The following is a 51,463-nucleotide window of genomic DNA, read 5'->3' as shown; positions in this document are numbered from 1 at the left end:
TGCATGGTCGCGTGCTGTACGCCGAGGAAGCCCGCCTTGCCCGACGGGGAATACGTAACGAAGCCAACGTCGAGGCACGCCCCGCTTCCCGGAATTTCAGCGAGACACGATGCGATCTGCCCCGCCGTGCACGATTCGGCTGTCGCGAGCTTGAGGCCGCGCGAGCTGAGAAAAGACACCACCTGCCGTGCGACGTTCATGACTCCCCCTCTCTCTCATTTGTGCAGTTCGCTGCGCAGCGTGCTTACATCGTTGGCGGTGACGGGTTGCGCGTTGTTGCCCCACGCACCGCGGATATATGTCAGCACCTGAGCAATCTGCACATCGGCCAGCGTCCCGACGAAGCCGGGCATCGATTGGCGCGGCGGTCCCGTGAGCGTCGCCGGGCTATTGCCGCCTTCGACAAGCAGCCTGATCAGCGACGTCGTATCTTCCGTCAGCACAGACGGGTTGCCAGCCAGCGAAGGAAAGGCGTTGGGTACGCCCATACCGTCATCGCGATGACAGCGCGCGCAAAAACTGCGATACACATTGAAGCCGAGCGACAGTTCATCGGCCACGCGGTTGCCGTTGACGGGTGCGCGCGCCGGATCGGCGTTCGGCGTGTAAGTGCCGGACGGCTTTTGCGCGGGCAGAGACTTCAGATAGCGCGCGATTGCCTGCGCATCCTCGTCGGTGAGGTATTGAGAGCTGTCTTCGATCTGCTCGACCATACTGCCGTAGGCGATCACGCCGCCAGCGTGTCCCGTCTTCAGGAACGACGCGATGCCGGCGGCGCTCATCCGGCCGAGGCCCGATCCGTTATCGCCGGTGAGGTTCGGCGCGAACCAGTGATCGTTGACGCCGCCCGTGAGATAACGCTTCGAGGATTCGTCGTAGCCGCGCTCCTGGAACGCTGCGCCGCGCGGCGTGTGGCAGGCGCCGCAATGGCCGAGCGACTGCACCAGATACGCACCGCGATTCCATTGCGCGTCATGGTCAGCACGCGGCCGGTACACACCGCGCGGCACGAATGCAAGCTGCCAGAAGCGCAACGCCCAGCGCTGATCGAACGGAAACGCCACATCCGAAGGAGGCGTCGGCTTCGCAACGGGCGCGACGCGATGCATGATGTATTCGTAGAGCGCCCGCATATCGTCGTCCGATACTTTGGCAAACGAAGCATACGGCATCGCCGGATACAAGCGCTTGCCGCCCCGCGCGACGCCCTCGCGCATCGCGCGCGCGAAATCCTCATAGCTGTACTGGCCAATGCCGAATTGTTTGTCGGGTGTGATGTTGCTCGACATGATCGTGCCGAACGGCGAAGCGAGCCCCAGCCCGCCAGCGAACGGTGCGCCACCTTGTGCCGCCGTGTGGCAGGCTGCGCAATCGCCTGCCTTCGCGACGTATTCGCCACGCGCGAGCGTTGCGTTATCGGCCAGCGGCGCCTGCGCTGCAGCGGCGGCTTCGTGGGGTGCCGGCGGAATGAGCAGCAGCGCGAGCACGCAGCCGCCCCACACGGCGCAGGCGATGAGCCAACGGATGGGCGGCGTGCGGCGTCGCTTCATCGCGTTCCATCCCGCGGCAAAATCACCGCATGCCGCGTTGCGAGCACGGGCGCATTGGGGCGCGTCAGCCAGCGCGCGGCGATTGCAAGCCCGCCCACCAAATATGCCGTCGCCGCGGGCACCCACATGATCAGCCCGCCCAACTGCTGATCGTGCAGCGGATCGACCCCTAACGCGCTGCATGGTTCGACGTACAGCGGATACCAGAGGCCTGGCGCGAGCGTGATCAGCGCGCCGAGCGCGCCCGTGTGGACCATCGTCGTGAACAGCGACAGCATGGCGTGGCCGTCCGTCTGCCGCCGCGCGCCGTCGCCGGCGACCGTCCACCAGAAGAGCAAGGCGGTCAGCAGAAAACTCGCGTGCTGCAGCGAATGCGCCCATTGGTGCAGCAGCGCCGCCTGGAACAGCGCGGGTGCATGCCATGCCCACAACGCCACCGCGTGCAGCAGCCAGGCAATGAGCGGTAAGGTCAGCGCGTGCCAGCACCGGGAAAACGCGCGTGTCCTGACCAGCCGTCCAAGCCGCAACCGCGCACGCTTCGGCAGCGCCCATATCCATACCCCGAGCGGTCGGCCCATTACGAGCAACGGTGCGGCAATCAGCATCATCGATTCGTGCTGCACCATGTGCGCGGAGAAAAGCGCTGCGCCGAGGGGATCGAGCGGCGAAAACAGGGCTAGCGCGAGCCCTAGCCAGCCACCGGCGAACGCGGCGAGATGGATTGCGCGTACGCGGGCGCTGCGCGCGCGCACAGAGCCGCGTCTGCGCAGACGCCAATAGCCGGTGCCGTATGCAGCCAGGCTCGTAATCATCAGCGCAAGCACCCACGGCTCGCCCGTCCATCCGAACGAAGGCACCGCAGCGCCCGACGCGGACAGCACATGTGCCGCCGTGATTCCGGGCGTGAGCAACGCGACGCACGCCGGCGCGACAACGCGTCCGGTTCGCAAGCGCGCCGGGTTCAGCGACAGGGCGAGATCAACCATTGCGGGAACCACATCATCAGCTGGATCAACGCCGACAGCGCAGCGACCAGCATCGCCATCAGCGCGAAGAAAGCGGCGTGCGCGGTATCCGGCGCAGCGTCGGCATCGCGCACGCGCGATACGAGACGCCATCGTGTGTAAGCAAGCACCGTCGCCGCCACCGAAAACAGAAATGCGACCGCACTCACGACGTCGAGCGCCACCGTGCTTCGCTGTGCGCACGCCACCTGTACCAGCGCATAGTTGAGGCTCTGCGCACCGAGCACGACAAACGGCGCGACGACCAGACCGAGCCACGAGGCAAAGGAAGTCCGGATCATGGCGACATCCGCGGCACGAAATAGATCACCAGATAGATCGGCAGCCAGCTCAACACGACGAAATACCAGTAGACCGCGTTCTCGCTCGTGTCGACCAGCCGCTTGCCCTCGTATGGACCGATGTACAGCAGCGCGGCAAGGACGGCTGTATCGACGGTGTCGGTGATCAGGTGGGTCGTATGAAGACCAAGCAGCAGCCACACAATCGATCCATACGCGTTCGCGTACCACATCACGTTGAGCGCGGCGAACTCGAAGCCGCGCAACACCAGAAAGATCAGCGCGAACGCCAGGCAAATCACAAGCCACAAGCGCGCGCCTTCGCGATTGCCCTTGTTCGCCGCTCGCCGCGCGAGTTCGTTGGGCACCATGCTCGCGATCAGCACCGCCGTATTCAGCGAGCCCCACAGCACCGCTGGCGGCGGCGCATGCATCGGCCACGCGGCGTTGACGGCTCGCAGATAGAAGTACATCGTGATGGCGAGCGCGAACGCCGTGCCCTCGATCAGCATCAGTCCCGCAGTCGCCCACCACATCAGGCTGCGTGAACCAAAGCCGAAGCTCGGCAGGCCGCGCACGTCGAGCGTCGATGCCTGTGCGGGCGGCATGGCTATTTTCTTTGCCTCGTTGTCCGGTGCATCGTCAGGCCAGCGTTCCAGCGCGCGCGCAATTGCGTTGCTGCGCCGCTTCGGCCAGAACCAGACGATCATCGCGATCGCGACGGGTACCGTGCCCCACCAGACGGCCGACGGCGTATAGATCGAGCCGATGAAGAAAACCGTAGTCGCGACCGCGCTGAGGAACGGCCAGATGGACGGCGTCGGAAACAGCGGGCGCGTGTCGGGCTGCGCGTCGAGCGCGGTCGTCGTCAGCACTTCGCGCGCGGTCGCCGTCAGTCCCGACACCCAGCGCGGCTCACGAGCGGGCGCCCAAAGCGGCTCCTGCGCATGGACGACGGGCAGCGCGTCGAAGTTGTGGGGCGGCGGAGGGCTCGGCACGCTCCATTCGAGCGAGCCGCCGCCCCACGGATCGGCGCCCGCGCGCGATCCGCGTCTGCTGCTGTGCACGACGTTGTAGATGAAGACCAGCATGCCCGCGGCCATCATGTACGCGCCAACGGTCGCGCCGAGGTTCATCGCGTCCCAGTCCATGCCGTGCGGATACGTCCACACGCGGCGCGGCATCCCATGTAGACCGAGCAGATGCATCGGGAAGAATGTCACGTTAAAGCCGATGAAGAGCAGCCAGAAGTGCCATCGGCCGAGCCGCTCGTCCAGCATCCGGCCCATCACTTTCGGGAACCAGTAATAGATCGCGCCGAACAGCGGAAACACCGCGCCGCCGATCAGCACGTAATGCAGATGCGCGACGACGAAGTATGTGTCATGCACCTGCAGATCGAGCGATACCGATCCAAGCATCACGCCCGTCAATCCGCCCAGCACGAGATTGAAGAAAAACGCCAGCACGAAATAAAGCGGCGCTTTCATATTGAGCCGGCCCGTCAGCAGCGTCGCGAGCCAGCAGTAGATCTGCACGCCGGACGGGATCGCGATCATCACGCTCGCCGCCGTAAAAAAGCTCTTGCCGAGCGCAGGCACCGCCGTCGCGAACATATGGTGAACCCAGAGTCCGAACGCGAGGAAGGCGGTGGCGATCAGCGACAGCACCATCGCCGGATAGCCAAACACCGGACGGCGCGAGAACGTCGCAACGATCGACGACATGAAGCCGAGCGCCGGAATGAAGATCAGGTATACCTCCGGGTGGCCGAAGAACCAGAACAGGTGCTGCCACAGCAACACGTCGCCGCCGAGCGCCGGGTTGTAGAACTGTGTGCCCACCAGGCGATCGAGGATCAGCGCTGTGCTCGCCAGCATGATGGCGGGCATCGCGAACAGCACCATGAACTGCGTCACCAGCGTCGCCCAGACGAACAGCGGCATGCGATTGAGCGACATGCCGGGCGCGCGCATCTTGAGGATCGTCGCAATCAGCACCACAGCTTCGAGCAGCCCGGAGAGTTCCGTGAACGTGATCATCTGTGCCCAGATGTCCGTGCCTTTGCCCGTCGAATAGTCGGGGCCAGCGAGCGGGACGTAGCTGAACCAGCCCGCGCGCGGCCCGGCACCCAGTGCGAAGGCGACGTACAACGTCAGGCCGCCGAACAGAAACACCCAATAGGCGTAGGCGTTGACGCGCGGAAACGCGATGCTGCGCGCGCCGATCATCAGGGGCACGAGCCACGCGGCAACCGCCTGCATGACGGGCACGGCGAACAGGAACATCATTGTCGAGCCGTGCACCGTGAAGAGCTGGTCGTAGAAGTCCGGTCCCATTAGCCGGTTGTCCGGCCGGGCGAGCTGGGTGCGCATGGCGAGCGCGAGCAGGCCTGCCAGCAGGAAGAAAACGAATGTCGTGACGATGAAGCGGCGTGCGATGGTCTTGTGATTGACGGCGCACAGCATGCCGATCAAACCGCCCGGGTCACGCCAGGTCTGCTCGAGCGCATCCCTGACATGCTGCGGCGCGTCCGGTCCGTCCTTCAGGTCGAGGTTCACATCCATCCCGACTCGCGGTTCCGCGGTACTCATTGCAATGTCCCCAGCCATGCGATAACGGCACGCAGATCGTCAGCGGCCAGTGGCACTGCTGGCATCGTCGTGCCTGGTTTGACCGCTTGCGGATCGCGAATCCATTGGTGCAGACCGGCGGGCGTGTTGGCGAGCGCGCCTGCGGCGATCGTCTGACGGCCCATCAGATGCGTGAGGTCCGGGCCGAGCGTGCCTTGTGCGGAGGAGCCACGCACCGTATGGCAACCGGCGCAACTCGACTGTTCGAAGATCTGCCGTCCGCGTTGCGCGAGCGCGTCGGAGGGACGGGAAGCGGATGTCGCCTGCTGGCCGCGCCACGCCGAATATTGCTCGGGCGATTGCGCAACCACGAGCATCGCCATGAGCGCATGTTCGGCGCCGCAAAACTCGGCGCACTGGCCGCGATATATGCCGGGTTTGTCGGCGCGAAATTCGATGGTCGTCTGGATGCCCGGCAGCATGTCCTTCTTGCCGTGCAGATTCGGCACCCAGAACGTATGGATCACATCGCCCGCCTTGAGATCGACGATGACAGGCCGGCCGACGGGCACGTGTAACTCGTTTGCCGTCGCAAAGCCGGGTTGCCCGGCTTCCGGCGAATAGACTGCTTGCCACCACCATTGCTGCCCTGTCACTTCGATATGCACCGCGTTCTCGACGGGCAGCTTCGAGAGTGCGCGATCCGTCATCACGTCGGCGATCACCAGGCCGACGAGCAACACGACCGATGCAGCCGTTGCCGCGATGACGGCGTTGCGCGTGCGCGCCGCAGTTCGCTCGCCGGGTCGCGGCGCAAGTGGCGGCGAGTCGCCGTTGCGCCGGTTACGCAGTAACGCAACGAGCGTCGCAAGAAGCACGGCTGCGAACACGGCTGCGCAGATAACCAGCGTGAGGTTCCACAGGCTCAGAATGTGCGCGGCCTGCACGCCCGCCGGATGGAGCGCGCTCTGTTCGGGCCGGGCTGCAACGTCTAGCGCCATAAGCTGCGCAACCGCGACGACGCCTGCGCGCTGCGCCGTGCCCGCGCGCCAGCTAGCTGGGCGAACACCGAGGTCGTCGGTCATCTGCTCTGATTCAACGCGATGGGAATATCGAACGCCAGCATTCGGCGTGCCAAGCGTTTTTGTCAGCCCTTCAGTCAGCGCAGCCTGCCAATGGAAACAAGCTGTTCAAGTCCCCGCTTTCGTCACTCGCCAGACGCATTCGTCCCATCAGGCGGTCGATTGCCCCGCCTGGCGCCTGGCATTCGCCGCCTCGGTACGACAAGGCTTCACCCGACGAATTGTTGTCGCAGATAAGGCCTTCCGGCTCTTCTCCTCGCGCGCGACTTAGGTATGAAAAGGAACCCAGAACATCTTGACTTCTACGATCGGCGGCCTTGAAAATTGTCATCCCTCCATTGCCCGCGCACCATCCGCCTCCTCCTTCGAATTGAACAGGCCGTCCACGATCGGTGTTTCGATCATGCCCGGACTCAGCGTGTTGACGCGAATGCCACGACCTTTGAATTCCGACGCCCACGTCCGGGTGAACGAACGGATTGCCGCCTTCGTCGCCGCATAGACGCCAAAGTCCGCAAAACCCTTGATGTGCATCCCGGAAGCAACGACGACGATAGAGCCGCCGTCGCGCAGCAGCGGCAGCGCCTTTTGCACCGTGAAGAACGTACCGCGTGCGTTGATGTCGAAAGTCTTGTCGAAGTGTTCAGGCGTTACGGACTCCGTTGGCAACGAAGCGACGTATCCTGCACTTGCCACAATGATGTCCAAACCGCCCTTCTCGCGTTGCACCGTTTCGTAGAGGCGATTCAGATAATCAAGGCTGGCGATGTCGCCCTGAACCGCTGTTACGTTCGAGCCGATGATCTCCTTCGCCTTTTCCAGTTCTGTTTGACGACGCCCCGTGATGAAGACATACGCGCCCTCCGCGACGAATCGCGTCGCGGTTGCGAGCCCGATTCCGCTACTTCCGCCCGTAATGACCGCAACTTTGCCCTGAAGCTTACCCATGGTGATTCTCCTGATCTGTGGATGGTGCTCGACACGATGCAGCTTGTGATCGCCAGCGTCGCGGCAAGCCGTGGCAAGAGAATGGGGTTGGCAAGAATGGCTGAACAGAGTGCGCAGCGGCATAGCAGGTATGCCAGGGAGGCATGACCGGCGGGGGAATGACCGCTCGGCGGCTTGCCACTGACCCTCGTATGGCGCCACGAACGCGCCCGCACACCTCAAGCGGTGCGCAACACCTACACTAGACAAGGCGAGTGCCGTTCTATCTTTTAAGCGCGCAACGGGAAACAGATTCCGGCGATGACGATGGATATCGAACTGTGGCTGGCCGGACTTGGGCTCGATCAATACTCACAGGCCTTTGCCGACAACGACATCGACGCGGCGACGCTGTCCGCGCTCACTGACGCGGATCTGAAGGAACTCGGCGTTCGCTCGCTCGGGCATCGCAAGCGGCTGCTGGCGGCGATTGCGCAGATGCCGCCTTCGGGCGCCGATGCGCCGCCCGCGGCCCAGCCCGCCCTCGATCGACCTGCCACGCCCGCTGTCAGCGCGCCAATGGAAGAGCGCCGGCAGGTCACCGTGCTCTTCGCCGACCTGTGCGGCTTCACCGCGCTCTCGCAAACGCTCGATCCCGAAGAACTGCGCGAACTGATCGGCCGCTTCACCGGGCTGGTCGACGGCATCGTGCTCGCGTACGGCGGCACCATCGACAAGCACATAGGCGATGCCGTGATGGCGCTGTTCGGCGCGCCGCGGGCGCACGAAACGGATCCGCTGCGCGCGGCCCGCGCCGCGCTCGATATTCACGACGCGCTCGACCAACTGAGTGCGAAAGGCGCGCGGAGCTTGCAGGCGCATATCGGTATCGCCAGCGGCGAGGTGGTGGCGGGTGCCGTCAGCCGGGCCGATGCGCAGGACTACACGGTGCATGGCGACGCGGTGAATCTCGCCGCGCGGCTGGTCTCGGCGGCGGGCGCACGGCAGACGCTGTTGTCCGACGGCGTGCGGCGCGCGCTCGGCGACAGCGCGGTTTGCGAGCAGATGGGCGAGATGCACTTCAAGGGCATCGACGTGCCGGCGCGCGCGTGGCGCCTCTCCTGCGTGGTGCGCGAGCCCGCGCGGGCGAGCCGCAGCCGCTTCGTCGGGCGCAAGGCGGAACTGGAACAGTTTCGTGGCATCGTGCGCGCCTGCGTCGACCAGCGCGCCGGACACGCCGTCTATGTGCGCGGCGATGCGGGCATCGGCAAGACGCGGCTGGTCGACGAAATGCGCGTGTTTGCTCACGCGCATGGCTTCGCGGTGCACCGGGGGCTCGTGCTCGACTTCGGCGTCGGCAAGGGGCAGGACCCGGTGCGCGCGATCATCGACAGCCTGCTGGGCCTGTCGCCCGCGGCGGATATCGAAGAGCGCAAGGCCGTGGCCGCGCGCCTTGGCCGCAATGGCGTGATCCAGCCCGAACAGCGTGTCTTTCTCGACGATCTGCTCGATCTGCCGCAATCGGGCGAATGGCGCACGCTCTACGACGCGATGGATCACGCCGCCCGCAAGCGCGGCAAGCAGGCGGTCGTCGCGGCGCTGACGGCTGACGCATGCCGGCGCGGCGCGAGCATGATTGTCGTCGAAGACCTGCATTGGGCCGATGCCGAAGTGCTGGGCTATCTGTCCGCGTTCGCGTCCGGCATTGGAGGCGGCACGGGACTGCTGGTGATGACCTCGCGCATCGAAGGCGACCCGCTCGATGCGGCATGGCGCGCCCGCATGCGCGACACGCCGCTTGCGACGATCGATCTCGGCCCGCTGCGCCGCGACGAAGCGCTGACGCTGGCGGGCAATTTCATCGATGCGACGCAGCGCGTGGCGCTTGCCTGCATCGAACGCGCGGACGGCAATCCGCTATTTCTCGAACAGCTTCTGCATAACGCCGAAGAAGGCAGCGGCGATGCGGTGCCGGCGTCGATCCAGAGTCTCGTGCTCGCGCGCATGGACCGGCTGGAAGCGCGCGACCGCGCGGCCTTCCAGGCGGCATCGGTGATCGGCCAGCGCTTCGGGCTGGCGCTGCTCAGACGGCTGATCGACGAGCCGGGCTACGACTGCGGCACGCTCGTCGCCAACGCACTCGTGCTGCCCGAAGGCGACGACTTTCTGTTCGCGCACGCGCTGATTCAGGAAAGCGCGTACTCGACGCTGCTGCGGGCGCGGCGGCGCGAGCTGCATCGCCGCGCCGCCGACTGGTTTGAAGATAGCGACGCCGTGCTGCGCGCCCAGCACCTGGATCGGGCCGAAGACGAGCGCGCGCCGCAGGCTTGCCTCGATGCGGCGCGCGCCCAGCGGGCCGCGCATTTCACGGAATCCGCGTTGCATCTGATCGAGCGGGGGCTTCGGATCGCGCAGTTGCCGCACGACACGCACGCGCTGACGTGTCTCAAGGGCGAGTTGCAGCGCGATCTGGGCGATATTGCCGCGTCGATTGCCACCTATCGCCCGGCTGTCGATGCGGCGCCCGATGACGCCAGCCGTTGCGCCGCGCAGCTCGGACTCGCGGAAGGCTTGCGGGTCAGCGAGGGCTTGAGCGAAGCGCTGGCGTTGCTCGACGCCGCGCAGCAGATAGCGGAACGCGCAGAGAGCGCGAGCGAACTTGCTCGCCTGCATCATCTGCGCGGCAATATCCTGTTCCCGCTCGGACGGATCGACGACTGCCGGATCGAACACGAACGCGGGCTCGCGTACGCGCAGCGGCTCGGCTCGCCCGAAGCGGAGGCGCGCGCGCTGGGCGGTCTCGCCGACGCCGCCTATGCGCAAGGCCGGATGCGCACGGCATTCGAGCACTTCAGCCGTTGCGTCGCGCTGAGCCGCGAACACGGTTTCGGTCGCATCGAAGTAGCCAACCGGTCGATGCAAGGCTTTAGCCGCATCTATCTGAACGAGGCGCGCGAGGCCTGTGTCGATGCCGTCGCGGCGTCGCGCGAGGCGGCGCTCGTTGGGCAGCCGCGCGCGCAGTTGCTATGCGAAACGCTGGGCGCGTTCGCGTGCTACGAAACGGGCGACGTGCGCGCGGCACAGGTTCATCTCGATCAGGAGATGCGGTTGATCCGGCAACTCGGCGCGCGCCGCTTCGAGGCGCAGAACCTCGAGATGCAAGCGCGTCTGTTGCTCGAAAGCGGTCAGCGCGACGAGGCGGCGCGCGTCCTGAGAGCGTCGTTGGCGTTGTGCCGCGAGGTCGGCATGCAGTTCAGCGCGCCGAAGGCATTGAGTGCGCTGAGCCGCGCTGTCGACGACGCCGAGCAGGCGCGCCTGCTTGCCGAGGGCGCCGATCTGCTGCGGCGCGGTGCGGTTGGTCACAATCATCTGTGGTTCTACCGCGATGCGATCGAGGCGATGTTGTCGGCGCGGAACCCGGCAGGCGCGCGACGCTATATCGAGGCGCTGGAGCAGTACACACGCGCGGAGCCTTTGCCGTGGGCGCGACTGTTCGCGGCACGCGGGCGGGTGCTTGCTGCTGCGCTCGAGGATTCGGCAGGTGATGCCTTGCTGGCGGAACTTCAGGGTGTGCGCGCGGCGCTAGCGGAGGCGGGGTTCGACGGAGCGCGGCGTGCGGTGGATGCGGCGCTGGCGGCGTTCCGGACTTCGCGAAAAGTTGATGAGTGACGAGCGCCTGCGCACGAATTGTGATGGACCCAGGATTCAGTGCGCCGTTACCCGCTCTGGCCTGATGCACGCCGAAGCGGCGCCGCTATCGGCTAGCGGGCCGCGAACCGCCGGCTTCAGCCAGTGCTGGCGTTACGCCTGCCCAGATCAGGGTTGACGCTTGCCGCGACTACCGGCGGGTTTGCCAGCCGGCTTACGTGAACCCGCAGCTGGCTTGCCGGCGGGTTTGCTGCGCGGCTTTTGCGCGCTGAACGGGCTGCCGCTGGACAAGCTTGTGCCCTTGCCCGCGGCCACGGCGCGCGGCGCCGCGGGCTTGCGTTTGTCTGCGCCACTCTGCGGGCGCGCTTTTTTGCCGGGCACCTGCATGGCGCCCGGCGCAGCTTGCGGCACCTTGGGTTTCTTGGGCTTTTTCGGTTTCTTGATGATCTCGCCCGTCGCACTGGTTTGCGGCACGCGATGCTCGGCTTCGAAACCCGGCTCTTCTTCACGCCGCAGCGTTTGCCGGATCAGCGCTTCAATCGCGGCCAGTTGCGGCGCTTCGTCGGCGCACACGAGGGACACCGCCACGCCGCTGGCGCCCGCGCGGCCCGTCCGGCCGATACGGTGCACATAGTCTTGCGCCACGATCGGCAGATCGACGTTGATCACCAGCGGAAGATCGTCGATATCCAGCCCGCGCGCAGCCACATCGGTGGCGACCAGCATCTGGACTTCGCCCGTCTTGAAGCGCTCCAGCGCACGCAGGCGCGCGGGTTGCGGTTTGTCGCCGTGGATCGTGTCGACCGCATAGCCCGCTTCATCCAGCATGGCCGCCAGGTAATCCACGCCATTGCGGGTCTTGACGAAGACCAGTGCGTGCTTCCAGTTGTTCTCAGCCACAAGGTGCATGAAGAGATCGGGCTTGTTCTTTTTATCCACCGTCACCACCCACTGCCTGATCTTGCTGGCCGTGGCGTTGGGCGGGCTGACGCTGATATGCACCGGGCTGTGCAGAATGTTCGCCGCCATGGCGCGGATATCGTCGGTAAAGGTCGCGGAGAACAGCAGGGTCTGGCGTTGAACGGGCAATGCAGCAAAGACGGCGTTGAGCTCACGCGCAAAGCCCAGATCCAGCATGCGGTCGGCTTCATCCAGCACCAGCGTTTGCACCTGATCGAACTGCACTGCATTCTGCCGATTCAGATCGAGCAAGCGGCCCGGCGTGGCAACGAGCACATCCACGCCTTTGCGCAACTTCATCATCTGCGGATTGATACTCACACCGCCGTAGGCGGCCAGGCATCGCAAGTCGAGCCCTTTGCCGTATTCGATAAAGCTTTGCAGCACCTGTTCAGCCAGTTCACGCGTGGGCACCAGCACGAGAACGCGCGCGCGGTTGCTGGACACGGCTGGGCCATGTTGCACCAGCCGTTGCAGGAGCGGCAGCGCAAAGCCCGCCGTCTTGCCAGTGCCCGTCTGCGCCGCTGCCATCACGTCCTTGCCACTGAGCACGGCAGGAATCGCCTTGACCTGCACCGGCGTAGGTGTCCGGTAATTGAGGTCCTGCAGATTACGCAGCAAGGGATCGATCAGGCCAAGCGAGGCAAAAGACATGGGTGTATTCCGGCTAAAACCGCAATTCTAGCGGTTACCGCGCTGATCGCATCGTGCAGATCGATGGTTAAAAGATCGGCGTTGATCGCCACTGAAAAAGCGCCGCGCCGGCAAGCCGTACGACGAAGCACCGGACACGGCTCGAACCCGATGAACATCGCGCACTTCTTCATTCGAGCGGCAAATAATTCGATACACTTGTCGCCAACGGTCCTGTTGCACGAATCTCGTGGCGGTAGCGGGAGGTCACCATGCGACATCTTCTGGTTGGCGTGCTATTGGTCCTTTCAAGCGCATGCTTTGCTGCGTCGGATTGCGATCAGGTCAAAAACAATTGCGCCGAATCCTATAAAGGCAATGTTCAGGCATGCGGCGACTCCCCGGATCGACGAGCGGGTATTTGTAGGGCTGAAGCCTATAACCGATACGTCGAATGCCTCAGGTCTGGCGGTTGCAGCGGCTAGGGGCCGTTTTTGAGCATTCAGGAATAGCATCATGCGCGACCAGGCGTGCTGGCCCTGTCGCCGACGTTGCGCCGGTCTGCCATGCAGGGAGTCGATCAATGGAAAAGACGTACTCGTACAAAGGCTTTGAGGTCTCCGTGAAGCTTGAGTCCGTGCGGGCTGTATCAAGCGAATTCACATATGGGCCCCCGGTGGGGTACGTTGCCGTGGTGAGTATCTGCACGGAGGACCCGAGAAGACCCGTAGGCGCACCGATCGCACTCGTCTCAGAAGGAAATCGGGTCTTCGACACGGTGGACGACGCCTTGGCAACAGGACTTAACGCAGCAAAACGTGTGATAGACGAGAAAGGCGCCCCTTGACGGGCGTTCTCGTCTGCGGCGGATCGTACAGCTGAGCGAATCATCTGTTGCCCGCACAACTCGCGGTTCGACGACACGTTGCAACTGTCGCACTGCCCCTGCCGCTCAACATCGGAAACGGCCGGATCGTGCGCATGGAACGAGTCATGCGCACCGGCTCCGGAAAAGCGCTCTAACGAATTTTGTCCAGCGCCTTGGCGAGCCTGGCGACCGCACCTTCGATGTCATGCAGTTTGTCCAGGCCAAACAACCCAATGCGGAAGGTCTTGAAATCTTCACCCTCGTCGCATTGAAGCGGGACACCAGGCGCGATCTGCAAGCCCGCATCGGCGAATTTCTTGCCTGATCGTATGCCGTCGTCGTCCGTGTAGCTGACCACGACACCCGGCGCCTGAAAACCTTCGGCCGCGACGCTTTTGAAACCTGCGGCAGTCAGCAGTGAGCGAACGCGCTTGCCGAGTTCAAGCTGCTCCGCTCTCACCTTGTCGAAGCCGTATGCCTCGGTCTCCTTCATGACGTCACGCAGCACCGCGAGACTGTCCGTGGGCATCGTGGCGTGGTACGCGAAGCCGCCGTTTTCGTAGGCCTCCATGATCTGCAGCCATTTGCGAAGATCGCAAGCGAAACTGGTACTGGTCGTCGCGTCGATTCTTTCGCGAGCAAGCGGGCTGAGCATGACCAATGCACAGCATGGCGATGCGCTCCATCCCTTTTGCGGCGCGCTGATCAGGACATCGACGCCACTCGCCTGCATGTCCACCCAGACCGTGCCCGAGGCGATGCAATCCAGCACGAACATGCCGCCGACGGCATGCACGGCGTCAGCCACCGCGCGCAACCAGGCATCGGGCAGCATCATCCCGGATGCGGTTTCGACATGCGGCGCAAAGACCAGATCCGGCTTGTGTTCCTTGATCGCAGCGACCACTTCCTCGATGGGAGGCGGTGCATAGGCGGCCTGCCGTCCTGGGTCGACGGGACGCGCCTTCAACACCACCGATTCAGACGGAATGCCGCCCATGTCGAAAATCTGCGACCAGCGGAAACTGAACCAGCCATTGCGGATGACCAGACACTTCCGGTTCGTCGCGAACTGCCGGGCCACGGCTTCCATGCCGAAAGTCCCGCTGCCCGGGACGACAATAGCCGCCTTCGCGTTGTAGACTTTTTTCAGGGCGTCGGAAATATCGCGCATGACGCCCTGAAAGAGCTGCGACATGTGATTGATTGATCGGTCGGTGTACACGACTGAGTACTCGAGGAGACCCTCGCGGTCGACATCGGGAAGTAGACCTGGCACATTCGCCTCCGGTAATGGACGAACAAAAGAATCGAACACAGATTCTAACGAAAGCCACCTTCAACGGCATCGCCAGCCGTCGCGTCACACCGGTCGGGCATGCTGCGCGGCAACAATCGGCAAGTTTGCTGACCTTCGCTGGAGCGTGGCTTCACACTCTCCTCTTGCTTGTGGCAGTGTGCCATGAAGAACGAACAATACAGTGAGGCATCGCAGACACTCTAGCCGGCCGGCAGTGGCGCGATGAAGTCGATAGTCCTGCGCAGAGTCGATCCTCGACGGAAGCGAACAGGTAACGCGGCTGTGCCGTCCACAATTTTTCGATGCAACCTGTCCATCAGCATGCGGCCCGTGCGTCATTGTGATGGCGGGCTAACGAACTCACCCGCCTCAACCTCATGACGGAGACTCACATGCAATACCTGTTGATGATCTACTCAGAAGAAGGCCGCTGGCACCAGATGACGGATAGCGAGCGGCAGCAAGGCGTCGCCGCGTATCACGCGTACACCGAAGCGTTGAAGAAAGCGGAGGTACTGGCGGGCGCAAACCGGCTACAGCAAACGAACACGGCCACCACGGTGCGGCTCGTCGACGGCAAGCCGCAGGTGCTTGACGGACCCTTTTCCGATTCGAAGGAGCAGCTTGCCGGTTACTACCTGATCGACGTGCCGAACCTGGACGCGGCGATCGCGTGGGCGTCGCGTTGTCCCGGCGCGGCGCACGGCATCATGGAAGTGCGCCCGGTCTGGACGGCCCCTTACGATGCGCCATCCGCTGCATGACTCTGCGCGGCGGCGACCGTCACGCTGACCGCGACGCGCGCTCGATGGCCGAGGCGGTCGCGCGCCGCGGTTACGGCAAGCTCGTCGCGCTGCTGGCGATGCGCACGCGCGACGTCGCCGCAGCCGAAGACGCGCTGGCCGACGCGTTCGCGGCCGCGCTCGCCGATTGGCCGGAGCGCGGCTGTCCCGCCAATCCCGAAGCGTGGTTGATGACGGTCGCGCGCCGCCGTGCGATCGACGGGGCGCGCCATCGCCGCGTCGGCGACGAAGTGGTAAACCAGCTCGCGATCCTCGCCGACGAGATCGACGAACGTGAAACAGGCATGTTGCCAGACCGGCGGCTTGCACTGCTATTCGCGTGCACGCACCCCGCGCTCGAAGCCGCGATTCGCACGCCGCTGATGCTGCAGGTGGTGCTCGGGCTCGAAGCGAAGACGATTGCGTCGGCGTTCCTGATGTCACCTGCGGCGATGAGCAAGCGCCTCGGGCGGGCGAAGAACAAGATCCGCGAAGCGGGCATTCCGTTCAGCGTGCCCGAGCGCGAGGAGTTGCCCGGCCGGCTCGCGGCGGTGCTGGAAGCGGTGTATGCCGTCTTTGCGGAAGGTTGGACCGACCCGGTCGGCGGCGATACCGAGCGACGCGATCTCACAGGTGAAGCGCTGTTTCTTGCACAACTGCTCGTCGAACTGCTGCCCGAGGAGCCGGAGACGCTGGGGCTGCTCGCGCTGATGCTGTACGCGCAGGCGCGTTGCGACGCACGACGCGATGCCGCCGGCGACTACGTTCCGCTGTCGGCTCAGGACCCGGCGACATGGAAAGCGCCGATGATCGACGCAGCCGACGCATTGCTGCATCGCGCGAGTGCGTTTAACGCAATCGGGCGTTTTCAGCTCGAAGCCGCGCTGCAATCGGCACATGTGCACCGCTGCCGCACGCACCGCCCGAACTGGGACGAGATCGTCCAGCTTTATGATGCGCTGCACACAATCGCAGCGTCGCCGGTGGTCGCGGTGAATCGCGCGCTCGCGCTCGCGGAACGGGACGGCGCGCCGGCAGCGCTCGACGCGCTCGAGCCGTATGCAGACGATCCGCGGCTGGCCGACTATCAGCCGTACTGGGCTGCGCGCGCCGATCTGCTGGCGCGGGTCGGCGCGACGGCCGAAGCATGCTGCGCGTACGATCTCGCGATCGGCCTGGCGCGCGATCCGGCTGTGCGCCGCTTCCTGCAGCGCAAGCGTTTAGCGCTGTCGTCGGCGAGCGGTTAGCCAGGCGTCTTGCGCCTGCCTTGTGAGGTCATATACTGGCTGAGTCTGTCTGCTGTCCGTGGATCGAGCTTCACCTCATCTGCCCTGTTTGGACGTAGCCATGCTCACAATCGACGACATCCGGGCAATTCCCCTGTTCTCGACACTCCCCGACAACGAGCTGGAAAATCTCGCGCACACGTCCGCCGACCTGCATCTGTGCGCGGGTGAATTCGCGGTCCATGAAGGTGGCGAGCGCGCGTTGTACGCCGTTCTGACCGGCAAGATGGAAGTCATCAAGACGTTCGACGGCATCGAGCGCACACTGGGCTGGCGACTGCCCGGAACCATCTTCGGCGAAGTGCCGCTCGCGCTGAGTTCCCCGTTTCCGGGCGCCTATCGGGCTGCGGAGCCATCGCGTGTGATGCGCGTGGACGCGCAGCGCTACTACACACTCGCCGCCGCGTCGCCGGAAGTTGCGTTGAAGATGGGCGCCCTCGCCCGCGAGCGCATCGGCGGACTGCAGGGCCTCTCCGCCGAGCCGCCCAAGCCCCGCGTGACCCTTGTCGGCAATCGCTGGGACACGGCTTGTACCGCGTTGCGCCAGTTCCTGGCCCGCAACCAGATCAGCTGCGACTGGATGACACCCGACGCGCCTGAACTGCCAGCGCGCTGGCCTGGCGCGCGCCCGCCAGAGGAGGATTGCCCGGCGTTGCGACTGGTCGACGGGACGGTGCTTTGCCGGCCGGCGACACGCCAGCTCGCCGGATTACTGGGTCTGCAGACGCAGCCCCGCCTTGCCGCATACGACACGTTGATCATCGGTGGTGGCCCGGCAGGTCTTGCTGCCGCAGTGTACGGTGCGTCGGAAGGCTTGCGCACCGTCGTGGTGGAGCGCGAAGCGCCAGGCGGGCAGGCCGGGACTTCGTCGCGTATCGAGAATTACCTTGGCTTTCCAAACGGTGTGTCGGGCGACGAACTCGCAAGCCGTGCCTTGCAGCAGGCAAAGCGGCTGGGTGCCGAGATTCTGGTGACACGATCAATCGCTCGAATCGATGTCGACGGGCGTAACGTTCACCTCGACGGAGGCGACGTCATCCATGCGCGAACGATCATTCTCGCGACGGGCGTCACGTGGCGCCGCCTCGCGATCGATGGCTTCGACCGGTTTATCGGCAAAGGAATTTACTACGGCGCGTCACGCAGCGAAGCGAGCGCCACGCATGGACTCGACGTCTATCTGATCGGCGGTGGAAACTCGGCCGGCCAGGCTGCTTTGTACTTTGCCAATCATGCACGCATGGTGACGCTCGTCTTGCGAGGCGATTCACTTGAGAAGAGCATGTCGCGTTATCTGATCGAGCAGCTTCGCAGCAAGTCGAACGTGGCGGTGCAACTGCGTTCAGAAGTTGTCGGCGCACACGGCGATAGCCATCTGACGGCGATCGACATACGCGAAGGGCCAGGTGCGGAAGTGAGCCGGCACGATTGCGGCGGCTTGTTCGTGTTCATCGGCGCCGATGCCGAAACCGGCTGGTTGCCGACGGAAATCGCGCGCGATGCGCGCGGATATGTTCTCACCGGCGACGACGTCGTCAAGGCGGGATACTGGTCTTGTAGCCGCGATCCCTACCTCCTCGAATCGAGTGTTCCTGGCGTGTTTGCCTGTGGGGATGTGAGGTTGAGCCCTGTCAAACGCGTCGCTTCAGCCGTCGGCGAGGGCAGCATGGCAATCGCGTTCGCTCACAAATATCTGCAGCACGACGCCAGCTAGCGTTGGGTGCGGCAGTCAGGTATCTCGACTGTGACGCGGACGGGCGCGCCACAGCCATCATCGACAGGGTTAAAGCGAAGGGCGCACGACTGATAGTGAGTAACGGCCCATGGCCAATCCGGTTATCTGGTGCGGTAGCGTCGCACTACGTTTTGCATCACTGATTGAAGCCTGATCCCGATTGCTGGAATCCGAATATCGGTACGTCTTCTCTTGAGCGAGTTGTGCCCTGACGTCGTCATTCATCGCTGGCGGCGTCGACTGCGCGAACGAAGAGACAGCCGGGATCAAAATAGATGCAGCGACGATGAGCTGAACGAGTTTCATAAGTTTTCTCCGGGGAGTGTTTCGCGCGCCGCCTTTGCGGCCTCAGCGGATGCAGTGTAGATCGGCGACCGCTCGGATGTGAGCACAAACAGGGCAATTCATTGTTGTCGGTTTATGCCTGATCATGGCCTCACGGCGAAAGGCGCGCGCCATGCCCGCCTCGGTCAGCGTGCCGCCACGCGTATCAGTCCTGCCGCCGCACGCGGTTTCGCGGGCGCATCTGCCTCGTCAACGGCGACGCGCCACTTCGGAAACGTCGCGGAGCCGTCGACTTTCCACGACTCGCCCATCTCGTCGACATACATCGCGTTCGCGCGCCGCCCGGCCGCCGACGCGCGCCGCGGCGCGCCCGGCGCGGCGCGTTCGAACGACCGGCTGCCCTGTTCGTTGAACACGGTCGCAAGCGGCCGCCGCGCCTGGCCTGACTGGCTGAGCGGCGCGGCAAGCGGTCCTGCGGGTGCGCGCAGCACTGCGTTGGCGGGCTCGCGGCCAGCGAGGATCGCGCCGAGCAGCGCGGACGGTCCGCTCGAAGCCGATGCTTCGTTGGCCGTGTCGCTGGCGCGCTTCGCGCTCGGGGCGCCCGGCGAATCGAGTGCGAGCGGTTCGCTGGCGCCGTCGATCTGCACGACCAGGATGACATGCCAATCGTCCGGCGTGTTGTTGTAGCGCGGCGCGAGCGACACGAGACGCAGCCGCGCGACGTCGAAACCCGCGTCGCGCAGCAGCAGGTACTTGGCGACGGCGAAATCCTTGCACACGCCGCTTTCGGCAAAGAACCGCGCCGGCGCGTAGTAGCTGCCGTCGGTTCCGTCGCGGTAGCGAACCTCGTTGACGAGCGCGTCGGCGAGCAGCACGGCAGACGCATCGCCCGCCTTGACGCGCTCTGCCCGCACCTGCGCAACTAGGCGGCCCCAGCCGGCGGGCTCGCGCGTCAGGTGGCTGCGCAGCGCTTCGCGCAGGCGCTGCACGCGGCCGATTGCATCCGATGATGGTTCGAGGTTCCTGTCAGCAAGCGGCAGAAGGAACATCAGGTCGCCGACTTGCGCGAGTTCCGGGCGGATCTTGCGATTGGCTTCCCACCATGTCCCGGCGCGCAGGCGCTCGAAACCGGCCTTCAGTGCGCGAGGCGTGGCCGAATCGCCGGGGCTCGCGTCGTTCGGACCGGATGCGAGGCGTTGCGCGACCGGCAGGCTCGCGGCACTCGCAACGGCAGGCAAAACCACCGCGGCCACGAACAGGCACTGGAGAAGGCAGAGGCGCAGTCGATTGAGCTGCATGGGTAGACTCCCGGTGTTTCGAAGCCTCCCGATGCCGTTTTACGCCATTCGGCGCAACGCAACGCTGGCTCGAAACCAACATTGCATGCGACGTGCCAATTCGTCGTGCCGCTCTACGCCATTGATTCAAAACGAGATTGTGTTTGCCGGCAACCGGCTGCGAAACACCGCGCGCCGCCCTTCGCCCAACAGATGAGCGATAACTGTTGGCGTTGCCCGCACACTTCGCCCTGAGAAGCGGGAGGCCTTCCCGAAACCTCGCGAACAGCCTCCACTCGGGCACAAGACCGCTTTTGTTACTGTGCGGGTGGTTGCCCCGAAGAAAGGATCGTCCTCAGCCTGGTGCCGCCGATGGATTCGCAACTGGAAGGCTTCGGATCAGTCCATTGCACGGCAACGCCCCGGACGACGGGCCGGACCATACGCCAGGGCCAGAAGCCGAAGCGCTGCGATCCGTTGTACTCGACGATGGCGTCCGCTCCGCGTAGTTGGGCGTACTCCGCCATCTTCGGGAGAATGTCCTGAACGCTGCCGTACGAGCCCTTGCCGATCTTGATGTTCTTGATGACCTTGTATTTCTGATCGGCGGGCGGCAGGTGGGCGAAGAAACAGAATTCACCGAGGCCGCTATGAAGATCGCTCGTCGAGACTTCGTGGCTTTTGGAGACGTCCACTTCAGCGTCGGGCGTGGCATCTGATGCAGGTTCCGCGGAATGTGCGGTATTCGCGGCTACGCCGATAGCGAACATTGATGCACTCAACGGAACTACGAATTGCCGTGCAGGGTTCATGAGTGGTCTCACCGATTCGCGCCGGGTTAGCGTTTTTTTGTTGTGGAGACGGGATAGTAAGCGACTGTAAGCCTGCCGACCACGATGACGTGTTGCGCGTTCGCATCGGTTGCGCGAGGCGGCTTGCTCGTGATTGAGCAGGCAGGCGCACATCGCCGCGCCGGCGGCGGAAATGCCCAAGAAGCAGATGGCTCAGGAAACGCGTATCGTATCCCGCATCTCAAACCTGAATCGACTCCATGTCCGCTACTCGCCATGACCGTGCGCGCGCAATCACGATTGCCACGATTGCCGCCACCTTTTTTATGTTCACACTGACAGGCTGCGCGTCCTCGTCGCTGAACTCGCAAACTGCATCGCGTGATTCGCAATCGCAAGGTGCCAGCGCCATGTCGCTCGATGCCGCCATTAGCGGGTCGCAGCGTAGCAGCCAGGCGCGTGCGCGCGACGTCTATCGTCATCCGCGAGAAACGCTGCAGTTTTTCGATCTCGGTCCGGCGCAGACAGTGTTGGAGATCGCCCCGGGCGGAGGATGGTATTCGGACATACTGGCGCCCTACTTGCGCAACGCGGGGCAGCTTTACGAGGCGCAATATGTCAGTCCGTCCGCCGATCTCGCCGCTGAAGACAGCGCGACGGATACGGCTTATCGGCGCAAGCTCGCGAACGCGCCATCGGTGTACGGAAACGTTGTGGTCGGCACATTGCACGCAGGCCAGTTCAACGGCTTCGACGCGAATGAGCGATTCGACCGTGTGCTCACCTTTCGAAACATTCATAACTGGATCAAGGACGGGCAATTCGATGCGAACCTGCGCGCCTTCTACGGCGCGCTGAAACATGGCGGCGAACTCGGCGTCGAGGAGCACCGCGCACGGCCAGGAACGACTGAGCAACAAATGATCGATTCCGGTTACGTGACGGAAGCGTTCGTCATCGAGCACGCACAAGCGGCCGGCTTCGTTCTGGTTGCGCGCAGCGAGATCAACGCGAATCCGAAAGACACAAAGGATTATCCGCATGGCGTGTGGTCGTTGCCGCCCACTTATCAAGGCGGTGACGTCGACAGGTCGCGCTTTGCTGCAATCGGGGAATCGGATCGCATGACGCTAAAATTCGCCAAGCCTTAGCGATCGTATGTGTGATGCCGGCAGAAGAAAGGGCTAGGCGAGGTCGCGACACACGATGTGCGCGAACTGAAGCGGGTCCTGCGCGAGCGCGTGACGCAGGAACGCGGGCCGCACGTCGATGCTTGCCAGTGCGTGCCGGTTGAACCACGCGAATTCGAGCTTGCGGCCCTGTTCGCTGCCTGAGTGGCGCGCGTCGAGATCGAGGATGCGAGCGTCGCGCGGGACTTCCGTCGCGAAGTACAGGCCGACTTCGTGATGTGGGCGACCACCACCCGCGAAGAAGTTTTCGACGATCCACAGCAAGTGCCCGACTTGCACCTCGATATCCAGTTCCTCGCGCATCTCGCGCGCGACGGCTGTGGCCGCGTCCTCGCCCGCCTCGACGCGGCCGCCCGGCAGCGACCAGTATTCGTCGCCTTCCAGCATGTGCAGCAGGACGTGGTCGCCTGTCGTGATGACGGCGACCGCGCGGAGGTTGAAGCGATGGCCGTCGGTGTCGAAGGAGATCATGGGCTTGTGTGCATGCGCGGGCGTTGAGGATGCGTCATTTCGCCGGAAAGGGCGGCGATGTGCAAGCTCGGGGCGTATGCCGCCCGGTCCCTCACTGCAATTGATCAACCGCTTCCTTCGCAGTCACTGAACGCCACGCCCCAAACACGAGCCCCATCGGCCGCACCCGCATACGCTCATCCAGCCTTCGCCACGGCAAATCCGCCGGATCTGCGGCCATCGGCCCGGGTGCCTTCGCCACCAGAACCGCACGCGCGCCCGCCTGAAAATCCGCGCGGAAATGCACCGAACTCTTCACCACAAGCACCTTCATCTGTTCAGGCTCGACGCCCCCAACGCGAAAAAAGTTGCGTTCGAAAATCTGCATCTTGATCGTGCTGACCACGATCCGCACACCGTCGATACGCAAACACGCCACCGGCCCAAGATCGCCCTGCATGCCGTTCATCATCGGACCGTCGAAACGAAAACGCCCATCCGACAGATGCTCGACTTCGAAAACGCCTTGTAGCGGCGCGTCGCCCGGCACACCCGAGCGGCCCGCCAGCGCCAGTTCGATGCGCGCACCGACGCCCGCGCGATGCGCCGCTGCCGCCGCCTGAGCGTCCCATATCACGCCTACGGCCGCGTCCTGCACGCGATGACGCAACAACGCGCGCACCATGCCCATCGTGTTCGAATCGCCACCCACGCCCGGGTTGTCCTGCGTATCGGCGATGATCACGGGCTTGTCAGCATGTCGCGCGAGACGCGACGCTTCGCTCACCGCTTCGTCGGGTGAAAGAAAGCGCACTTCCCATTGCGCTTCATCGGCGAGCATGCGCGCGTGAAGCGCATCGATGGCCTTCACGAGCGCGTCTTCGTCATCGCCATAACCCCAGATCACGGGCCCGCACTCAGGAAAATCCGCTGCGGGAAAGCCCGGCGCAAACGACAGCGAAGCAACCGCTCCGTCTTCGAGCGCAGCGAGCATCTCGTACACGCCGAGCGCGGGCTCGACGAGCGTGCACATCGCATTCACGGGAATCAGAAACGGAATGCGCCGCGATGCGCGTTTCAAAGGGCGTCGATCATGCGTCAGCCTTCCGAGCAACGCCGCGGCACGCTCGCCCGTTTCAGCCATGTCGACATGCGGGTAGGTTCGATACGCGACGATCGCATCCGCGAGTTGCAGCATCCTGTCCGTCACGTTCGCGTGAAGATCGAGCGAGACGACGAGCGGCATGTCATCACCGGCTACGCCCCGAACGCGCGCGAGCAGTTCGCCTTCGCCGTCGTCGACATGCTCGGCGACCATTGCACCATGCAGATCGAGATAGATGGCATCGAAGCCACCCGCGCGCACGGCATCGACGATCTCGCCGGCAATACGCTCGTAGGCGTCTTCCGTCACGTGCGCGGACGCGCTCGCGCCCGCCCAGATGACGGGAATTAGTTCGTGGCCCGTCGCTTCCGCGGCCTTGATGAAGCCGCCAATCGGCACGTTCACGTCGCGCAGCGTCAGCACGTCGGCGCCGCGCGTTAAAGGCGGAAAGCCCTCGCCCTGAACGAAACTCTGATACGACGCCCGGGTCGGCGCAAAGGTGTTGGTCTCGTGCTGAAAACCGGCGATCAGGATCTTCATGATTCGTTCGTCCTCTTGTTCAGCGAACTCAGTTCGATTCGGGGCTCAGCGTCAACTCGGCCGCTTCATGAACGGGCTTGCGCGTCGACCGGTTGGCAAGAATCAGCAGACCTGCGATCACCGGCATGACTGCCATCACGATCAGCGCGAGTTGCGAATTGCCCGTCGCCGTGCGCGCCCAGCCGATTGCCGCCGGCCCCCAGAAACCGCCCGACAATCCGATCGTATTGATCAGCGCAATGCCGCCCGCCGCCGCCGGGCCTTTGATGTATTCGGCAGGCATTGCCCAGAACACCGTGTAGGCCATCCACATCATCGCCGTCGCAGCCGTCAGCAGTGCGAGCGTCGCGAACAGGTGCCCTTGCGTGAAAATCGATGCGATCAGCAACAGCGCGCCAATCAGAGCAGGCAACGCGCAGTGCAGACGCCGCTCGCTCGTACGGTCGGAGCTGCGTCCCGCGACGTACATGCCGATCCCCGCCGCGACATACGGAATCGCGACATACCAGCCAAGACGCAGCGTGTCGCTCACGCCCTGCTCCTTGATCAGCGTCGGCAGCCAGAAGCTGATCGCGTAGATCGGGAAAATGATCGAGAAGTACGCGAAGGCCAGCAGATAGACGCGCGGATCGCGCGCCACGGCCTTGAACGAGTGGTTGTGCGCGTGCGCCACGCCCGTTTCGCTTTCCAGCAACTGCTTTTCATCGGCGCTCAGCCAGCGCGCGTCGGCGGGACGGTTCGACAGCACGAACAGCGTGAGCACGCCTAGCACGATGCACGGCAGGCCTTCGACGAGAAACATCCACTGCCAGCCCGCCAGCCCATCAACACCCGAGAGCGCTGAAATCAGCCACGCCGACAACGGCCCGCCGACGATCCCGCCCAGCGGCCCGGCGAGAAACACGATCGCGATGGCGCGCGCCATGCGCGTCGGCCCGTACCAGCATGACAGGTAATAGATCATGCCCGGCGCGAAGCCCGCTTCGAAAATGCCGAGCAGAAAGCGCATGCCGTAGAACATCGGCACGTTGCGCACGAACAGCATGCACGCCGACGTGATGCCCCATAGCACGAGAATGCGGCTGAACGTCTTGCGTGCGCCGATTTTCGGCAGCAGCAGATTGCTCGGCAATTCGAACAGCACATAACCCAGAAAGAAGATGCCCGCGCCGACGCCATATGCCGCATCCGAGAAACCGAGGTCGCTCTGCATCTGGAACTTGGCGAAGCCGACATTCACGCGGTCCAGATACGCAAACATGTAGCAGGCGAGAAGAAACGGCAGCAACCGCCAGTTGAGCCGGTTGTAGAGGGCGCGAGCCGCGTCGCTCTCCCGCAGGGTCTGTCGTGCTGTCATGTTCGTCTCCGGTATGTCGGGTTTGGATTCCGTGCTTGCGTTCCAGCATGGTGTCGGGGTAAAAATGCGCGAGCAAGAGCAACTAAGTTCACACTTCGTTGCATGCAAGGCAACGACAGTCCATTCAACGCTCTGGAGACCGCCGACATGCGCGAAATCAATCAGCAACGGCTGCGCTACTTTCACGAGGTGCTCTCGCACGGCACGATTCGCGGCGCGGCGGACAGCCTGAACACGTCGCCTTCCGTGATTACGCGCCAGATCAGACTGCTCGAAGAGGAACTCGATACGACGCTGTTCGAGCGCGAGGCGCGCGGCGTCAAGCCGACCGAGGCCGCCATGCATCTGCTCGAATTCTGGCGTGGCTACCGTTCGCAGCAGGAAAAGCTCGAAGACCAGTTGCATTTGCTGAAGGGGCTTCAGCAAGGCCAGGTGCAACTGGCCGTCAGCGAGGGCTATATCGATCCGCTGATCGAGGAAGTGATCGCGCCGTTTTGCGCGAAGTATCCGCAGCTCGATATCAATATCGAAAGTCTCGCCGTCGACGATCTGCTCAACCAGGTCGCCGAAAGCCGCGCGCATATCGGGCTTGCGTACAATCCGCCGCCGCATCCGCGCATCGAGTACCGCGCGAGTTCGGCGCAGCCCGTCGTTTTGCTGGTCAGACGCGATCATCCGCTGGCGTTGCGCGGCACGTCCGCCAGCGTGAAGGACCTGCTGGAATGGCCGCTCGCGCTGATGCCCGCCACCTTCGGCATCGGCCACGCCGCGAAAATGCTGGAGTTCGCGGAGAACATCAAGATCCGCGCGACGCTCACCAGCAATTCGCTGACCGCGCTCAAGCGCTTCGTCGCGCATGGCGACGGCGTCACGCTGATCGGCGAGTTCGCTGCGTATCGCGAACTGGTGGCGGAAGAACTCGCCATCGTGCCGATCGATCATCCGTTGTTTCAGGGCGCGAAGGCGCGCTTGCTCGTGAAGTCGGGACGGCCTCTCGCGGCAGCGGCGAATGAATTGCTCGAATGGATCTTGCGAAGGATGTCGATGTTCGCACCCGCCAATACGTCGACCGATGCCTGACGACACGCTGCCGGAACGTTGCCTCCGCAAGCTTTCATGCACGGCCTCGCCGTAATGCCGCAGTAGCGCCGCCGTCGGCCATTCGTCATATTTGAAACTAAATTGTAGAACGCATACCACTTTGACGTTAAGAGAACGTGTTCGTCTCTTCATCTCAATGGGCAATGACGTTTCTCCACACTCTCAAGATTGGTCCGCGTCTCGGCGCGGGCTTTGCAATCGTTCTGCTTCTGCTTTGCGCGGTCGGCGGCGTCGGCCTGCTGCAATCGTCGCGCATCTACGAGGGCACGCATCGTATCGGCAGTGACTGGCTGCCCAGCGTCGAAACGCTCGGCACCATGCGCGGTCATGCCGACGACGTGCGCCGCCTGTCGCTGCGTGAATTGCTGAGCACCGACGCAGACCAGATTCGCACCACGCGCGCTCAGCACGCGGATGCCGTGACTGCTTTCGCGCAGTCGTTGAACGCCTATTCGACGCTGATCTCGTCGCCCGAAGAACAGCAGCTGTACGACAGCATCAAGTCGTCGTGGGCCAGCTATCTCGAAGTCGACCAGAAAATCGAAAAGCTGATCGACGCGGGCGAAGCGAGTGCGGCCGAAGCGCGGCAAGTCGCGGCGGGCGAAGCGTCGACGCGCTTCACGGCGACGCTCGATCGGATCGACAGCGACATCAAGCTGAACCATCAGGGCTCGGTCGAGGAAGTCGCGAAAGCGGGAGATGCCTTCCACAGTGCGCGCATCTGGACCGTCGTGCTGTCGGCGCTTGCGTTGCTTGCGGGCGCGTTCATCGCCGTCGTCACCACGCGCTCGATCATCGGGCCGCTGCGCCGTTCCGTCGAGGTAGCCGAGACCGTCGCGCGCGGCGATCTGACTGCGGCGATCGCCATCGATGGCACGGACGAACTGAGCCAGTTGCTCGGCGCGCTGCGCCACATGAACGAACGTCTGCAGGATACGGTCAGCCGCGTGCGTTCGAGCAGCGAAAGCATCGCAGCGGGCTCGTCGCAAATCGCCGCGGGCAACGCCGATCTGAGCCAGCGCACGGAAGAACAGGCCGCATCGCTAGAAGAAACGGCCGCGAGCATGGAGGAGCTGACGGCGACCGTCAGGCAGAACGCGGAGAACGCCACCCAGGGCAATGCGCTGGCGGCGCGCGCGTCGGAAACGGCGGCGCGCGGCGGCGAGGTCGTGAGCCGCGTGGTCGATACGATGCACGGCATCTCGACCAGTTCGCAACAGGTGGCGCAGATCATCTCGGTGATCGAAGGGATCGCGTTTCAGACCAACATCCTTGCGCTTAACGCGGCCGTCGAAGCGGCACGCGCGGGCGAACAGGGACGCGGCTTCGCGGTCGTCGCGGGCGAGGTGCGCACGCTCGCACAGCGCAGCGCCGCGGCGGCGAAGGAGATCAAGGATCTGATCGGGGAATCGGTGAGCCGCGTGAACAGCGGCACCGCGCTCGTCGACGAGGCGGGCCGCACGATGGGCGAAATCGTGCAGTCGGTGCGCCAGGTGTCCGATCTGATGGGCGAGATCAGCGCGGCGTCGGGCGAGCAGCATCGCGGCATCGAGCAGGTCAATGTCGCTATCTCGCAGATGGACGAGGTGACGCAGCAGAATGCGGCACTCGTCGAGCAGGCTTCGGCGGCGACGCAGTCGATGGCGTCGCAGGCGGCGACGCTGCGTGAACTGGTGTCGGTGTTCAGGTTGCCGGGCGGGCAGCACGCAAACGCGATGCACGCTGCGCCGACTCCTTCGCAGGCAGTCGCGCGTGCCGCCGTGGCCGCACCCAGGAAAACGACAGACGCTGCTTCTGCAAAACCGCTCGCCGCCCAGTTTTCGAATGCCGAAAAAACGGCCGCGAGCCGCGCCGAAACCGATTGGGCGACCTTCTGAATCGCGGCGCATCCGCTTGCCTCACGTGATGCGCCGTTCGATCTTCACTTGTGCGTGACGGGCAACAGCTTCATCGCAGCGGGCCGCTCTTGCGCCGCATTCGCCGTCACGCTTGCCGCCATATGCGTCGGCATAGCCGTCGCCCCGGCGCTCGTTCGGCTCGCGCGGCTCGCCAGCATCGCGCACACGCGGCTCGCGCCAACTGAGCCCGCAACCGCGAACACCACCGGGAACAGCATGTCGTGGCCAAGGTGGGTGAACTCGGCGACCAGAACGATCGCCGTGATCGGCATGTTCATCGACGAAGCGAGAAACGCCGCTGCCCCGACCAGCGCAAACGCGCCGGCGGGCACGCTCGCGCCGATCAGATTCCACGCGCCGCCGAGCACGACGGCCAGTAACGCGCCGACCGTCAGCCCCGGCGTCAGCAAACCGCCATGCGCGCCGACGCGCAGGCTGCTCGCGCTCACGGCAATCTTCAACGCAAGGAGCGCCGCCGCGAGCCCGATGCTCAACTGACCGTCGAAGCCTAGCTGCGCAGTGCCCTTGCCGTTGCCGAGCAATTGCGGGAAATGCACGGCGAGCAAACCGATCACGGCGAAGTTCAGCACGTTGAGCGGAATCATCAGCCAGCCCGCACCCGGCGCGGCATTGCGCGCACGATCCATGAAGCGCGAGAACGCGTATGCGGCGATGCCGAACACTGGCCCTGTCGCCACCGACCACGCAATCAGGCTGCCGCTCAGCGCGAACGACGGAATCGCGTATTGCGACTCGTCGCCAAGCCCCATCCACGCGACCACAGCGGCGATCACCGACGTCACGAGCGCAATCGCAACCGTGGTCGCATCGAATGTGACGAGCAGCACTTCGAGCACGAATACCGCGCCGCCGAGCGGCACGTTGTACACGGCGGCGAGCCCGGCGCCCGCGCCGCAGGCGATCATCACGCGCGTTTCGTTCGCCGACAGGCCAGCGACGCGCGCCAGCCAACCTGCCGCCAGCGAGCCGACTTCGCGCGGCGCGACCTCGCGGCCCAACGGCGAGCCGAGCGCGACCGTCACGATCTGCAGCAGCGCATGCGCGAGCGTGCTGAGCATCGGCATGCGCGTGTCGGGCGATTTCACCGCCTGTTTGATGCTGACGAGCGGACGGCCGAAACGGCGCACGGCCCACCAGCCGAATCCCGCGATCAGACCGCAGACGGCCATGACGATCACGCGCCGTTCGGGCGACGCGCCATCGACACCTTGCAAAAAGCTTTCGCCGCCGACGATCGCATTCAGGCTGTAGCCGTACGCGACGTGCTGGACGGCGTGCAGCAGCAGCGCGAGCAGCATGCCGCCGAGGCCCGCGCCAACGCCCGTCAGTACGGTGACGACGGCAAGGCGGATCAGTGATTTGCGGTCGAGGGTGATGGGAGACGGCATGACGGCGTTTTGCTCGGCGGGACGGGAAGCCTCTACTCTAGGGTTTTCCCTTAAATTCAGCAAACGACTTTATATACTTAATTGATGATTCGCACGACTGTGTGAAAAGCACGGCTGCAAACTACAGCCCTGCGAAGGCACGCGGCAGGCCACGCCCGGTGGCGGACCCAACCTCGCGCGCTACCCCTGCCGATGGAACTGAATGTGTCGAAAGGTCTTGAAGCAGCCGGCGCTGAGAATGCACTCGGCGTAATCGCCCCGCCCCGCCATTTCAGAATGTTTGGATCACTAATCATTGAATTGGGAAAACCCGATCATCTCACTTAAAAGCGAACTGCAAATCAATAGCCAAACCTCGGGTTCAACCAGCGCAGCGGCCGTATCCGGCTACACGCCCCGCTTCACGCCGAATAAGAACGAAAGCAATAGCAATGCAAACGTATGTAATAGGCCGGTAAGGAATGTTTCTCGATTACGCAATATGGGAATGATTCAATGCCGTTGCTTCTCCTCCATCTTGAAGTGAGCTTGCAATTCCACCTAAAAAAACCCAGCAACTCCACGCATAACGGAGCGCTGAACGGCAATCTGGAGCCCCCCGAGAAATGCTTTACAGAAAAATACTCCCCAGCGCGATCGCTGTCGCGGCGCTGTTGACCATCGCCGCGTGCGGCAGCAGTTCGCACAACAACACGACGACGTCGACGCCGCCCGCCGTTTCTGCGCAAAACGCCCTGGCGACCGCGACGCCCATCAAGCACCTCGTTGTGATCTTCGGCGAGAACGTCTCCTTCGACCACTATTTCGCCACCTATCCGAGCGCAAAGAACGTGGCGGGCGAGCCGGCGTTCACGGCAGCGTCGGGCACGCAAACGGATATCGCAACGCTCGCCGCCGCTGGGCTGACGGGCTCGGCTAACCCGAACGCGCAGGCGACTTCGCCCAACATCGTCGCCGCGACGGTGAACGGCCAGACGACCACGCCGCCGACACTGGGCGCCGCGCTGACCACGACCACCGCGCAGCCGTTCCGCCTCGACCGTTCCCAGGCAAACACGAAGAGCCAGAATCACAGCTATGCGCCCGAACAGCTTGCCGACGACAACCTGAATATGGACGCGTTCCCGCTCTTCACGTCGGCCAGTTCGATCATTGCCGGCAGCACAGGCCAGTTTGGTTCATCGGCGCAGGTGCTCGGCTACTTCGACGGCAACACGGTCACCGCGTACTGGAACCTCGCACAGAACTTCGCGATGAACGACAACGCGTGGACGGACACGTTTGGTCCGTCGACACCGGGCGCCATCGAAGTGATCTCGGGCCAGAATCAGGGCTTGACGCTCACGCCGAATCCGAAGAACCCGACCGTCACGACCAGCAACAACGCGATTCCTGACGGACAGGGAGGCGTCACGATGATCGGCGACCTCGACCCGACCACCGACACCTGCACGGCCGCCGCGCAAACCGCGACTTCCGGCCCGACGGGCATGATGGGCGGCAAGAACATCGGCGATCTGCTCAACGCTGCGAACATCACGTGGGGCGGCTTCATGGGCGGCTTCAACCTGCAGACGGTCAACGCGAACGGTACGACGGGCTGCCAGCGCTCGACGTGGTCGGACGTGCTTGGCAGCGCGCCGGTCGACTATGTCCAGCACCACGCGTGGTTCCAGTACTACCCGTCGACGGCCAATCCGACCCACCAGCGTCCGAGCTCGATGGCGATGATCGGCTACACCGAGCCGACGCTCGACAACACGGCCACGCCGGTTCACCACCAATACGACAGCGATGACTTCTTCGCGGCTGTGCAGGCGGGCAACTTCCCGTCGGTCAGCTTCCTGAAGGCACCGGCAATCGGCGACGGCCATCCGGGCAATTCGGACCCGCTCGACGAGCAGGCATTCGTCGTGAAGGTCACGAACTTCCTGCAGCAGCAGCCCGACTGGAAGAACACGCTCGTCGTGATCGCCTACGACGACTCCGACGGTTGGTACGACCACGTCGTGCCGACCATCAAGAGCTCGTCGTTCGATACCACGCTCGTCACCCACGTCGGAACGGCAACCTTCACGGGCGCCGACCAGCTGTCGGGCCAGGGCCAGTGCACCAGCGCGGGCGCGACGCAGCCGCTCGGCATCAACGGCGGTGTAGTCAACGGCCGTTGCGGTCCGGGTACGCGCACGCCGTTCCTCGTGGTTTCGCCGTGGGCAAAACAGAACTACGTCGACCACACGCCAATCACGCAGGCGTCCGTCGTCAAGTTCATCGAAGACAACTGGCTCAGCGGCAAGCGCCTCGGCGCGGGTTCGTTCGACGCAACGGCGGGCGATATCCGCAGCATGCTGAACCTGACCGGCGCGGGCAACAACCCGGCCGTCTTCCTCGACCCGACCGTTGGTACGAAGCTCGCCGCTGCACCGGCGACCAACTGACCCGACGCGCGTCCCGCCCCGTTTCACATATGGCCGGATAACGGCGCCATTGCAGCGGGACGCCAGATAACTCGAAGTGGGTCGAGCCAGCGCGGCAACGTGCTGGCTCGACGTCTTTTCCGGATCATTTTTGCCATCATCGCCATGAGCTCTCCAAACTCCGCCTTGCCGCCCTCACTGCCTGCCGGCGAGCCCTCGCGCCCAGCCAGCGCCAGACGACAGCTTCTGCGAGCGCTCGGCTGGGCCGTCGCCGTCATCGCCGCCGGCTGCGCCGCCTTTATCGCTTATGCGGCAATCTATCCGGAGCGGATGCCTGTTGCGATCGGCGCCGTCGTCGAAGACATCACCGGCGCGAATCCGCAGCCAGTCGCGTTACACGTGCCACCGAGCCAGCCGTTGAGCGCGGTTGCCCTGCTCGGCAAGCAGATTTTCAATGACCCGTCGCTTTCGGCGTCGGGCAAGCAATCATGCGCGTCGTGCCACAGCCCCGAGCGTGCGTACGGGCCGCCGAACGACCTGTCCGTGCAGCTCGGCGGTCCGCATCTGACCGACGCGGGCTACCGGCCGCCGCCGTCGCTTGCTTACCTGTACCGCCAGGCGCCGTTCTCGATTGGCCCGGACCAGAACGACATGGACGCCGCGCCCGTCACGCTCGATCAATTGGCCACGGCAGCAGGCGGCACGCAACGCGCGGTGAAAACGGCAGGCGTTGCGCCCGCGGCACCCGCGCTCGTCCCGCAGGGCGGCCTGTTCTGGGATGGCCGCGCGAGCACATTGCAGGATCAGGCAATCGGCCCGATGCTGAATCCCGTCGAAATGGCCAACAAGAGCACGGGCGAGGTCGTGCACAAGCTGCTGAATGCGAAGTATCTCGACCAGTTCAAACAGTTGTTCGGCGACGGGGTCATCAACCAGCCCGATCTGCTCGTCGATGAAGCGATGTTCGCGGTGGGACGCTACGAGTTCGAAGACCCATCCTTTCATCGCTTCACGAGCAAGTACGACTACTGGCTCCAGGGCAAGGCCCGTCTGACACAAGCGGAGTTGCGCGGCTTGCGCCTGTTCAACGATCCTGACAAGGCCAACTGCGCAGGATGCCATCTGAGCAAGCCGACGGCCGACCATTTGCCGCCGCTTTTCACCGACACGCAATACGAGGCACTGGGCGTGCCGCGCAATCGCAATCTGGCCATCAACAAGGACCGGAATTTCTACGACATGGGCGTATGCGGTCCTTTCCGCGCCGACGCCGCGACGCTCACGCAGTACTGTGGCATGTTCCTGACGCCGACCTTGCGCAACGTCGCCACGCGGCACACCTTTTTCCACAACGGCGTCTATCACGACCTGAAGCAGGTGATGGACTTCTATAACCTGCGCAATACGAGTCCCGAAAAGATCTATCCGCTCGATGCAGCAGGCAAGCCGGAAAAGTACGATGATCTGCCCGAGAAGTACCACGCGAATATCGACGTCGCCGACGCGCCGTTTGACCGCAAACTGGGCGAAAAGCCCGCTATGACCGACGATGAGATCCAGGACATCATCGCGTTCATGAACACGCTGACGGACGGTTACAAGCCCTAGTACCCGCATTGCTCGTGTCGGGTCACGTCGCGCGCATCTGCAGGTGCGCGCGACATGGACACAACGCTACTTCAGGAAAATGTATCGCGCGAAATACGGCGAGCTGCCCGACTGATGCTCACGTACACAAGGCTCGGAAGGCGACACGCCGCCTGCCGTGTCGAGGCGCTGCACGAATCGCGCGACAGACAAACTGCCTTCTGAGGTGCTGTGCGTTTCGAGCAGCAGTTGTGGAATGCTGTTCGGATTCGCACCCGGTGCCTGAGCCACCACGCGACCGACGATCCGGCTGCCATCGGCCGCCTGCCAGGACGGGCCCGCGCCATGCTGGATCGACGCCTGACCCGCGCCGTCATAAAGCGTGGCTTCCGGATGTTGGAACACCCAGCCGAGACGATGCCCGCTATCGAACTCGCAGGAATACATCTGCACGCCTGTCGCCGTCATGACGGCGAACGGCTGGGCACCGGCAGGCACTAGCGAAGGTGGCGTTGCATCGGCGGCGTTCGCCGCAAAGGGTGAGGTCAGAACGACGCAAGCCAGCGCCGCCCGGTACACGATCTGCTGCGCGCCGGGGCGCATCGCGCGAATGACGTTGCTGGAGTACGAGGCGCAAGGAAGCATGATGACGGTCCGGTAGAGGTAAAGGCGGTAACGTGGTTTGCCTTACCAGAACACCTGAGCGCAGACGCTTATTCCATCGAAATCACGCGCCGGGGCAACCGCGATGGATGCACTGGCGCAATCCGCTTCATTTATCACGCGCCAGCACCGTTTCGTCGGGAATGCCGGGGCCGTCTGCAAACAGCGCTTCAGATTGCGCGGATAACCCGCGACAGGCCGCACTGCCCGCCCTTCCACCGCGACCGTGTGCCCCGCTAGAGCGCCGCGAGCCCGCCGCCGAGATCTTCCCTGCCGCGCCGCCCCCAGCGGCTCGCCTGCGTGACACCGCTCGACACGTTGTACAGATTGTGGCCTCCCGTATTCGAGGTCCAGTTGAAACCATCGTCGACGATGCCATACATCGTCACCGAACGCTGCGCGTGCGCCGCGCCGGCGAATGCACACCCGGCCACCGTCAAGGCGGCCAATGCTGCTGATCCGATTCTCATGGATTCGTCATCCCGTTCATCCCGACTGCTTCGATTGAATGACGCAGCGAATGATGATTGCGCCGCGGCTGTTACGAGGACCGCAATCCAGGTTCGCCGTTATGCGCGGTCAAATCAGTCAAATAGAACAGGGGCGATAAGCGTGTTTTATTTGCGCCATCACACGTGCCGATGCCTGCGCGCACGACATGAATGCCATTTATGTCGCCCATTTTTGGCCTGAATTTGACGGTCTTTTCGCACGCTCCTATCGTTCGCCCATGTCTGTCTGAATCGCCAGGTCGCCTTGCCCGTCTCCATGATCGGGAAGCGGAAACTTCAACGTCTTGCTCAGCCCAACACCATGAATCCTCACGCGACAGCCACGCTTTCCTCTTCCTCTCCCCTACGCAAGACAAGCACCGTCCGCCGTGCGGTGACGACAGCCGTGCTTGGCCAGATACTCGAGTGGTACGACTTCTTTCTCTATGGAACGGCCGCCGCGCTCGTGTTCGGCAAGCTGTTCTTTCCCGTCGGCAGCGACCCGTTGACGGGCACGATCGCGGCATTCGGCGGATTCACGGTGGGCTTTATTGCGCGGCCTGTCGGCGGTGTGCTGTGCGGCCATATCGGCGACCGCTACGGACGCAAGACGGTGATGATGCTCACGCTCCTGACGATGGGTGTCGCGACCATGTGCATGGGGTTGCTGCCGACGTATCAGCAGATCGGTATCGCGGCACCCATCGCTCTCGTGCTACTGCGCATTCTGCAGGGGCTCGCTGCGGGCGGCGAATGGAGCGGCAGCATTCTGATGATTCACGAAAGCGCGCCCGCCTCGCGGCGCGGCGCGCTTGCCGCATGGAGCCCCAGCGGCGCGGCATTCGGCTTCGTGCTGTCGACAGCGGCATTCCTGCTCGCGCAGACGCTATCGCCCGACGACTTCCTCAGCTGGGGCTGGCGCGTGCCGTTCCTGTGCAGCGTGGTGCTCGTCGTGCTCGGACTCTGGATGCGCCGCTCGGTGGAAGAAAGCGCCGATTTCGTCGCGGTGAAGGCGACACACCGCGAAAGCCGCATGCCGATCGTCGAGGTATTGCGCCGTTGCCCGCGTCAGGTACTGACCGTGTTCGGCCTGCGCTTCGGCGAAGGCGGCGCGTCGTACATCTTCTTCGCGTTTTCGATAGCGTATGGTCAGTTTCTCGGTTTGAAGTCGACATGGATTCTCGGCGGGCTCACGCTGTCGATGCTGCTGATGATCCCCATGTCGCTTCTGATGGGACATCTCACCGACAAGATCGGCCGCAAGCCGGTCTATCTCGCGGGTGCCATTGCCATGGTGCTGGTCGCGTATCCGTATTTCACGCTGCTCGCCTCCGGCGTGCTGTGGAAAGTGATTGCCGCGCTGATTCTCGCCAACAGCGTCACGCTCGGCATTCTCGAAGGCGCGCAGCCCGCATTCATCAGCGAACTGCTGCCCGTTCATCTGCGCTTCTCGGGGCTCGGCATTGGACGCGAGATTTCGTCGGTACTCGGCGGCGGCCTTTCGCCGATGATCGCAACCGCGTTGCTCGCTCACTATCGCAGCGCCACACCCGTCGCGATCTATCTCGTTGCGCTCGCGCTCGTCACGGTAATCGCGACGTGCATCGCGCCCGAAACCTTTCCACGCGCCGCACGGCAGCAGGCAAAACAGGGCGCCGAGCCCGTCACCGCCTGATCGCATTCTCCATTCCACTCAATACGTATTCATCATGCAAAGCCTTCACAGCATTTCGACTTACGCCCACGAACCGCGCTCCATCGACCAGGGCGAGCCGTATCCCGAGTATGCCGGTCCCATTTCGCTCGACGTTCTGATCGAAGAAATCGAACGGCGCCGCGACGAGTTCGATCAGCTCTCGCACGTGCCGCGCGACATGATCGCGAAGATGAAGCGCGCGGGCATCTACCGTGCGAGCACGCCGCGTCGTTTCGGCGGAGACGCGCTGCCGCCGCCGCAGTTTCTCGCGATCCTCGAACGTATCGCGATCGCGGATGGTTCGACGGCATGGGTCGCCGCGTTCGGGTCGGCGAATACGTACCTCGCCTCGCTGCCTGTCGAAACGCAACAGCAGATCTACGCAAAAGGACCGGACCAGGTTTTTGCGGGCGGTCTCTATCCGCTGCAACCTGCGGTTCAGGCGCCGGGCGGTTACAAGGTCAGCGGCCAGTGGCGGTTCGCGAGCGGCTGCAAAGGCGCGGACTGGATCGGCGTCGGTATTGGCGGCACGCCCGCGAACTCGGGCGATGCGGGCGCGGGCAAGCCGTTCACCGCCGTGTTTCCCGCTAGCGAGGTCGAGATCGTCGACAACTGGAACGTGGTCGGCATGCAGGGCACGGGCAGTCACGATCTGCGGCTGCGCGACAAGTTCGTCGATGCTCGATGGACCTTCGTGCGCGGCGGCCACGCGCTGATCGACGAGCCGTTGTATCGCTATCCCGCCGTCGCGTATCAGGCGCAGGTGCATACCGCCGTGAACGTCGGGCTGGCGCGCGCCGCGCTCGATCTGCTGACGGATATGTCCGGCGCGACAAAAACGACGACGGGCGCGCCGCGTCTCGCGGACCGAGGCTATTACCGCTCGGGTCTCGCGAAAGCGGAAGCGCAGTGGCGCAGCGCGCGTGCGTTCTTTTATGAGTCGGCACAAGCGGCGTGGGACACGATTCTCGCTGGCGATCCCGTCACGCCCGACCAGGCGAATCTGATGCGCCTGAGCGCGACGCATGCGGCCCACGTATGCGCCGAGGTAGTCATGCAGGCGTATCAGATGGCGGGCATCGCCGCGATTTATCGCGAGAGCCGCTTGCAGCGTCTGGTGCGCGACTCGATCGTCGTGACGCAGCACGCGTTTCTCGGCGAGGGCACGTATGACGCGTCGGGTGCGCTGTTCGTCGGCATACCGCCCGTCACGCCGTATCCCTGATGCAACGCACGATCGAACACGAGGAGCAAACGATGACGAACGAAGACATGAAGCGGCGCTTTCGCGACGCGATGGCCTGCCTGCCCGCTGCCGTCAACGTCATTACGACCGACGGGCCGAGCGGACGCTGTGGCCTCACCGCGAGCGCCGTCTGCTCGGTAACCGACGAGCCGCCGACGATGCTCGTCTGTATCAACCAGGCCAGCTATATGCACGACGTACTGCGCGAGAACCGCAACGTGTGCATCAACGTGCTCGCCGGCGAGTATCAGGATCTCGCGCGCGACTTTGCGGGCATGACTTCGTGCCCGATGGACGAGCGCTTCGCACGCCACGCATGGAAACCGGGACGCTCGGCCGTGCCCGTGCTTTCGCATGCCATTGCCAATCTCGAAGGTACGATCGTAGAACTCAAGAGCGTCGGATCGCACTCGGTGATGTTCGTGCAGATCGACACGATTTCGGTCCGTCAGGATGGCGATGGACTGATCTATTTCGCGCGGCAGTTTCATCGTCTCGCGCGGCCGGGTGTGGCGGCAGCATCCCTTTCCACTCAGTGTGCGAGGTAAGCGTGGAAGTGTGCTTCTTTCTGATTGGCGAACGCGGTCACGGGCGCGGCGCGTTCGATCGGGCGAATATCTCGCGCTTGCAGTCGGCCGCGCATGACGTGGCAGGTTTGCGGCGCTTCGTGCTGCATTTTCCTGCCGGGCGCGACGGGCACGACGCATCGGCACCGTTCTGCGTGACGCAATGGTATTTCGACGATCTCGAACGGCTCGAAGCCGCGCTGCAACCGGGCAGCGCAATACAGTCCGCCGCCGACAGCATCGCCGCAAGCATGGACGCCTGCACACTCCTCCAGCAGGCAATGGCCGTGCGCCATTTCCCGACGCCGCATGCAGTCGACGCACGAGACGAACGTTGCACCTACCTCGTCAGCTATGAAGGCGAAGCGGACGACTTCAACGCATGGCTCACGCATTATCTGACGCATCATCCACCGTTGATGACGCAACTGCCCGGCATTCGCGAACTGGAGATCTATACGCGCATCGACTATCGCTCGGCCTTGAAGTACCCGCGCGCAACGGCCATGCAACGCAACAAGGTCGTATTCGACGATGCCGCTTCACTCGACGCCGCGCTCGCGTCGCCCGTGCGTGCGCGGATGAAGGCGGATTTCGATTCGTTTCCGCCCTATAGCGGAGCCACGCCGCATTACCCGATGCACAGCATTTACGGTAATCTGACGCGCGAGTGAAAGCGCCGAACGCGGGCACGCGAGTTCGGTCCAACAGCGAGGCGCGTTCGACCGCAAACGGGTCGCGCGCCGCCACGGACAGGTTCCGGACGACATGACAAAGACGCACCCCGGCATCACGGACTTGAATCTTCTGCGCGTGTTTCTGGCCATTGCCGATCTGCGCAGCCTCACGGCGGCGGGCGCGCGGCTCGGACTCACGCAACCCGCCGTCAGTCACGCGTTGCGCCGCTTGCGCACGATGTTCGACGATCCCCTGTTCGTTCGCACGCCGACGGGCATGGTGCCCACCGACGCCGCTGTGCGCCTGCACGCGCCGCTCGCGCAGGCGTTCGGCATCATCAACGTCGCGGTCCAACAACTGGCGAAATTCGATCCAGCGACGGCACACCGCGTGTTCCGCGTGTCGATGTCCGACATGTCAGAGTTCTATTTTCTGCCACCGCTGCTCGCGATGATCGACAGAACCGCACCCGGCATACGCGTCGAGGTCGCGAACTTCTCCGTGGATGCCGTGAGCGCCGCGATGCGAAGCGGCGAGATCGATCTCGCGCTGGGTTATGTGCCGGGGCTGGACCCGGCGTGCATCAGCACGACGCTGTTCGTGGACGAGCATGTGTGTGTGGTGCGAGCGGGACATCCGCTACGCAAGCGCAATCCGACCAAGGACGACCTTGCCGCTTTACGTTATGTCTATGCGAGCACGAACGCGACCGGTCACCGGATGGTCGAGCAATGGCTGGAGGAATTGAATCTGCGCCGCGATATCGTGTTGCGGCTGCCGCATTTCGTGGTTGCGCCGGAGATCGTCCAGAACACCGACCTCGCTGTCATCTTTCCCAAAAGCATTGCGCAGCGGTTCAATCGAAACAAGGCGTTCCGAATCCTGCCGCTGCCATTTTCATTGCCCCCCATCGAAATTCAGGTGCACATGCATATGCAGTTTTCCGCCGACCTCGGCATCGCATGGTTGCGCGACGCCATCTGCCGCATGTTCTCGACTCAAGGCACGAGATAGCCCTTCACGAGTTCGTGGATCTCAGCGAGGGTGTCGATGGCCGCACGCAGATCGAGCTCGCTGTTCGCTTCTGCCAACGCCATGACATCCGCGAGCGCTTCGTCATGCTCCTCGGCCATCGTGCATAACTGGAACGGCGTGCGCGCTCCGAAGCTCTCCGGCTCATCCATGATTGTCTCCGTGTGCAATGGTGTCGCGATGTGTTTCACTCATGCTCTGCTCGCGAGATGACCTGATCGGAATCGAGCACGCAATCGGCAAGTTCCATCAGATTGCTCGCGAACGTGGCGGGTTTCCATTGCTCGACGGCGAGCCGCGCGCGGGCAGATAAACGTTCGCGCAGCACATCGTCCAGTGCCAGGGTTCGCATGCGCGCGGCGAGCATGTCCGCGTTGCCCGGATCGACGACATAACCGTTCGTCTCGTTCACGACCAGCTCACGCGCCACGCCGCATGTATGTGTGACGATCGCCGTTCGCGACGCCGCGAATGCCTCGTTGATGCAGAGTCCCCACTGATCGAACTCGCTGGCGAGCACGACGAAATCCGCAAGACCGTATATCGCAGGCATGTCGCCGTTGGGCAGGGCGTCGAGAAAGCGCACGCTCTTTTCGAGTTCGAGCCGCGATACGAGGGCTCTCAGCATGGATTCTTCCTGCCCCTGCCCAACCAGAACCAGTTCGATTGCATGATCCGCAAGACGGGAACGCGCAAACGCGTCGATGACGACATCCACGTTCTTGCGCGCTACGAAGCGGCTGACGCAGAGCACGTAGCGCTGCGGCAAGCCGCGCATACGGCGAACGTCGTCGGCAGCGGCATGCGCAGCCGCTGCGCGGCGCGAAAACTGGTCGACATCTATCACATCGAAACCGACCCGCGAGCGCCAGCGCGGAATGCCGAGAAACTCCGCGTAATCGCGATGCCGTTCTCCCGCGACCAGGGCGGCGTCGAAGCGGCGCACCAACGCGCGCTTCAGCCATTCCTTGAGGCTGCTGCGCGCGCCGTCGTCGGCCTTCGAGTCCGACATGTAGATCAGACCAAACGGTCTCGTGAACCTTCTGACGAAACAGAGCCACAACGAGTAAGGCGTGTCGTAGCCCAACGTGACCACGACATCCGGCTCGATCCGCCGGATGATCGCCGTGAGCCGCGCGAAGACATTCAGCCAGCGTCCGCCAGCGTCACTGACATCATTCTCCAAGGTGGTGACGCACTCGTGACGTTGCGCGAAAAACGACGCGCGCCGCGTTTGCGGAAACGAGTAGAAACCCGACCGCCCGAACACCTCGACCAGACAGACTTCATCGCCACGCCTCGCCGCAAGCCGCATCAGCGCTTCATAGCGCGGCACGTGGTAGTCACCGAGGTGACCGATAACGAACAGCATCCGCATGACGTCCTCAAAACACTGCTATTGGCAGAAACGCACGACGCGCAAACCCGTCGGGATACCGTTACTGAATTGTTCCAGACCACTGACGAACGCTGCGTCAGCGCCACTCACTCTATTACGGGCACAAGGCTGTGTTGGTGTGAATTGCCACTGACGACTGCAATCTGTCCATTAAAGGCTGCTCGATGAACTGCAATCCGCGATCGACCCGGGAGAACTCCGCTCTATTAAAGAAAGGCTCACAAATATAGACTGGCCTTCGCGCTTATACGGAATCAGTGACCGCAATGTTCTTTTTGCGAAAAAGATGATTGCCTTTCAAACAGTAAGAAAAAGACGGTTGTAATAGCAATAGTCAACAAACCGAGGCTACTTCATCCGTCCGATGCAGGCTCTCGGGGACAACACCAAGAAAAAAGGGACGATCGCAATCATATGAACACGTCGCCACTCGGGCTTTTCCGATTGTCACGCTATGTCCTGTTTGTTCTTTGCATGTGCTTCGTTCTCGTCGGGACTGCACGTGCGTCGTCCGCCGATTGCAGCGCGGGCACGCTCGTGACGGTCGTCGCACACCTCGATGACGATCTGCTGTTCGTCGAGCCCGCTATCAGCGAGCGGCTACGCGCGGGATGGTGCGTCACTACTGTACATCTGATCGGCGGCGCTAACGGTGCCAATTTCGCCTATGTGCAAAAGCGTGAGGAGGCCTCGCGACTCGCTTATGCGCGTCTTGCAGGAGTCGCAAATACATGGGATGAGTCGACAGTGCAAATAGCTGGCAAGCCGGTGTTCCAGCTCATATTGAAAGCGCAACCGCGCGTGCGGCTTCTTGAAATAAGGCTTCCTGGCGGCGCGGTCCGCGGCGGCCGCGCGCCGCTTGCGCTGCTCTGGGATCAGGGCGCAACACTCACAACCTTTCCGATGGGACATGGAGAATTGGCGGCAACGCGTTACACACGCGATTCGCTTTCCCTCGTTCTCAAAACGATACTGCAGGACGCGACGCGAATCGCGACGCTGAACCCTGATACGGTGCCGTTTATCGAGCATCCCGATCATATCTACGCCGCCCGCATGACACGCCATGTCGCGCAAACATCAGGGCGCGCCATTCCCATTGCCTTCTACACCACGTATCCGACAGGAACCTGGCCCACCACGCTGTTCGGCGAAGAAGCACAACGCAAGCGCGACATCGCGGCGAGCTACTTCTCGATCGACGGTGGCGACTTCGCGCATGTGTTCGGCGAGTACCAATGGGACGGCAACTGGATTTTGCGCAACTATTCGCGCCACGACACCACACTTCGCGCCAGGCCTGATTTTGTCGCCATTCCTTCTGTTCTCTTTAATACTGGCTCCAGTCAATGCCTGACGTCGCGAGGCAATACGCGCGGCCCCGAACTCGCGCCTTGCGACGGGTCGGTCAGCCAGCAATGGAAATGGGAACCGCGCGCCGCATATGCAGGCAACCAGCACAATGCGGCACTCGTGTCCGTCTCGACGGGGCAATGCGTCGCCGAACACGACGGCACACTCGCTGAAGAGCCATGCGAAGAATGGAATGTGTCGCAGCGCTGGACTCCGTGGGATTTTGGTCTGATATTCACACCCTCGCGCCGCTGCCTCGGAGAAGAGAACAACCGCCTTCGCATCAGAGGATGTGCCTCCATGACGACGCGCTACCGCTGGTCCACAGCGCGTCCGGCATGGTCCACTGACCTGCGTTTGACAGGCGCAATGTACGGCGACGTGACGGGAGACGGGACGACTTCTGCCGTCTACGTGCAAAGACGTTCCGACGGACCCGGCTTCGACATCTATGTTCAGACTTCAATCTTAAGCAAACCTGATGAGCCCGAGAACTGGTACGCGAATGCCGTGCGCTTCGATAGCCGCGCGACGATGCCGACATGCGGCGCCGACACGTTGTGTTTCGACAGCGCGCGCTTTCTGGTTGGCGACTTCGATGGCGATGGCCGGGCGGACCTCATGGTCGTCACGCCGAGAGACGGCGGGTCCGCCTTCTGGTTGTTGCGCAGCAATGGCAATCACTTTTCCGCTCCCGTTCTCTGGTTTCAAAGCGACAAAAGCATTCCGGCTGCACGCGTGCAGCAGTACCTTGCCTTTTCACCGAGAGACACATCGCGCGAAAAGATCCTCGTTGCAGTGCAGCGATCGGACCAGGCTGTCGATCTATGGACGATAAGCTCTGATCAGGCCGGGCATATCCAGCAGACAAAAGTGCCTGCCCCAAACAATCTGAATCCCAACGTGCAGTTGCTCAACGTGGGCAGCACTCGCAAAGACACGGCAACCTTCGTCGCCGTGCAATCCGCCGACGATAACCGTCGCGTGGCCGTGACCACATTCAGCGTCGACAAGGAACACTGGAGTTTTGGCGCGGCATCCGTTGTGCCCGCTCAATTCGAGCGTGACTTTACCCGCTTTACGAGCGACACCAGCGCCGACGCAGCGATTGTCATGACCGTGCCGCATTTCCAGGAACCCGGCGGCGTGGATGTATGGAAATGGCACGTACAGCATCGTGACACCGCGCCCGTCCTACTCGCCTATCTGCGCGATCTTCGGTGGCAGGACGCCGCGCCCGCCCTGCTCCGCGATAGAAACCGCACAGCGCTGGTCTTCTACTCGCGCGCGGACGCGATACTCGCCAACACGCTCTTCTCGGCCGGTAATGGTGAACTCGTGCGATACGCATTCAACGGGAACGACTTGCAAAGTATTCCGATGGAAGGTTTTCCGTTGCCAGCCGTTTACTCGGAAACGCTCTGGCTCGATCGCCTGGTTCAGTAGAGACATTGCAATCCTATGTTGAGGAGTGCTCCCACTCGCATTTCGGGGCGGAAAGGGAAAAGTTCTCCGAACGAGTACCCGTGTCCAGCAACAACTAGTGCTTGACCGAATCGCAATGTCTCGATCGACTATGGTATATCCACTCATGTCGGTTACTACAATTGACGATTGACCCACGCAACCGTGCACTGCAGGATAAACAAGAGACACGGTTCTCCAGGATCACGCCCAATTCGAGACGGTGAAAAGTGCGGATACTACAGGTCGTCTACGCGCCACGTTTGTCCGGTGCGGAGATTTTGGCAAAGGGTGTCGCAGTCGAGCACAGGGAGGCTGGCCACGCAGTCTGCATCGCGTCGATGCAGCCGCAAATGGCGGACTTCGATCTTAGCCGCAGCGAACTCGCGGCAGCCGACGTGCTGTGCGACTTTCCCGAATCGCCGCAAGGACGTATTGGGCGTCTCATGCATTTATGGCGCTGCGTACGGAAATTTCGACCGGACGTGATCATCGCGCACGCGACGCTAGCCGCACTCTATGTGCGTCTTCTTCCCATTGCCGCGCCAGTCGTCTATGTGATGCACTCGGGCTCCAATGACTTCGCCAACCCGAAACTCCGGTGGGCCGAGCGCATGCTTTCCCATCGCGCGAAGGCCGTGGTCGGCGTCTCGCCGCAGAATACGCTCGACTATCTGCGTGAAGTCGGGCCGCATCCGCTCGTCACGGTGATTCCCAACGGCGTGGATCTGCCGCGCTTCCAAACGCCCATGACTCCGTCGTCCGTGGCCGGTCGCGGCGCGTCACAGCAGATTGTTCAGTTGGGCCGCTACGTCGTCGACAAGGGACAACTGGAAACCATTCACGCGTTTGAACTCGTGCTGCAACAGGAGCCGGATGCGCGACTGGTGTTGCATGGCGTGATAGAAGATCCGGCTTACCACGATATGGCCGTGAATCTCGTGCAGCGTTTGAAGCTGGACGGGCGAGTGACGCTGTGCGGTCCAGCATCGAATGTCGCGGCTATTCTGCAGACCTCGCAAGTCTTTGCGATGCCCTCGCTCAGAGAAGCACATAGCATCGGCTTTCTCGAAGCGCTGGCGTCGGGTGTACCCGTCGTCGCGAGCCGCATTGCAGCATTCGAATTTGCCCGCGATTTCCCGGGCGTTTCGCTCGTCGACACGAAAGACCCTTCCACCTATGCGCGCGCACTGGTTCACGCGCTGCGCGTGCCCCGCGCGTACCGCGCGCTGGATGGCTATACGTTGCACGACACGGCAGAGAGCTACCTGAAGATCGCGCAAGCCATTCACAAAGACAAAGGGCGAGGCATTCGCGCGGAATCGATATCGGCGTTGGAAAGTAACGAAACGTCGATGTGAGCCTGGGAACAAGATCTGCTGTCCAAACGTTTTGCCATTATGTACATGCCCAACGGAACCACCATGAGCCTCACATCCAGCCAGCAGGACAGCTTCGGCAGCGCGCTTCGTATGCTGGTGAGCCAGCAACGCGACACCCTGCGGACCATACTCGCGCTCTCGGACCCAACGCGCCAGCACGATGCCGCGTCCGCGCGCGCGGCATTGGACCAGATCCTTCACGCCGCCGGCCGTTGCCATTCGACCTATCGCGCGATGCTCGTCGAAATCATGGCGACGCAGCAGAGAGGCTGCGTTTCTCGCGAAAGCTGAGAAGACGTCAGCCAACTGTCAGCGAGTGATCTGCAGATTGCGAGCACGAGTATGAATGCGCGATTCACTGTCAATGGGGGAACACTGCTGTTCTTCGAAAATTCATCGCGTTGCGTGCGCTCGCCGACATTCGCTGATCGATTTATCGAGGCAGCATGACCAGTTAGCGAGCAAATGGGAGCCTTTCTCGCATAGGCATCGCGCGGAAGGCTTCCCGTATCGGTGTCGGTCCTCGATGATCTGGTCCTGTTCATTCAGGTTGGGGAAGAAATGATGTCGACACGTCAGTCTCCAGGACTCGAAACGCAAGCTGCCGACGGCACGGACGTGATTCCCCGGCGACTGCGGCGCATCGCTGTCGTGCTGTTCGACGGCTTCGACCTGCTGAGCGCCAGCGTCATCGCCAATGCATTCGAAGCCGCGAGCGAGTTGTCGGCGCGCGGCCCCATCCAGTGGTTCTATCAGATCACCACGCTCTCGGACCACGACGGGTATATCGCCAGTGCCGCCGCGTTGCTCGTCAGTGCGGAATCATTCGATATGCACACCGGCCACGAATTCGACGCGATCTTCGCGATTGTCGGCGCGGATGCGTGCATCGACTCGCGCGCCATGCCGCTTATTGCGTGGATCAACCGCGCGCGCTCGAAGGCGGCCGACGTGCGGCTCATCGGCGCGCCGCTGCCCGGTCTCGATGGTCACGCGTACAGCGAACAGAATGAACAGGAACGTGGTTCGCAAGGAAGCGCGGCGCGCCTTTCCGGCGAATGCAAAATGAGATCGCAAAGTCTCCATGACGCGCTCACAGGCGCGTTGAAGCTGATTCGCCGCGACATGGGCGACAGCATGGCGCGCCGCGTCGCCGAAGGTCTGTCGATCTGCTCGCACGACGTGCTCAATGCGATCTTCGAGGATGTGGTCGGCAGCACGCCCGCGGAGAAAGTGCGCGCGGCCGCGCACTGGCTGCAGGATAACTGCCGCCGTCAGGTCACGATAGAAGATGCGGCACAGGTCGCCGCGATGAGCGAGCGCAGCCTCCTGCGTCACTTCAGAAGCGAACTCGGCATGACGCCTTCCGACTATCTGATGCATGCGCGGCTTCAGGTCGTCTGCAATCTGCTGATTGAAACCGACCTGCCCGTCGACAAGGTGGCGAAGCGCGCGGGCCTGACCAGCGGCGACCATCTCGCGCGCAGTTTCCGGCGGCATATGAAGACTTCGCCGACGGAATATCGCGCGCAGCGCAGGCTCCAGTGCTGAATCGCGCGTCCAGCTCTGCAGCATAGCGAATTGCCGGGATACAACACCGGCTCGTTGTCGCTTTTTTACCCGGCGCACGCTGCGGTATGCTTACGGCTTTTCGACTTTTCGCACCACGATGTCAGACGAATACGAAGTGCACGGCCCGCATGATCATGCGATCGAGCATGCAGGCGGCCATGGTGGCGACCGCAACGCTTCGCGCCTCGCTGTCATGACGGCCGTTCTGGCGAGCGTCGGCGCGATTGCGGCGTATCAGAGCGGCGCCAACGAAAACCAGGCGCTCTTCTACAAGAACGAGGCAGCGATCCTCAAGACGGAAGCCGCAAACCAGTGGGCCTACTATCAGGCCAAGGGCGAGAAACAGAATCTCGCCGAGCTGGGCGCCGCGCTGACCGATCCGGCGTCATCCGCGCACGCAAAGTTCGTCACCGACACGCAGCGCTACAAGACCGAGAAAGAGCCGATTCGACAGCAGGCGGAGACGCTCGAAAACCAGGTGAAGAAGGACAATGAAGTGAGCGAGGCGTTGCAGCATCAGCATCACCGCTGGGCACAGGCAACGACGCTCATTCAGATTTCCATCGCGCTGGCCGCGATCACGCTGCTCACGAAAAAACGCTGGCTGCAAAAGCTCACGATCGGTATGGCCGTCGTGGCAGTGGGTCTGTTTGCCACTGCACTCATGGGCTGGTGAGCACGCTGCTCATTGAATTGCGTTCAGCTTGCGCCACAGCGTGGTCTTGCTGATACCGAGCGCCTTGCACGCGGCGTCGCGGTCGCCGCCGCACGCTGCCAGCATCGCGCGTATTTCGTCCGCCTGGACATGACGGCTGCGCTCGCGCAACGTCAACGCATCCTTCTTTAGCGGCGCCGGTGACGCGGCCAGTTCGGGCGCGACGACATCGAGCATCTCACGCGTGAAGACGTCGGCGGTGTCGCCTTCCGTGTCGGCGAGTTCGACGGCGATCCGCTCGATCACGTTCTGCAACTCGCGCACATTGCCGGGCCACGCATAAAGGCGCAACGGTTCGCCGATCTGCGCGAGCACGCGCATCGCCGCCCCCAGATCAGAAACGCGCGCCGCCAGCCTCGGCTCGCGCGCGGCCGCCTGCAACAGCAGTTCGGCGGCGAGCGGCAATACGTCCGTCGTGCGCTCGCGCAACGGCGGCAGCGCAATGCTCAAAATGTTCAGCCGGTAGTAGAGATCGGCGCGAAACGTCCCGGCCTCGATACCTTCCGTCAGCGCACGGTGCGTCGCAGCGACCACGCGTATGTCGACACGCGTCGGTTCCGTCGAACCGAGCCGCACCACTTCGCGTTCCTGCAACACGCGCAGCAGCCGGCTTTGCAGCGGCAGCGGCATTTCGGCGATTTCATCGAGAAACAGCGTGCCGCGATGCGCGGCTTCGATCAAGCCCGCCTTGCCGCCCTTGCGCGCGCCCGTAAACGCGCCTTCCTCATAGCCGAACAGCTCGCTTTCCAGCAAGGCTTCGGGAAACGCGCCGCAATTGATGGCGACGAATGCGAAGTCGCGCCGCGCGCTCAGCCGATGCATGCTCTGCGCGACCATTTCCTTGCCGGTGCCGCTTTCGCCGAGTATCAGAACGGTCGCGTCGGATTTTGCGTAGCGCCGCACCAGCGCGCGCACGCGCTCGATCGACGGACATTCGCCGACCAGATCGTCGAGCCGGTAGCGCGCGGTGAACTGCTGTCCGCGCTGCCGCGAACGCAGCGTGCGATCGAGCCGTTCGACAGCGCGCGATTCCTGGAACGTCAACACCGTGCCCGCCGCATGGCCCGCGCCCGCCAGCGGCCCGCGATGCACGAGATAGCTCGTGCCGCGCACGGACACCAGCGTATCGCCGTCGGCATCGGGCAGCGCACTGGCGAGATCCGGCGCCAGCCTCTGCAACGGCACGCCAGCGGCGCTCGCCGCGTCGATGCCGAGCACGTCCGCAAGCCGCTGATTGATCGCTTCGACGCGTCCCTGCGCGTCGAGTGCGACAACGCCATCGCGCAGGTGCTGCAGCAGGTTATCGAGGCGCTGGCGCCGCACGCCCTCCGCACGCGTAGCCTGCGCGACTTCGAGAGCGGTGTCGAACGCACTGCGCACCGACGTGCGCGAGTACAGAAACACAGCGCCCAGGCCCGCGCGCTCCGCCAGATCGGTCACATGGCCCGGCCCGACCACGGCATCGACGCCGCGTGCCTGCAGCTCGCGCACGCAGTCCTCCGCGTCTTCCGTCGAGCGGTACGACGCGAAGATCACGTCGATGCCGTAGGCGGCCGTGAAGCGCTTCACCTCGTCGGGCGTCTCGCCGTGCGTGACCAGCGCCACCGAATTGCCGTCGCGCCGCGCGCGCGCGAGCGCCTGCATCACGTCGAAACCCGTCGGCGTGATCGCGACGACGGGGACGTCGACGCGCGCCTTCAGGTACGCGGCGTTCGAGCCGCCGGCAACGATCACGTCGGGACGCTCCGCGCCCGCCGCGTCGATTTCCTGCATGGCGTCGTCGAAGCCGCGCGCCACCACCCGTAGCTCCGCGCGGCCCGCGTACTCGCTGGCGATATCGACGAACAGATCGCGCAGACGGCTGATGCCCATCGCCCAGATGCGCGGGCGCGGGCTGGAAATGGTGGAAGGCGTGCTCATCGGAGCGATCCGGTTCAAAAGCGGTGGGATGTTCCATTATGCGCGCCTAATTTCATAACCGAAACCAACGATTTCACTTTTGAAATTTCCGCGAACGTCCGTGCAGATGTGTGCCCCGCAAAATCAGAGACTTAGCGACGCCGCACCGCATGGCACGCCACTTGCAGATAAAGCCGCGCAAACAACGGAGCCTCACAGTGAACCCAGCCAAACAACCCACCAGCGCCGGCGCGGCATTCCGCCAGGCCGTCGCAGAAGGACAACCGCTGCAGGTCGTCGGTGCGATCAACGCGTACGTCGCAAAGATGGCGGAAGCCGTCGGCTTCAAGGCGCTGTATCTGTCGGGCGGCGGCGTTGCCGCGAATTCGCTTGGCGTACCCGATCTCGGCATCAGCACGATGGACGACGTACTGACGGACGCCCGCCGCATCACCGACGCCACCAACCTGCCGCTGCTCGTCGATATCGACACGGGCTGGGGCGGCGCCTTCAATATCGCGCGCACGGTCCGCTCGTTCATCAAGGCGGGCGTCGCGGCCGTTCACCTCGAAGACCAGGTTGGCCAGAAGCGCTGCGGGCATCGCCCGAACAAGGAAGTCGTCGCGACGGAAGAGATGGTGGACCGCGTGAAAGCCGCCGTCGACGCGCGCACCGACGATCAGTTCGTCATCATGGCGCGCACCGATGCCGCCGCCGCCGAAGGCATCGATGCCGCGATCGAGCGTGCCGTCGCGTATGTCGAAGCAGGCGCGGACATGATCTTCCCCGAAGCGATGAAAACACTCGACGACTATCGCCGCTTCAAGGCCGCCGTGAAGGTGCCGATTCTCGCGAACCTGACCGAGTTCGGGTCGACGCCGTTCTTCACGACGACGGAACTGCGCGAAGCGAACGTCGACATTGCGCTGTACTGCTGCGGCGCGTATCGCGCGATGAATGCGGCGGCGCTCAATTTCTACGAAACCGTGCTGCGCGACGGCACGCAAAAGGCCGCCGTGCCGACGATGCAAACGCGCGACGATCTGTACAAGTACCTTGGCTATCACGCGTACGAAGACAAGCTCGACGCGCTGTTCGCCGCACACAAGTAATGGCACCTGGAGGAAGACACATGAGCGAAGCAGACAACGGCGCAACGAGCGCGGGCGCTTTCAAGCCGAAGAAATCCGTGGCTCTGTCGGGCGTGACGGCGGGCAATACCGCGCTGTGCACGGTCGGCAAGACGGGCA

41 protein-coding genes and 2 pseudogenes are annotated in these 51,463 nt (G+C 63.3%); 22 read left to right on the top strand and 21 right to left on the bottom strand.

All coding sequences use genetic code 11. The features are described from left to right. The 7 genes from KFO72_RS25315 to KFO72_RS25285 form a co-directional block, all read right to left on the bottom strand. The coding region (locus KFO72_RS25315) for a CinA family protein (RefSeq protein ID WP_225033306.1) at positions 1-200 on the bottom strand (200 nt) is incomplete at its 3' end. 15 nt (positions 201-215) lie between these two features. Further along, positions 216-1,550 carry a c-type cytochrome gene (locus tag KFO72_RS25310; protein ID WP_225033305.1) on the bottom strand — a complete coding sequence of 445 codons (1,335 nt, stop codon included), beginning with the start codon at positions 1,548-1,550 and terminating at the stop codon, positions 216-218. Further along, positions 1,547-2,536: a cytochrome c oxidase assembly protein gene (locus KFO72_RS25305; RefSeq protein WP_225033304.1), complete on the bottom strand. Its 990-nt coding sequence runs from the start codon at positions 2,534-2,536 to the stop codon at positions 1,547-1,549. The genes KFO72_RS25310 and KFO72_RS25305 overlap by 4 nt, the downstream gene beginning before the upstream one ends. Next, the gene (locus KFO72_RS25300) at positions 2,512-2,856 is read right to left on the bottom strand and encodes a hypothetical protein (protein WP_054931684.1); all 345 of its coding nucleotides are present in this window, start codon (positions 2,854-2,856) and stop codon (positions 2,512-2,514) included. Before KFO72_RS25300 ends, KFO72_RS25305 begins: the two co-directional genes overlap by 25 nt. Continuing rightward, the gene (ctaD, locus tag KFO72_RS25295) at positions 2,853-5,450 is read right to left on the bottom strand and encodes a cytochrome c oxidase subunit I (protein WP_225033303.1); all 2,598 of its coding nucleotides are present in this window, start codon (positions 5,448-5,450) and stop codon (positions 2,853-2,855) included. Before ctaD ends, KFO72_RS25300 begins: the two co-directional genes overlap by 4 nt. Then, positions 5,447-6,514, bottom strand: coding sequence for a cytochrome c oxidase subunit II (gene coxB / locus KFO72_RS25290; RefSeq protein ID WP_412101800.1), 1,068 nt, complete (start codon positions 6,512-6,514; stop codon positions 5,447-5,449). Before coxB ends, ctaD begins: the two co-directional genes overlap by 4 nt. 324 nt (positions 6,515-6,838) lie before the next feature. Continuing rightward, the gene (locus tag KFO72_RS25285) at positions 6,839-7,459 is read right to left on the bottom strand and encodes an SDR family NAD(P)-dependent oxidoreductase (protein WP_225033302.1); all 621 of its coding nucleotides are present in this window, start codon (positions 7,457-7,459) and stop codon (positions 6,839-6,841) included. Positions 7,460-7,759: 300 nt separating this feature from the next. Here KFO72_RS25285 and KFO72_RS25280 point away from each other — a divergent pair, with 300 nt between their 5' ends. After that, positions 7,760-11,107, top strand: coding sequence for an adenylate/guanylate cyclase domain-containing protein (locus KFO72_RS25280; RefSeq protein WP_107201842.1), 3,348 nt, complete (start codon positions 7,760-7,762; stop codon positions 11,105-11,107). A gap of 147 nt (positions 11,108-11,254) precedes the next feature. On the opposite strand, the gene KFO72_RS25275 is transcribed toward KFO72_RS25280, so the two are convergent. Next, positions 11,255-12,700 carry a DEAD/DEAH box helicase gene (locus tag KFO72_RS25275; protein ID WP_225033301.1) on the bottom strand — a complete coding sequence of 482 codons (1,446 nt, stop codon included), beginning with the start codon at positions 12,698-12,700 and terminating at the stop codon, positions 11,255-11,257. A gap of 562 nt (positions 12,701-13,262) precedes the next feature. On the opposite strand from KFO72_RS25275, the gene KFO72_RS25270 reads away from it, so the two are divergent. Next, positions 13,263-13,526 carry a hypothetical protein gene (locus KFO72_RS25270; RefSeq protein WP_082433864.1) on the top strand — a complete coding sequence of 88 codons (264 nt, stop codon included), beginning with the start codon at positions 13,263-13,265 and terminating at the stop codon, positions 13,524-13,526. 172 nt (positions 13,527-13,698) lie between these two features. On the opposite strand, the gene KFO72_RS25265 is transcribed toward KFO72_RS25270, so the two are convergent. Beyond that, positions 13,699-14,826, bottom strand: a complete 1,128-nt coding sequence (locus KFO72_RS25265; protein ID WP_225033300.1) for an aminotransferase class V-fold PLP-dependent enzyme — start codon at positions 14,824-14,826, stop codon at positions 13,699-13,701. A 413-nt stretch (positions 14,827-15,239) separates the two neighbouring features. Here KFO72_RS25265 and KFO72_RS25260 point away from each other — a divergent pair, with 413 nt between their 5' ends. The 3 genes from KFO72_RS25260 to KFO72_RS25250 all read left to right on the top strand — a co-directional run bounded on the left by KFO72_RS25260 (position 15,240) and on the right by KFO72_RS25250 (position 18,629). Then, positions 15,240-15,611 (top strand): YciI family protein, encoded by a 372-nt coding sequence (locus KFO72_RS25260; protein WP_054931675.1) that lies wholly within the window; start codon positions 15,240-15,242, stop codon positions 15,609-15,611. Next, complete coding sequence (locus KFO72_RS25255) at positions 15,608-16,876, top strand: RNA polymerase sigma factor (protein ID WP_225033299.1); 1,269 nt, start codon at positions 15,608-15,610, stop codon at positions 16,874-16,876. Before KFO72_RS25260 ends, KFO72_RS25255 begins: the two co-directional genes overlap by 4 nt. Before the next feature lie 100 nt (positions 16,877-16,976). Beyond that, positions 16,977-18,629, top strand: coding sequence for an FAD-dependent oxidoreductase (locus KFO72_RS25250; RefSeq protein ID WP_054931673.1), 1,653 nt, complete (start codon positions 16,977-16,979; stop codon positions 18,627-18,629). 69 nt (positions 18,630-18,698) lie between these two features. On the opposite strand, the gene KFO72_RS25245 is transcribed toward KFO72_RS25250, so the two are convergent. From KFO72_RS25245 to KFO72_RS25235, 3 genes are all read right to left on the bottom strand, one after another. Next, entirely contained in the window at positions 18,699-18,956 is a 258-nt protein-coding gene (locus KFO72_RS25245) for a hypothetical protein (RefSeq protein WP_082433863.1), read from the bottom strand. A gap of 164 nt (positions 18,957-19,120) precedes the next feature. Then, positions 19,121-20,233, bottom strand: coding sequence for a transglutaminase-like domain-containing protein (locus KFO72_RS25240; protein ID WP_225033298.1), 1,113 nt, complete (start codon positions 20,231-20,233; stop codon positions 19,121-19,123). A 296-nt stretch (positions 20,234-20,529) separates the two neighbouring features. Next, a complete protein-coding gene (locus KFO72_RS25235; protein WP_225033297.1) occupies positions 20,530-20,982 on the bottom strand; it encodes a hypothetical protein in 453 nt (150 codons plus the stop codon). Positions 20,983-21,263: 281 nt separating this feature from the next. Between KFO72_RS25235 and KFO72_RS25230 the strand changes: the two genes are divergently transcribed. Continuing rightward, entirely contained in the window at positions 21,264-22,154 is an 891-nt protein-coding gene (locus KFO72_RS25230; RefSeq protein ID WP_225033296.1) for a class I SAM-dependent methyltransferase, read from the top strand. A gap of 33 nt (positions 22,155-22,187) precedes the next feature. Here the strand turns inward: KFO72_RS25230 and KFO72_RS25225 are convergent, their stop codons facing one another. The 3 genes from KFO72_RS25225 to KFO72_RS25215 all read right to left on the bottom strand — a co-directional run bounded on the left by KFO72_RS25225 (position 22,188) and on the right by KFO72_RS25215 (position 25,645). Then, the gene (locus KFO72_RS25225; protein WP_060610074.1) at positions 22,188-22,664 is read right to left on the bottom strand and encodes an NUDIX hydrolase; all 477 of its coding nucleotides are present in this window, start codon (positions 22,662-22,664) and stop codon (positions 22,188-22,190) included. 91 nt (positions 22,665-22,755) lie between these two features. Next, positions 22,756-24,288 carry a M81 family metallopeptidase gene (locus tag KFO72_RS25220; protein ID WP_225033295.1) on the bottom strand — a complete coding sequence of 511 codons (1,533 nt, stop codon included), beginning with the start codon at positions 24,286-24,288 and terminating at the stop codon, positions 22,756-22,758. A gap of 28 nt (positions 24,289-24,316) precedes the next feature. Further along, entirely contained in the window at positions 24,317-25,645 is a 1,329-nt protein-coding gene (locus KFO72_RS25215) for an MFS transporter (protein WP_225033294.1), read from the bottom strand. A gap of 147 nt (positions 25,646-25,792) precedes the next feature. Here KFO72_RS25215 and KFO72_RS25210 point away from each other — a divergent pair, with 147 nt between their 5' ends. After that, positions 25,793-26,725, top strand: a complete 933-nt coding sequence (locus KFO72_RS25210; protein WP_225033293.1) for a LysR family transcriptional regulator — start codon at positions 25,793-25,795, stop codon at positions 26,723-26,725. Positions 26,726-26,889: 164 nt separating this feature from the next. Next, positions 26,890-28,623, top strand: a complete 1,734-nt coding sequence (locus KFO72_RS25205; protein WP_225033292.1) for a methyl-accepting chemotaxis protein — start codon at positions 26,890-26,892, stop codon at positions 28,621-28,623. 44 nt (positions 28,624-28,667) lie between these two features. Here KFO72_RS25205 and KFO72_RS25200 read toward each other — a convergent pair whose 3' ends face one another. Beyond that, a complete protein-coding gene (locus KFO72_RS25200) occupies positions 28,668-30,053 on the bottom strand; it encodes a chloride channel protein (protein WP_062917644.1) in 1,386 nt (461 codons plus the stop codon). 605 nt (positions 30,054-30,658) lie between these two features. Between KFO72_RS25200 and KFO72_RS25195 the strand changes: the two genes are divergently transcribed. Then, the gene (locus KFO72_RS25195) at positions 30,659-32,491 is read left to right on the top strand and encodes a phospholipase C (RefSeq protein ID WP_062917643.1); all 1,833 of its coding nucleotides are present in this window, start codon (positions 30,659-30,661) and stop codon (positions 32,489-32,491) included. A gap of 144 nt (positions 32,492-32,635) precedes the next feature. After that, positions 32,636-34,078, top strand: coding sequence for a cytochrome-c peroxidase (locus tag KFO72_RS25190; RefSeq protein ID WP_062917642.1), 1,443 nt, complete (start codon positions 32,636-32,638; stop codon positions 34,076-34,078). A 66-nt stretch (positions 34,079-34,144) separates the two neighbouring features. Here the strand turns inward: KFO72_RS25190 and KFO72_RS25185 are convergent, their stop codons facing one another. Together KFO72_RS25185 and KFO72_RS25180 are read right to left on the bottom strand one after the other, a co-directional pair. After that, positions 34,145-34,660, bottom strand: coding sequence for a DUF3455 domain-containing protein (locus KFO72_RS25185; protein WP_412101801.1), 516 nt, complete (start codon positions 34,658-34,660; stop codon positions 34,145-34,147). A gap of 299 nt (positions 34,661-34,959) precedes the next feature. After that, positions 34,960-35,190 (bottom strand): annotated as a pseudogene (locus KFO72_RS25180) (porin); the annotation flags it as partial. Positions 35,191-35,533: 343 nt separating this feature from the next. On the opposite strand from KFO72_RS25180, the gene KFO72_RS25175 reads away from it, so the two are divergent. From KFO72_RS25175 to KFO72_RS25155, 5 genes are all read left to right on the top strand, one after another. Beyond that, on the top strand, positions 35,534-36,886 hold the full coding sequence (locus tag KFO72_RS25175; RefSeq protein WP_054931659.1) for an MFS transporter: 1,353 nt from the start codon (positions 35,534-35,536) through the stop codon (positions 36,884-36,886). A gap of 34 nt (positions 36,887-36,920) precedes the next feature. Beyond that, complete coding sequence (locus tag KFO72_RS25170) at positions 36,921-38,132, top strand: acyl-CoA dehydrogenase family protein (RefSeq protein WP_225033290.1); 1,212 nt, start codon at positions 36,921-36,923, stop codon at positions 38,130-38,132. Positions 38,133-38,164: 32 nt separating this feature from the next. Then, the gene (hpaC, locus tag KFO72_RS25165; RefSeq protein WP_054931682.1) at positions 38,165-38,701 is read left to right on the top strand and encodes a 4-hydroxyphenylacetate 3-monooxygenase, reductase component; all 537 of its coding nucleotides are present in this window, start codon (positions 38,165-38,167) and stop codon (positions 38,699-38,701) included. A 2-nt stretch (positions 38,702-38,703) separates the two neighbouring features. Beyond that, the gene (locus KFO72_RS25160; RefSeq protein ID WP_176054032.1) at positions 38,704-39,393 is read left to right on the top strand and encodes an EthD family reductase; all 690 of its coding nucleotides are present in this window, start codon (positions 38,704-38,706) and stop codon (positions 39,391-39,393) included. 94 nt (positions 39,394-39,487) lie between these two features. Further along, positions 39,488-40,411 (top strand): LysR family transcriptional regulator, encoded by a 924-nt coding sequence (locus KFO72_RS25155; protein WP_054931656.1) that lies wholly within the window; start codon positions 39,488-39,490, stop codon positions 40,409-40,411. Here KFO72_RS25155 and KFO72_RS25150 read toward each other — a convergent pair. Both KFO72_RS25150 and KFO72_RS25145 read right to left on the bottom strand, forming a co-directional pair. Next, positions 40,396-40,581: a hypothetical protein gene (locus tag KFO72_RS25150; RefSeq protein ID WP_054931655.1), complete on the bottom strand. Its 186-nt coding sequence runs from the start codon at positions 40,579-40,581 to the stop codon at positions 40,396-40,398. The genes KFO72_RS25155 and KFO72_RS25150 overlap by 16 nt on opposite strands. 35 nt (positions 40,582-40,616) lie before the next feature. Next, complete coding sequence (locus tag KFO72_RS25145; RefSeq protein ID WP_225033289.1) at positions 40,617-41,801, bottom strand: glycosyltransferase family 4 protein; 1,185 nt, start codon at positions 41,799-41,801, stop codon at positions 40,617-40,619. A gap of 1,248 nt (positions 41,802-43,049) precedes the next feature. Between KFO72_RS25145 and KFO72_RS25135 the strand changes: the two genes are divergently transcribed. The 5 genes from KFO72_RS25135 (at position 43,050) to KFO72_RS25115 (ending at position 48,275) form a co-directional block, all read left to right on the top strand. Next, positions 43,050-44,627, top strand: coding sequence for an RICIN domain-containing protein (locus KFO72_RS25135; RefSeq protein ID WP_225033308.1), 1,578 nt, complete (start codon positions 43,050-43,052; stop codon positions 44,625-44,627). Between the two features lie 248 nt (positions 44,628-44,875). Continuing rightward, entirely contained in the window at positions 44,876-46,006 is a 1,131-nt protein-coding gene (locus KFO72_RS25130) for a glycosyltransferase family 4 protein (protein ID WP_054931652.1), read from the top strand. Between the two features lie 63 nt (positions 46,007-46,069). After that, positions 46,070-46,318 (top strand): hypothetical protein, encoded by a 249-nt coding sequence (locus KFO72_RS25125; protein ID WP_225033288.1) that lies wholly within the window; start codon positions 46,070-46,072, stop codon positions 46,316-46,318. 222 nt (positions 46,319-46,540) lie between these two features. Beyond that, positions 46,541-47,578, top strand: coding sequence for a helix-turn-helix domain-containing protein (locus KFO72_RS25120; RefSeq protein WP_225033287.1), 1,038 nt, complete (start codon positions 46,541-46,543; stop codon positions 47,576-47,578). A gap of 118 nt (positions 47,579-47,696) precedes the next feature. Then, positions 47,697-48,275, top strand: a complete 579-nt coding sequence (locus KFO72_RS25115) for a DUF4337 domain-containing protein (protein ID WP_054931650.1) — start codon at positions 47,697-47,699, stop codon at positions 48,273-48,275. 9 nt (positions 48,276-48,284) lie between these two features. On the opposite strand, the gene prpR is transcribed toward KFO72_RS25115, so the two are convergent. Further along, the gene (gene prpR, locus KFO72_RS25110; RefSeq protein WP_225033286.1) at positions 48,285-50,234 is read right to left on the bottom strand and encodes a propionate catabolism operon regulatory protein PrpR; all 1,950 of its coding nucleotides are present in this window, start codon (positions 50,232-50,234) and stop codon (positions 48,285-48,287) included. A 149-nt stretch (positions 50,235-50,383) separates the two neighbouring features. Here prpR and prpB point away from each other — a divergent pair, with 149 nt between their 5' ends. Both prpB and KFO72_RS25100 read left to right on the top strand, forming a co-directional pair. After that, positions 50,384-51,325: a methylisocitrate lyase gene (prpB, locus tag KFO72_RS25105; RefSeq protein ID WP_197496925.1), complete on the top strand. Its 942-nt coding sequence runs from the start codon at positions 50,384-50,386 to the stop codon at positions 51,323-51,325. A 20-nt stretch (positions 51,326-51,345) separates the two neighbouring features. Then, positions 51,346-51,463: pseudogene (locus KFO72_RS25100) on the top strand (2-methylcitrate synthase); the annotation flags it as partial.

It is taken from the genome of Paraburkholderia sp. XV, assembly GCF_020177535.1.
Lineage (GTDB): Bacteria > Pseudomonadota > Gammaproteobacteria > Burkholderiales > Burkholderiaceae > Paraburkholderia > Paraburkholderia caribensis.
Note: the sequence above shows the minus strand (reverse complement) of the source record. Positions and strands in the feature narration are given on the sequence as shown.

Bases quoted from the DNA above. Each gene is read 5' to 3' on its own strand.
- KFO72_RS25245 (WP_082433863.1), bottom strand. From the start codon at position 18,956: ATGAAACTCGTTCAGCTCATCGTCGCTGCATCTATTTTGATCCCGGCT.
- KFO72_RS25170 (WP_225033290.1), top strand. From the start codon at position 36,921: ATGCAAAGCCTTCACAGCATTTCGACTTACGCCCACGAACCGCGCTCC.
- KFO72_RS25275 (WP_225033301.1), bottom strand. From the start codon at position 12,700: ATGTCTTTTGCCTCGCTTGGCCTGATCGATCCCTTGCTGCGTAATCTG.
- KFO72_RS25125 (WP_225033288.1), top strand. From the start codon at position 46,070: ATGAGCCTCACATCCAGCCAGCAGGACAGCTTCGGCAGCGCGCTTCGT.
- KFO72_RS25205 (WP_225033292.1), top strand. From the start codon at position 26,890: ATGACGTTTCTCCACACTCTCAAGATTGGTCCGCGTCTCGGCGCGGGC.
- KFO72_RS25215 (WP_225033294.1), bottom strand. From the start codon at position 25,645: ATGACAGCACGACAGACCCTGCGGGAGAGCGACGCGGCTCGCGCCCTC.
- KFO72_RS25250 (WP_054931673.1), top strand. From the start codon at position 16,977: ATGCTCACAATCGACGACATCCGGGCAATTCCCCTGTTCTCGACACTC.
- KFO72_RS25285 (WP_225033302.1), bottom strand. From the start codon at position 7,459: ATGGGTAAGCTTCAGGGCAAAGTTGCGGTCATTACGGGCGGAAGTAGC.
- ctaD (WP_225033303.1), bottom strand. From the start codon at position 5,450: ATGAGTACCGCGGAACCGCGAGTCGGGATGGATGTGAACCTCGACCTG.
- prpR (WP_225033286.1), bottom strand. From the start codon at position 50,234: ATGAGCACGCCTTCCACCATTTCCAGCCCGCGCCCGCGCATCTGGGCG.
- hpaC (WP_054931682.1), top strand. From the start codon at position 38,165: ATGACGAACGAAGACATGAAGCGGCGCTTTCGCGACGCGATGGCCTGC.
- KFO72_RS25115 (WP_054931650.1), top strand. From the start codon at position 47,697: ATGTCAGACGAATACGAAGTGCACGGCCCGCATGATCATGCGATCGAG.
- KFO72_RS25240 (WP_225033298.1), bottom strand. From the start codon at position 20,233: ATGCAGCTCAATCGACTGCGCCTCTGCCTTCTCCAGTGCCTGTTCGTG.
- KFO72_RS25270 (WP_082433864.1), top strand. From the start codon at position 13,263: ATGGAAAAGACGTACTCGTACAAAGGCTTTGAGGTCTCCGTGAAGCTT.
- KFO72_RS25230 (WP_225033296.1), top strand. From the start codon at position 21,264: ATGTCCGCTACTCGCCATGACCGTGCGCGCGCAATCACGATTGCCACG.
- KFO72_RS25150 (WP_054931655.1), bottom strand. From the start codon at position 40,581: ATGGATGAGCCGGAGAGCTTCGGAGCGCGCACGCCGTTCCAGTTATGC.
- KFO72_RS25185 (WP_412101801.1), bottom strand. From the start codon at position 34,660: ATGCGCCCCGGCGCGCAGCAGATCGTGTACCGGGCGGCGCTGGCTTGC.
- KFO72_RS25220 (WP_225033295.1), bottom strand. From the start codon at position 24,288: ATGAAGATCCTGATCGCCGGTTTTCAGCACGAGACCAACACCTTTGCG.
- KFO72_RS25195 (WP_062917643.1), top strand. From the start codon at position 30,659: ATGCTTTACAGAAAAATACTCCCCAGCGCGATCGCTGTCGCGGCGCTG.
- coxB (WP_412101800.1), bottom strand. From the start codon at position 6,514: ATGACCGACGACCTCGGTGTTCGCCCAGCTAGCTGGCGCGCGGGCACG.
- KFO72_RS25200 (WP_062917644.1), bottom strand. From the start codon at position 30,053: ATGCCGTCTCCCATCACCCTCGACCGCAAATCACTGATCCGCCTTGCC.
- prpB (WP_197496925.1), top strand. From the start codon at position 50,384: ATGGCACGCCACTTGCAGATAAAGCCGCGCAAACAACGGAGCCTCACA.
- KFO72_RS25280 (WP_107201842.1), top strand. From the start codon at position 7,760: ATGACGATGGATATCGAACTGTGGCTGGCCGGACTTGGGCTCGATCAA.
- KFO72_RS25255 (WP_225033299.1), top strand. From the start codon at position 15,608: ATGACTCTGCGCGGCGGCGACCGTCACGCTGACCGCGACGCGCGCTCG.
- KFO72_RS25210 (WP_225033293.1), top strand. From the start codon at position 25,793: ATGCGCGAAATCAATCAGCAACGGCTGCGCTACTTTCACGAGGTGCTC.
- KFO72_RS25300 (WP_054931684.1), bottom strand. From the start codon at position 2,856: ATGATCCGGACTTCCTTTGCCTCGTGGCTCGGTCTGGTCGTCGCGCCG.
- KFO72_RS25175 (WP_054931659.1), top strand. From the start codon at position 35,534: ATGAATCCTCACGCGACAGCCACGCTTTCCTCTTCCTCTCCCCTACGC.
- KFO72_RS25145 (WP_225033289.1), bottom strand. From the start codon at position 41,801: ATGCTGTTCGTTATCGGTCACCTCGGTGACTACCACGTGCCGCGCTAT.
- KFO72_RS25310 (WP_225033305.1), bottom strand. From the start codon at position 1,550: ATGAAGCGACGCCGCACGCCGCCCATCCGTTGGCTCATCGCCTGCGCC.
- KFO72_RS25155 (WP_054931656.1), top strand. From the start codon at position 39,488: ATGACAAAGACGCACCCCGGCATCACGGACTTGAATCTTCTGCGCGTG.
- KFO72_RS25305 (WP_225033304.1), bottom strand. From the start codon at position 2,536: ATGGTTGATCTCGCCCTGTCGCTGAACCCGGCGCGCTTGCGAACCGGA.
- KFO72_RS25190 (WP_062917642.1), top strand. From the start codon at position 32,636: ATGAGCTCTCCAAACTCCGCCTTGCCGCCCTCACTGCCTGCCGGCGAG.
- KFO72_RS25260 (WP_054931675.1), top strand. From the start codon at position 15,240: ATGCAATACCTGTTGATGATCTACTCAGAAGAAGGCCGCTGGCACCAG.
- KFO72_RS25225 (WP_060610074.1), bottom strand. From the start codon at position 22,664: ATGATCTCCTTCGACACCGACGGCCATCGCTTCAACCTCCGCGCGGTC.
- KFO72_RS25235 (WP_225033297.1), bottom strand. From the start codon at position 20,982: ATGTTCGCTATCGGCGTAGCCGCGAATACCGCACATTCCGCGGAACCT.